Origin of the sequence: Campylobacter jejuni, from assembly GCF_001457695.1 — a bacterium.
Lineage (GTDB): Bacteria > Campylobacterota > Campylobacteria > Campylobacterales > Campylobacteraceae > Campylobacter_D > Campylobacter_D jejuni.
Genome location: NZ_LN831025.1, coordinates 863759 through 921429 on the forward strand (window position 1 = coordinate 863759; position 57671 = coordinate 921429).

The 57671-nt window shown below is 30.1% G+C and carries 50 protein-coding genes, 7 tRNA genes and 8 pseudogenes (2 of these 65 running past the window's edge); 21 read left to right on the forward strand and 44 right to left on the reverse strand.

Going from position 1 to position 57671, the window contains the following annotated elements; genetic code table 11:
• The 3 genes and pseudogenes from AT682_RS04460 to AT682_RS04470 form a co-directional block, all read left to right on the forward strand.
• A pseudogene (locus AT682_RS04460) lies at position 1 on the forward strand (type II toxin-antitoxin system HicA family toxin) (it extends 229 nt beyond the left edge of the window).
• Positions 2-4: 3 nt separating this feature from the next.
• Positions 5-364, forward strand: a complete 360-nt coding sequence (locus tag AT682_RS04465; protein ID WP_002779573.1) for a type II toxin-antitoxin system HicB family antitoxin — start codon at positions 5-7, stop codon at positions 362-364.
• Between the two features lie 145 nt (positions 365-509).
• A complete protein-coding gene (locus AT682_RS04470) occupies positions 510-785 on the forward strand; it encodes a hypothetical protein (protein ID WP_002883305.1) in 276 nt (91 codons plus the stop codon).
• A 29-nt stretch (positions 786-814) separates the two neighbouring features.
• Here the strand turns inward: AT682_RS04470 and AT682_RS04475 are convergent.
• Both AT682_RS04475 and traN read right to left on the reverse strand, forming a co-directional pair.
• Positions 815-3460: pseudogene (locus AT682_RS04475) on the reverse strand (conjugal transfer protein TraG N-terminal domain-containing protein).
• Positions 3461-3693: 233 nt separating this feature from the next.
• Positions 3694-3981 (reverse strand): annotated as a pseudogene (traN, locus tag AT682_RS09200) (conjugal transfer protein TraN); the annotation flags it as partial.
• 513 nt (positions 3982-4494) lie between these two features.
• Here traN and AT682_RS04480 point away from each other — a divergent pair.
• Entirely contained in the window at positions 4495-5406 is a 912-nt protein-coding gene (locus tag AT682_RS04480) for an AEC family transporter (protein ID WP_002883741.1), read from the forward strand.
• A 7-nt stretch (positions 5407-5413) separates the two neighbouring features.
• Here the strand turns inward: AT682_RS04480 and aas are convergent, their stop codons facing one another.
• The 12 genes from aas to secA form a co-directional block, all read right to left on the reverse strand.
• Positions 5414-8926, reverse strand: coding sequence for an acyl-[ACP]--phospholipid O-acyltransferase (gene aas / locus AT682_RS04485; protein ID WP_002883739.1), 3513 nt, complete (start codon positions 8924-8926; stop codon positions 5414-5416).
• A gap of 44 nt (positions 8927-8970) precedes the next feature.
• The gene (locus AT682_RS04490) at positions 8971-9351 is read right to left on the reverse strand and encodes a hypothetical protein (RefSeq protein WP_002853267.1); all 381 of its coding nucleotides are present in this window, start codon (positions 9349-9351) and stop codon (positions 8971-8973) included.
• A gap of 66 nt (positions 9352-9417) precedes the next feature.
• Positions 9418-9494 (reverse strand) — tRNA-Asp (locus tag AT682_RS04495).
• A gap of 51 nt (positions 9495-9545) precedes the next feature.
• A tRNA-Val gene (locus AT682_RS04500) sits at positions 9546-9621 on the reverse strand.
• A gap of 6 nt (positions 9622-9627) precedes the next feature.
• Positions 9628-9703 (reverse strand) — tRNA-Arg (locus AT682_RS04505).
• 19 nt (positions 9704-9722) lie between these two features.
• A tRNA-Lys gene (locus AT682_RS04510) sits at positions 9723-9798 on the reverse strand.
• Positions 9799-9802: 4 nt separating this feature from the next.
• A tRNA-Asp gene (locus AT682_RS04515) sits at positions 9803-9879 on the reverse strand.
• Between the two features lie 51 nt (positions 9880-9930).
• A tRNA-Val gene (locus AT682_RS04520) sits at positions 9931-10006 on the reverse strand.
• Between the two features lie 7 nt (positions 10007-10013).
• A tRNA-Lys gene (locus AT682_RS04525) sits at positions 10014-10089 on the reverse strand.
• A gap of 61 nt (positions 10090-10150) precedes the next feature.
• Entirely contained in the window at positions 10151-10936 is a 786-nt protein-coding gene (gene glnP / locus AT682_RS04530; protein WP_002882803.1) for an amino acid ABC transporter permease, read from the reverse strand.
• A gap of 22 nt (positions 10937-10958) precedes the next feature.
• Positions 10959-12164, reverse strand: a complete 1206-nt coding sequence (locus tag AT682_RS04535; protein WP_002882802.1) for an ABC transporter permease — start codon at positions 12162-12164, stop codon at positions 10959-10961.
• Positions 12161-14749: a preprotein translocase subunit SecA gene (secA, locus tag AT682_RS04540; RefSeq protein WP_002882801.1), complete on the reverse strand. Its 2589-nt coding sequence runs from the start codon at positions 14747-14749 to the stop codon at positions 12161-12163. Before secA ends, AT682_RS04535 begins: the two co-directional genes overlap by 4 nt.
• Before the next feature lie 99 nt (positions 14750-14848).
• Between secA and lolA the strand changes: the two genes are divergently transcribed.
• A complete protein-coding gene (gene lolA, locus AT682_RS04545) occupies positions 14849-15358 on the forward strand; it encodes a LolA-like outer membrane lipoprotein chaperone (RefSeq protein ID WP_002882799.1) in 510 nt (169 codons plus the stop codon).
• On the opposite strand, the gene AT682_RS04550 is transcribed toward lolA, so the two are convergent.
• Both AT682_RS04550 and pif1 read right to left on the reverse strand, forming a co-directional pair.
• Positions 15355-16089: a hypothetical protein gene (locus AT682_RS04550; RefSeq protein ID WP_002882797.1), complete on the reverse strand. Its 735-nt coding sequence runs from the start codon at positions 16087-16089 to the stop codon at positions 15355-15357. The two genes, lolA and AT682_RS04550, sit on opposite strands and share 4 nt — an antisense overlap.
• Before the next feature lie 9 nt (positions 16090-16098).
• On the reverse strand, positions 16099-17442 hold the full coding sequence (gene pif1 / locus AT682_RS04555) for an ATP-dependent DNA helicase Pif1 (protein WP_002882796.1): 1344 nt from the start codon (positions 17440-17442) through the stop codon (positions 16099-16101).
• Between the two features lie 48 nt (positions 17443-17490).
• Here pif1 and AT682_RS04560 point away from each other — a divergent pair, with 48 nt between their 5' ends.
• Complete coding sequence (locus tag AT682_RS04560; protein WP_002882794.1) at positions 17491-18837, forward strand: SH3 domain-containing C40 family peptidase; 1347 nt, start codon at positions 17491-17493, stop codon at positions 18835-18837.
• 11 nt (positions 18838-18848) lie between these two features.
• Here the strand turns inward: AT682_RS04560 and AT682_RS04565 are convergent, their stop codons facing one another.
• The 14 genes and pseudogenes from AT682_RS04565 to rpmH all read right to left on the reverse strand — a co-directional run bounded on the left by AT682_RS04565 (position 18849) and on the right by rpmH (position 32831).
• Positions 18849-19721, reverse strand: coding sequence for an N-carbamoylputrescine amidohydrolase (locus AT682_RS04565; RefSeq protein ID WP_002882793.1), 873 nt, complete (start codon positions 19719-19721; stop codon positions 18849-18851).
• Positions 19718-20605: a cation diffusion facilitator family transporter gene (locus AT682_RS04570; protein WP_002853697.1), complete on the reverse strand. Its 888-nt coding sequence runs from the start codon at positions 20603-20605 to the stop codon at positions 19718-19720. Before AT682_RS04570 ends, AT682_RS04565 begins: the two co-directional genes overlap by 4 nt.
• Positions 20602-21579 (reverse strand): agamatine deiminase, encoded by a 978-nt coding sequence (locus tag AT682_RS04575; RefSeq protein ID WP_002882792.1) that lies wholly within the window; start codon positions 21577-21579, stop codon positions 20602-20604. Before AT682_RS04575 ends, AT682_RS04570 begins: the two co-directional genes overlap by 4 nt.
• Positions 21580-21677: 98 nt before the next feature.
• Entirely contained in the window at positions 21678-22112 is a 435-nt protein-coding gene (locus tag AT682_RS04580; protein ID WP_002882791.1) for an META domain-containing protein, read from the reverse strand.
• Positions 22113-22121: 9 nt separating this feature from the next.
• Positions 22122-23713, reverse strand: a pseudogene (locus tag AT682_RS10055) (methyl-accepting chemotaxis protein).
• Between the two features lie 98 nt (positions 23714-23811).
• Positions 23812-25344: a bifunctional phosphoribosylaminoimidazolecarboxamide formyltransferase/IMP cyclohydrolase gene (gene purH, locus AT682_RS04595; RefSeq protein ID WP_002882789.1), complete on the reverse strand. Its 1533-nt coding sequence runs from the start codon at positions 25342-25344 to the stop codon at positions 23812-23814.
• Between the two features lie 2 nt (positions 25345-25346).
• Positions 25347-26117 (reverse strand): DnaJ domain-containing protein, encoded by a 771-nt coding sequence (locus tag AT682_RS04600; protein WP_002882788.1) that lies wholly within the window; start codon positions 26115-26117, stop codon positions 25347-25349.
• The gene (purL, locus tag AT682_RS04605) at positions 26114-28300 is read right to left on the reverse strand and encodes a phosphoribosylformylglycinamidine synthase subunit PurL (RefSeq protein ID WP_002882787.1); all 2187 of its coding nucleotides are present in this window, start codon (positions 28298-28300) and stop codon (positions 26114-26116) included. Before purL ends, AT682_RS04600 begins: the two co-directional genes overlap by 4 nt.
• A 10-nt stretch (positions 28301-28310) precedes the next feature.
• A complete protein-coding gene (gene mnmE / locus AT682_RS04610) occupies positions 28311-29639 on the reverse strand; it encodes a tRNA uridine-5-carboxymethylaminomethyl(34) synthesis GTPase MnmE (protein WP_002882785.1) in 1329 nt (442 codons plus the stop codon).
• A complete protein-coding gene (locus AT682_RS04615; RefSeq protein WP_002882784.1) occupies positions 29632-30450 on the reverse strand; it encodes a Jag N-terminal domain-containing protein in 819 nt (272 codons plus the stop codon). Before AT682_RS04615 ends, mnmE begins: the two co-directional genes overlap by 8 nt.
• Positions 30447-32039, reverse strand: coding sequence for a membrane protein insertase YidC (gene yidC / locus AT682_RS04620; protein ID WP_002882783.1), 1593 nt, complete (start codon positions 32037-32039; stop codon positions 30447-30449). The genes AT682_RS04615 and yidC overlap by 4 nt, the downstream gene beginning before the upstream one ends.
• A complete protein-coding gene (gene yidD, locus AT682_RS04625; RefSeq protein ID WP_002853937.1) occupies positions 32036-32377 on the reverse strand; it encodes a membrane protein insertion efficiency factor YidD in 342 nt (113 codons plus the stop codon). Before yidD ends, yidC begins: the two co-directional genes overlap by 4 nt.
• Entirely contained in the window at positions 32374-32700 is a 327-nt protein-coding gene (gene rnpA / locus AT682_RS04630) for a ribonuclease P protein component (protein ID WP_002853349.1), read from the reverse strand. Before rnpA ends, yidD begins: the two co-directional genes overlap by 4 nt.
• Complete coding sequence (rpmH, locus tag AT682_RS04635; protein ID WP_002776864.1) at positions 32697-32831, reverse strand: 50S ribosomal protein L34; 135 nt, start codon at positions 32829-32831, stop codon at positions 32697-32699. Before rpmH ends, rnpA begins: the two co-directional genes overlap by 4 nt.
• Positions 32832-32961: 130 nt before the next feature.
• Here rpmH and AT682_RS04640 point away from each other — a divergent pair, with 130 nt between their 5' ends.
• The 3 genes from AT682_RS04640 to AT682_RS04650 are packed head-to-tail and all read left to right on the forward strand — an operon-like array spanning position 32962 to position 35233.
• The gene (locus AT682_RS04640; RefSeq protein ID WP_002853404.1) at positions 32962-33441 is read left to right on the forward strand and encodes a GNAT family N-acetyltransferase; all 480 of its coding nucleotides are present in this window, start codon (positions 32962-32964) and stop codon (positions 33439-33441) included.
• A complete protein-coding gene (locus AT682_RS09530; protein WP_002882782.1) occupies positions 33438-34046 on the forward strand; it encodes a uracil-DNA glycosylase family protein in 609 nt (202 codons plus the stop codon). The genes AT682_RS04640 and AT682_RS09530 overlap by 4 nt, the downstream gene beginning before the upstream one ends.
• Positions 34043-35233, forward strand: a complete 1191-nt coding sequence (locus AT682_RS04650; RefSeq protein WP_002882781.1) for a hypothetical protein — start codon at positions 34043-34045, stop codon at positions 35231-35233. Before AT682_RS09530 ends, AT682_RS04650 begins: the two co-directional genes overlap by 4 nt.
• On the opposite strand, the gene AT682_RS04655 is transcribed toward AT682_RS04650, so the two are convergent.
• Complete coding sequence (locus AT682_RS04655; RefSeq protein ID WP_002853400.1) at positions 35225-35599, reverse strand: YbgC/FadM family acyl-CoA thioesterase; 375 nt, start codon at positions 35597-35599, stop codon at positions 35225-35227. The two genes, AT682_RS04650 and AT682_RS04655, sit on opposite strands and share 9 nt — an antisense overlap.
• A gap of 142 nt (positions 35600-35741) precedes the next feature.
• Between AT682_RS04655 and AT682_RS09535 the strand changes: the two are divergent.
• The 8 genes and pseudogenes from AT682_RS09535 (at position 35742) to AT682_RS04700 (ending at position 43412) form a co-directional block, all read left to right on the forward strand.
• Positions 35742-37904: pseudogene (locus AT682_RS09535) on the forward strand (hypothetical protein).
• 465 nt (positions 37905-38369) lie between these two features.
• Positions 38370-38546: a hemagglutinin gene (locus tag AT682_RS09795; protein ID WP_011049821.1), complete on the forward strand. Its 177-nt coding sequence runs from the start codon at positions 38370-38372 to the stop codon at positions 38544-38546.
• Between the two features lie 45 nt (positions 38547-38591).
• A complete protein-coding gene (locus AT682_RS09210) occupies positions 38592-39254 on the forward strand; it encodes a hypothetical protein (RefSeq protein ID WP_016818173.1) in 663 nt (220 codons plus the stop codon).
• Between the two features lies 1 nt (position 39255).
• Positions 39256-39580: pseudogene (locus AT682_RS04675) on the forward strand (hypothetical protein).
• A 291-nt stretch (positions 39581-39871) separates the two neighbouring features.
• A pseudogene (locus tag AT682_RS04685) lies at positions 39872-40011 on the forward strand (hypothetical protein).
• 57 nt (positions 40012-40068) lie between these two features.
• Positions 40069-41799, forward strand: a pseudogene (locus AT682_RS04690) (ShlB/FhaC/HecB family hemolysin secretion/activation protein).
• 71 nt (positions 41800-41870) lie between these two features.
• Positions 41871-42761, forward strand: a complete 891-nt coding sequence (gene cmoB / locus AT682_RS04695) for a tRNA 5-methoxyuridine(34)/uridine 5-oxyacetic acid(34) synthase CmoB (RefSeq protein ID WP_079263883.1) — start codon at positions 41871-41873, stop codon at positions 42759-42761.
• 72 nt (positions 42762-42833) lie between these two features.
• Positions 42834-43412, forward strand: a complete 579-nt coding sequence (locus AT682_RS04700; protein WP_002883148.1) for a PaaI family thioesterase — start codon at positions 42834-42836, stop codon at positions 43410-43412.
• Here AT682_RS04700 and AT682_RS04705 read toward each other — a convergent pair whose 3' ends face one another.
• Complete coding sequence (locus tag AT682_RS04705) at positions 43413-43586, reverse strand: hypothetical protein (RefSeq protein ID WP_002855981.1); 174 nt, start codon at positions 43584-43586, stop codon at positions 43413-43415.
• Positions 43587-43594: 8 nt separating this feature from the next.
• Entirely contained in the window at positions 43595-44122 is a 528-nt protein-coding gene (locus AT682_RS04710) for a thermonuclease family protein (RefSeq protein ID WP_002883149.1), read from the reverse strand.
• A gap of 67 nt (positions 44123-44189) precedes the next feature.
• On the opposite strand from AT682_RS04710, the gene AT682_RS04715 reads away from it, so the two are divergent.
• Positions 44190-45458: a M20/M25/M40 family metallo-hydrolase gene (locus tag AT682_RS04715; RefSeq protein WP_002883150.1), complete on the forward strand. Its 1269-nt coding sequence runs from the start codon at positions 44190-44192 to the stop codon at positions 45456-45458.
• On the opposite strand, the gene cjaB is transcribed toward AT682_RS04715, so the two are convergent.
• The gene (gene cjaB / locus AT682_RS04720; RefSeq protein WP_002883151.1) at positions 45441-46688 is read right to left on the reverse strand and encodes an MFS transporter; all 1248 of its coding nucleotides are present in this window, start codon (positions 46686-46688) and stop codon (positions 45441-45443) included. The two genes, AT682_RS04715 and cjaB, sit on opposite strands and share 18 nt — an antisense overlap.
• Positions 46689-46728: 40 nt before the next feature.
• Positions 46729-47568 carry a cysteine ABC transporter substrate-binding protein gene (cjaA, locus tag AT682_RS04725; RefSeq protein WP_002883152.1) on the reverse strand — a complete coding sequence of 280 codons (840 nt, stop codon included), beginning with the start codon at positions 47566-47568 and terminating at the stop codon, positions 46729-46731.
• 219 nt (positions 47569-47787) lie between these two features.
• On the opposite strand from cjaA, the gene jlpA reads away from it, so the two are divergent.
• Complete coding sequence (gene jlpA, locus AT682_RS04730; RefSeq protein ID WP_002883153.1) at positions 47788-48906, forward strand: lipoprotein adhesin JlpA; 1119 nt, start codon at positions 47788-47790, stop codon at positions 48904-48906.
• Positions 48907-48938: 32 nt separating this feature from the next.
• Here the strand turns inward: jlpA and AT682_RS04735 are convergent, their stop codons facing one another.
• Positions 48939-50126, reverse strand: coding sequence for a sulfatase-like hydrolase/transferase (locus AT682_RS04735; protein ID WP_002883154.1), 1188 nt, complete (start codon positions 50124-50126; stop codon positions 48939-48941).
• A gap of 97 nt (positions 50127-50223) precedes the next feature.
• Positions 50224-50559 (reverse strand): hypothetical protein, encoded by a 336-nt coding sequence (locus AT682_RS04740; RefSeq protein WP_002883155.1) that lies wholly within the window; start codon positions 50557-50559, stop codon positions 50224-50226.
• A gap of 125 nt (positions 50560-50684) precedes the next feature.
• Between AT682_RS04740 and AT682_RS04745 the strand changes: the two genes are divergently transcribed.
• Positions 50685-51425 (forward strand): YaaA family protein, encoded by a 741-nt coding sequence (locus tag AT682_RS04745; protein ID WP_002883156.1) that lies wholly within the window; start codon positions 50685-50687, stop codon positions 51423-51425.
• Positions 51426-51428: 3 nt separating this feature from the next.
• On the opposite strand, the gene hipO is transcribed toward AT682_RS04745, so the two are convergent.
• From hipO to AT682_RS09220, 3 genes are read right to left on the reverse strand one after another with little or no spacing between them, the layout of a single operon-like run.
• Positions 51429-52580 carry a M20 aminoacylase family protein gene (hipO, locus tag AT682_RS04750; RefSeq protein WP_002883157.1) on the reverse strand — a complete coding sequence of 384 codons (1152 nt, stop codon included), beginning with the start codon at positions 52578-52580 and terminating at the stop codon, positions 51429-51431.
• 1 nt (position 52581) lies between these two features.
• Complete coding sequence (locus AT682_RS09215; RefSeq protein WP_250485442.1) at positions 52582-53367, reverse strand: MFS transporter; 786 nt, start codon at positions 53365-53367, stop codon at positions 52582-52584.
• 23 nt (positions 53368-53390) lie between these two features.
• A complete protein-coding gene (locus tag AT682_RS09220) occupies positions 53391-53696 on the reverse strand; it encodes an MFS transporter (RefSeq protein WP_250485443.1) in 306 nt (101 codons plus the stop codon).
• A 335-nt stretch (positions 53697-54031) separates the two neighbouring features.
• On the opposite strand from AT682_RS09220, the gene AT682_RS04775 reads away from it, so the two are divergent.
• Positions 54032-54238, forward strand: a complete 207-nt coding sequence (locus AT682_RS04775) for a membrane protein (RefSeq protein WP_002853356.1) — start codon at positions 54032-54034, stop codon at positions 54236-54238.
• Between the two features lie 2 nt (positions 54239-54240).
• Here the strand turns inward: AT682_RS04775 and AT682_RS04780 are convergent, their stop codons facing one another.
• The 4 genes in view from AT682_RS04780 to AT682_RS04795 are tightly spaced (at most 1 nt apart) and all read right to left on the reverse strand, a layout consistent with a single transcriptional unit that may run on beyond the window.
• Complete coding sequence (locus AT682_RS04780; protein ID WP_011049828.1) at positions 54241-55002, reverse strand: DUF5416 family protein; 762 nt, start codon at positions 55000-55002, stop codon at positions 54241-54243.
• Complete coding sequence (locus AT682_RS04785; RefSeq protein ID WP_002883676.1) at positions 54999-56264, reverse strand: (Fe-S)-binding protein; 1266 nt, start codon at positions 56262-56264, stop codon at positions 54999-55001. The genes AT682_RS04780 and AT682_RS04785 overlap by 4 nt, the downstream gene beginning before the upstream one ends.
• Position 56265: 1 nt before the next feature.
• Positions 56266-57621 (reverse strand): oxygen-independent coproporphyrinogen III oxidase, encoded by a 1356-nt coding sequence (gene hemN, locus AT682_RS04790; protein WP_002883675.1) that lies wholly within the window; start codon positions 57619-57621, stop codon positions 56266-56268.
• Positions 57608-57671, reverse strand: partial view of a DUF2603 domain-containing protein gene (locus tag AT682_RS04795; RefSeq protein ID WP_002883674.1) — the end only. It continues 428 nt past the right edge of the window; the window shows 64 of its 492 coding nt (coding positions 429-492); the start codon falls outside the window, past its right edge — the gene reads right to left on this strand; it ends in the stop codon at positions 57608-57610. The genes hemN and AT682_RS04795 overlap by 14 nt, the downstream gene beginning before the upstream one ends.

Consider the following 57671-nt stretch of genomic DNA (forward strand, 5'->3'; position numbering starts at 1 on the left):
AATTATGAAAGACTTAGATTACTATCTTAATCTACCTTATGAAATTATTATAAAAAAACTTGATGAAAAAGATGGCGGAGGATATTTTGCAAGATATAAAGATTTCCCTTATATTATGGGAGATGGTGAAAATGAAATAGAAGCCTTAAAAGATCTCAAAGAAGCATTTAAAGGAGCATTAGAAGTTATGCTTGAAAAAGGTGATTATATTAAAGAACCTATTGATAATGAAGCAAAAATTAGAATTAATATTACCTTGCCTAAAAGCTTAGTAGAGGCAATAGATACAATAAGCGATAATAGAAGTAAATTCTTAGCTGATCTTGCAAATAGTGCTATAAAGTCTTATAAAATAAGCACTTAAAAATTGACATAGTTAAATAAAAAAAAGAACCCCATTTGAACCACTAAAAAATAGGCATTTTATAGCAAAAATACTTGCAAAATTTATTAAAATATGGTATAATTTTATTAAAAATATGAATAAGTTATAATTGAAAGGAATAAAGATGGATAAAGCGCACTTAATTATTTATTTAGCAGTACTTGCATCTATTGTTAGTGTTTTAATAACTTGTTGTCTTTTGTATTTAATCAGAGATAGGTTAAGCAAATTGTTTTCTAAAAATACATTATTGAAAATCAAGAAGTTTTTAAAAGAGAATTTTGAAGATACTGATGACTCATTAAGATCACGCTCGTCAATTTTTGAAAGTGATTATATTAATGATCCAAAATATAGCTTTATGATAGGAAATATATACTATACTACTAATCGCCACTAAGCCTAGTTAAAACTAGACTCGGTGCATTATTATTTATAAGCATCATTGATTTTTTCATTTCTTTCTTCTATAGCAGTTCCTGTTTTAAATTCAGCTGCATTTGCTGCTTTTTGAATTCCACCTGCTAATCCTTCTGATTTAACATCATTAGGGGCATTTCTTGTTGCCATAAAGCCTTTTTGTCTTGAATTTAAATCATCTATGGCTTTATTGTGATCAGTCATAACACCTCTTGGATCATGATAATTGTGTTTTGATTGTCCAAACAATCCATTTGAATTGACATTAGAATCTACTCCTGCGTAATGTGATAATCCTTGCATATCCCCTCTTGCAGCCATATTTTCAACAGCATTCACAGCAGAAGCCACATTTTCTTTACTAACTACGCCACCATAATTTTCATTGATATAGCCTTGAACGATAGATGAGCCACCATCATAACCCACTGAATTATTAAGTGTTTTAGCTTCATTATAGCTATCCATAGAACTTTTAATACTAGCAGAATTTGTAACATTTCCTGTTTTAAGAAGATTGTTAAATGAAGCACTTGCATCTCTATTTTTGCCAATTTCATTAGAAAGACTTTCGTTAAAGGTTTTATTAAATGTTTCTTTTTGATCTTTGCTTAGATTTTGATACCAAGCTTCAGATTCTTGAGAATTTGTAGATAGTTCCCCACTAACACCGAAACTAATTCCAACTTTTCCACTTATAATATCATTATAAGCTTGTTTTACATCCACACCTGTTGCTTTAGAATAAGCATTAGCTAAAGCATGTTGCGTTGCATTAGTAATAGCACTTCTATCATTTTCTGATAAGGCTAAGCTATCTCCTTTTCCACTAGCAACTTCTAAAGCTCTTTGAGATAGGTTAGAATTTTGAATCACATCACTTAGAGCGTGTGCTCTTGTTTCTAAATTGCTTGCAGTCATACCCGCATTTAAACCTTTAATAGAAGCATTACCTATAGAACCATTAGCATTGATTACAGCTGAACTTCCTGTCATATTATCTTTAACTAATTCGCCACCATGTTGCATATCTCTTGTTCCCATAAAACTTCTACCGCTAACACCAAACGAAGATTGAAGAGTATTATAACCTGCACCCACAGCCCAAACTTCATCTCCTCTAGGAGCAGCAATGCTAGTTTGTGTAGATAAGGCTTGCTGATTTGCAAAGCTTCCAGCAGCTCTTGAAGCACCTGCTAGAGCTTGAGATAATCCAGAAGCAAAAGTTACAAATCCTTGTTCACTTGCTTTAGCTATAGCATAAGCTAAAACAGGAGTACTCATTACAAGATAATTCATGAAATTTGATCTATTTGCTACTTCTTTAAATATAAGCATATTATCTCCTAAGCTTAAAGCTGCTTTTCCACCTGTTATTACTTGTGCAACATTCATAAGATTAAAATCATTTAGATAATTAATAATACAAAGTATAGGAGTCCAAAGCACTATCCAAATACATAGAGTAAAAAACATCTTAATATGAGCGTAAGAGCCAAATACAATAGAAAGCAAAGCAACAAGCCAAGATAAACCTATAATAATAGCTGTTAAATAAGCTTTAGCTAAAGGCAAATAAGTTTGTGCCATGTGTCCTTGTGCTTGCATACTTGCATAAAATTGCTGATCCGCATAAGCAGTATTTGCAGCCACAGAAGCAGGATTTAATCCTACTGATTTAGCGGTATTAATGATTGCATCTTGAGAAGCAAGCATTATCATGGATTGCTGTAAATAAGATCTAGCACTTACAGCTTGTTCATTATAGATTTGTGCAGCGCCTAAGAACTTTTGCTCATAATTTGCCATATCATCTACCATACCAAGCAAAGCAGCATGAATCTTCATAGCTTCATCTGTATCTTTTTTAATCATTTCAACGATTTGAGGACCTGCATCAGAACAAGGCACAACACTTTGTTCTTCAATATTATTGTTATTTTTAAACAAAGGAGTAAGCTGAGAGCCATTGCCTATGTTTGTGAAAAGATCTTGCATTAAATTATCAGAGTTTTGAAAAAGATTTCTACCTTGTTGATTAAGCAAGATACCTACTGAAACGCAGTTTCTAAAGTAAAAATCAATATTTTTTTGCAAAGTTGCATCAATAGCCGAAAGCTTTACGCTTGGCAAAGTACTCATCACTTAAAGTGAAAAACCTAAACCTGCGTTAGAAAAATTTGTAGATTGTGGAGTTGAAAAATGTTTTTCCATAGCTTCTAGGATAACCTTCTCAAATTGTGTCATTAATGCAAAGCTTTTTCCTATGCCTATAGGAATTTGAGAAATGACATAATCTTTACTAGTGACTTCATCGTAAATCATGAAGCGGTGATTATTGTCATTTGGTGCTTTTAAAAACATGTACCAGACTACAGCAAAAAGTACAAACATTTTTCCAAATTCAAACACAGGGTTTGTTTGTCCATCCATTGCTTTTTTAATACTAAAAAGTAATAATGAAATAGCTAAGGCTGCATTAACGATATAATCTGTTTCAGTGGTTATTCCTTTAACCGCTTGCATGATTTCATTCATCACATCGCCATAACCCCAAGTATAAATTAGATTGCTATTAGCTATGTTTGTAGCACCAAATAAAAATGAAGGTGTAAAAAACAAAGTGCTAAAGAATAAAAAGTAAAATCTTTTCATGGACTGTTTTAAGAAGTTAAAGAGTTTATTTGGTATAATTATAAAAGGGTGCAACGCCAAAGGGCTGCAACCCTTTAGCGTTAATTTACCGCCCAGAAGGGAGGTGAGCTTAATGCTAACAAAAATTATCCTTATAATTATACTCTTAATGCTTTGCTATGTCAAGGCTTATTGAGTATCCCCTGCTTTTGCAGGGTTTAGGATAATCCCTTTGGCTTACACTAAACAAACTTTTAACTAAACCCTATCTTCCTTTCTATTGATTTATTTTCTTTTTTAATTTTTAGGTTTTTTGTTGCATTCTCGATATTGTTTTGAATCTTTTCTTGTATTTTCACAGAATCAGCTTGTATTTTTCCTGTGTCAAAACTTCCTACAATATCAGCAATGAATTCACTTAAATCAATTTCGCTAAAATCTAATTTTTGAAATTCTTCAGGAGTGAAGCCTTTGCATTGCGGACCTTCCGCACTACCCCACCCTTTTCCAAGCTGAGGGCGTCCTTGTTCATTGAATATTTGGCACTTTTATCAATAGATACCGAGCTATTTGAAACCTTATTATTAAAAAATACAAAATCAGTGCAAATGTGAAAAAACCGCTATACAACCTTAAAGAAATTGAAAAAATAATTTCAAATTCAAATGATGCACAGTGAAAATAAGAAAAGCAATAAGATAAACTTTCAAAATAAATCTGTCTTATTGCGTGAATATTAAAAATAAAAAATAACTAAAGTAGATGATCTCTGCCTAAATAAGTTTAAAAATATTCAAAAATTAAAAACAAAAGCTATATTAACTTATTGTTTTTATATCATTCTAAATACAATATATAGTATTTTAATTAAGATTAAACCGCACCATTATTTAAAATTATAATCATTCAGCTTAAAATACTAACTATTCAAAATCAAATTTCAACTTACAATTTCTTAAAGTTACAAAAAATAAAAAAATATTAAGATTTTTTTTAAGTATAAAGAATATAATTCTATCCGTTTTCAAAAAACATCCCTTAAAAAGAATTATTCAATGTTTGTTTTTATACCATTATTTACAATTTTTATTTTACTTGCAGGCGGATATTTTGCCAAAAGAATTGGCGTTTTAAAGCAAAAACAAGCTAGGACTTTTTTAGATTTTGCTATTATTTTTGCTTTACCTTGTTTGATTTTCGATAAAGCATATCATTTAAATTTTAATTTTTCATTGATTATTTTTATTTTTATTGGATTGTTTAGCTGTATATTAGCAGCCTTTTTTGCTATTTTTATTGGAAAAGTTTTTCATTTTTCTAAAGTAACTTTAGTCAGTATGTTTTTGCTTTCTTGTTTTGGAAATACTATATTTGTGGGTATGCCTATTGTTGCTGGTGTATTTAATGACCCACAATTTAGCGCTGAAGTTATATTTTACGATGCTTTAGCTACAACTTTACCTATATCACTTTTTGGACCTTTTATACTTTCTTTGGGAAATGGAGAAAAAGTCAGTTTGCTTACTAATGTTAAAAAAATTCTTAGTTTTCCACCTTTTTTAGCTTTGCTTTTTGGTTTTTTGTGTAAATTGATTACTTTACCTGAATTTATTTTCTCTCCTATTCGTTTATTTGGTGCCTCTGCAACCCCTGTTGCACTTTTTGCTATAGGTTTAGGACTTGGCTTTATGGCGATTAAAACCTCTTACAAACCTACAGTAGTTGTCATCTTTGCTAAAATGATTTTAGCTCCTTTATTTTTTGTATTTTGTTTGAAAATATTTAATTTAGAATTAAAAGATTCTACCATCGTTGCTATTATAGAAAGCGCAGCTCCTACTATGACCTTAGCAGGAGCTATGGTAATGAAAGCTAAACTAGATAGCAATTTAGCCGTAAGTGCTGTAGCCTTTGGAGTTCTTTTTGCTTTTGTTTCTATGCCAATTTTAATTTGGACTTTGCTATAAGCTCAAATTATATGGCTAAATTTTTAGCTAATTCTTTAACTTTTTTAAGATCAACTTTTCCTGAACCTAGGAGGGGAATTTTTTCTATTTGAAAATAATATCTAGGTTTAAAAAGTGTAGGTATATTAGAATTTTTTATAGCCTCACATACTCGTTCAAAAATTTCATTATTACATTCTATGAGTAAAACAATTTGTTCCCCTTTTTTCTCATCTTCTAAAGATGTGGCACAAAATTTAACCACTTCAGTGTCTATAAATTTGGCAATTTCTTCTTCTATTGCACCCAAAGAAATCATCTCTCCGCCAATTTTTGCAAAGCGAGAATAACGATCGACAATATATAAAAAACCATCTTCATCCAAATGTCCCTTATCTCCCGTGTTGTACCATCTTATGCCATCAATTTCTTTAACCACTTCATCGGTTTTTTCTTTGTCATTAAGATAGCCTACCATAACTTGATGACCGCCTATAAGTATGAGTCCATCTTCATTTGTTTTTAAATTTTCATAATTATTTGGATCAACAATACGTACCGCAGTTCCAGGTAGAGGCATTCCTACACTTCCTTCTTTATTGGCACGATGTATAAGCCAATAATCCGCATCAAAACGATTCGGCAAATTTACACTCGCTACAGGTGTGGTTTCCGTAGCCCCATAACCTTCAAAAATGCTTTTTTTAAACTTCATTTCAAAAGCAGTTCTTACTTCATTTTTTAGTTTTTCAGCACCTGATACAACTATTCTTAAGCTTTCAAACATTAAAGCATCAAGCTTTTTATTTCTTGCATAAATTCCTAAAAAGGTTGAAGTTCCACACATAATAGTGACATTATTTTTAGCAACAGCTTTGGCAATCCCTAAAGCATCAGTTGGATCTGCAAAAGTGATACTTTTAATACCTTCAAGCAAAGGCAAAAACGTAGTTACTGTAAGTCCAAAAGCATGAAAAGGTGGCAAAGATGAGAGAATGACATCATTATTTCTTGTGCAAAGCACATCAGAAATTTGTGCTATATTGCTTAAAATATTACGGTTATTTAGCATAACACCTTTTGGAGAACCTTCGCTTCCACTACTAAATAAAATAGCTGCTATGGCAAGATTGTTTTTTGAAGGAGTGAAAATGGTTTTGAGTATAAAACTAGGTATAATACTAACTGCTAGCATCATGCTAAAAATTTTAGTTTTTTGCATTTTAAAATCTTCTACAATATCTTCAAAATAAATTAAATGTATATTTGTATCGAAATTTAGGTTTATACCTTTATTTGATAATTTTTCTAAAAAAGTTTTAGAAGTATAAATTTGTGAAATTTGCGCATTTTTTATAGCTGTTTTTAAAGCTTTTTCTCCAGCAGTGAAATTAAGATTTACTGCAATTTTTTCTGCGATTAAAACAGATAGATTGGTTAAAGAACTTGCAAAAGAAGCAGGTAGTAAAATTCCTATAGCTTCCTCTTTAGGAGCGTAACTTCCACGCTGAAGGTTAATGTTTAATTCTTTGGATTTTCTTTTAATAAAAAAATTAAGAAATAAACTAAGAGTCAACATTTTTCTATAAGAAATATCTCCAGCTAGTGTATCGATAATAGCTATTTGATTTAGATTTTTTTTAGCTGTATCTATCCAAGCTCTTGCTATAGTATGCATAGCTTCGCATTGTGATTTCCAAGCCATAAAAGAAAGTTCAAAAACTTTAGCTTTAACTTCATCTTTTTTAGAATGCAAAGGCATGGCTTTACCAAAAGCTATAGCAATTTTTCTTTTATTTAAAGTGCGGTTTCTTGCTGAAAATTCTTCATCGCTTCTTGAAAAAGCGCTACCCCAAAGCCCTCTTATATAAAAAGGAATAATTTTTCCATCATCTTCACTTAAACATTCACAAGCTAATTCAAATCCTGCTTTAAATTCATTTAATTGTCCATGTCTTGAAAGCGTACCTTCAGGAAATAAGCAAACCAAATTACCTTCTTTAATATGCTTTGCTATCAGTTCTAAACTCGTCTTACTTCCCGTGCTTGATACGGGAATAATGCCAAATTTATCAAGAAAAAATTTAATATACCATTTAGAATAAATACTTCTTTCCATAACAAAATAAATTTTTCTTGGAATTGCCATTTGTACAACAGCCCAATCAATAAAAGAAATATGATTACCCAAAAGCAAAGCTCCACCTTTTTCTGGTATATTTTCAAAACCTTCTACAAGCAAGCGGTATCGTTGCAAAAAAGCTATGCTTAAAAGTATACGCACTAAAGAAAAGGGAAGTTTTAAAAGTATATAAAAACTTCCTATAAAGGTTACTAAAGTAATAAAATAAAACAAATAAACCACATTGATTTCAAATTTTGCAAATAAAGTTGCTAAGAGTAAAAATCCTAACATGGCAATATTTTGAAAAAAATTATTTCCTGCAAGAATTTGTCCCAATTCATTTTCTTTGGCATGAAATTGGATTAAAGTATTTAAAGGAATGATAAAAAGAGCTCCGCAAAATCCAAAAAAGAAAAATAAAAAACTATAACTTAATAAACTTATAAAATAAGGCATTAAAAAAGCCATTAAAAACATACCCAATGCACCAAGTGGAATAAATCCAAGTTCTATATAATTTTTTGAAAATTTACCAGCTACTAAAGAGCCTAAAATCACTCCTATACCAGAAAAAGCGAGTGAAATTTGCACATAAAAAGTATTTTCTATAAAAAGTTCATTTTTAGCAAAGACAGGAAAGCTGACAAGATAAAGTTGAGATATAGCCCAAAAAAATGAAATTCCTATTATGCAAAGCCAAATAGTTTTATTTTTAAAAACAAGCTTAAGATTATTTATTAGAAGTTTTCCACGGATATAATCTTTTTTATTAAAAACTAAATCTTTATTTATTTGTTTGAGCTTAGGTAAACGACACGCAAAAAATACTTCGATACAAGAAAATAAAATTAGCACAATTCCTAAAGGCGCTACTTCTTTTAAAATTTCATCTGTTTGATTATATGCAGAACTATAAAGACTTTCAAAACTTAAAGAAAACAAAGCCATTCCTGCTAAGATTGCCATAATGCTTACTGCATTAATTACACCATTACCCATAGCAAGAAAGTCTTTTCCTACGAGTTCTTTAATAAAACCGTATTTACTTGGTGAATAAAGTGCTGCTTGTGCTCCCATTATAAAAGTAAAAATAAAAGCCATCCAAAAAGCACCGCTATAGTAACAAATGCAAATTATTAAAGTGAGTATAACATTGAAAATTGCTGAAATTTTCATTACAATATTTTTTGGATATTTATCCGCTAAAAAACCCGAAGGAGAAAGCATAAGAATAAAAGGAAGTAAAATCAAAGCATTAACTATAGCATTTAAAAATAACTGCTCACTTCCTTCATAGGCCTTATAAATAGTATTTTGAATAATAATTTTATGTCCCAAATCCACAAAAGCATTGATGAATGCTATAAGTAAAAAAGGAATTAATCCGTAAATTTTCAAAAAAGATTTTTTTTGCATTATTTAAACCTCGTCAATTAGCACTTATTTTACAAAAGAATTTATCAGTTTTTAGGAAAATTATCTATATTATCTTTTAAAATAATTCCATCGATTTTTAATTTATAAAATTTTTTAAAATTCTCTAATTTATCAACAATCATTAAAACCCTACTATCAAAAACATAAAATTCTGCAACCTTGCTAGCAAATTTTGCAAGTTTTTTATCATTACAAAGCAAAAACTTAGCTCCTAAAGCATTGGCTAAAAATATCTCGTCTTTATTTTGAACTAAAATAGCAAATTCAAAATCATTTTGACTTAAATAAGAAATCAATTTTTCATCATAAACAATACAATAAACTTTATTATCTTTAACTTCTTCAACACTTTCAATAAAAGAAAAATCTAAATTTTTTAATAATTTATGTCCAATAATAAGCATTTTTTTCCTTAGCTCTATTTTTTATTATTTTGCAAATTATACTTATAAAATTGTTACCAAGCAAGATGGCGCAGCGGACGGGGCTCGAACCCGCGACCTCCGCCGTGACAGGGCGGCATTCTAACCAGCTGAACTACCGCTGCATCCAAAGTAAAGAAGTAGAGATTATAAAACCTATTTATGATTTTATAAAATGGTGGTCACTATAAGACTCGAACTTATGACATCCACCTTGTAAGGGTGGCGCTCTACCAACTGAGCTAAGCGACCTATGATTGGCGACCCCTAGAGGATTTGAACCTCTGTTTCCACACAGAGAGAGTGTTGTCCTGGGCCACTAGACGAAAGGGTCATAACCCTAACAATAAAAATGGTGTCCCGTGTTGGATTCGAACCAACGGCCCCCTCCTTAAAAGGGAGATGCTCTACCGGCTGAGCTAACGAGACAAGATGGCGCAGCGGACGGGGCTCGAACCCGCGACCTCCGCCGTGACAGGGCGGCATTCTAACCAGCTGAACTACCGCTGCATCCAAAGTAAAGAAGTAGAGATTATAAAACCTATTTATGATTTTATAAAATGGTGGTCACTATAAGACTCGAACTTATGACATCCACCTTGTAAGGGTGGCGCTCTACCAACTGAGCTAAGCGACCTTTATAATGGTGTCCCGTGTTGGATTCGAACCAACGGCCCCCTCCTTAAAAGGGAGATGCTCTACCGGCTGAGCTAACGAGACATTTTCTGAAATAAAAATGTGATTATGCCAAAATTAGCTCTATTTGTCAAGCTTTTTTAAATCATTTTTGGCATTTTCTCTCCAAATAACGAGAAAATATACTTATAGGTAAAGTCAAAACAAGATATGTAATAGCCAAAATTACATAAGCTTCAAGAGTAGCAAAAGTATAAGAATTTATCTCTTGCGCACTTTGGGCTAATTCATTTACAGCAATAACGCTTAATAAGGAACTATCTTTAATTAAATTTGCAAATTGTCCACTCAGCGGTGCTAAAATATTTTTTAAAGCTTGGGGAAAAATCACATACGCAAAAACCTGAATCTCTTTTAACCCTAAAGCCCTAGCGCTCTCAAGCTGAGATATAGAAATACTTAAAATTCCAGCTCTAAATATTTCAGCTAAGTAAGCAGCAGAAAAACATGATAAAATAATAACTCCAGCCACATATCGATTATCAAGTCCTAAATTATTTGCAATGATATAATATATCAATAATACCTGCACTAGTAAAGGGGTTCCTCTGATAAGCTCTATGTAAAATGTAGATAAAAATCTTAAAAAAACAATCGAACTTAAAGAAAAAGCACAAAAAACTCCACCCAAAATTATACTCAACAATAAAGAAAAAAAACTGATTATTAAAGTATTTAAAAAACCTTGAAGAAATTTTTCTTTATAGGTCGCAATTGTGCTAAAATCAAAATGATAAGTACTTATACTAAAACTACAATAACAAAACAATATTAAAAATAAAATCAAAAGAATTAAATTAGTGATTATTTTTGACTTTGATAGAGGTTTTAAAGGTTTAAAATTCTTATTTTTTTGAGCAAACAAAGACAATAAAAATCTCCAAAATTACAATTTATTCATTTCTTAAAGTATCTAAAATATTAATTTGAGTTGCTTTTTTTGCAGGATAAAAAGATGATAAAGCTATGATTATTAAAGCACCCACAATGGTTAAAGAAAAATCCATTAAAGACAAATCAAGTGGTAATTTACTGGTTCCATAAACATCAGCAGGTAAAGTTACAATATCAAAATTTCCCAAAAGCCATAAAGCAAAAAATGCAAGTACCATACCCACTATCATACCGCCACCACCAATAAGCATACCTAAGGCAAAAAAACTCTTTTTTACCTCATTTTTGCTTGCACCTAGAGCAAGTAAAAGTGCTATTTCACTGCGACGATTCATTACTATCATCAATAAAGAACTTACTATATTTAAACTTGCAACCAAAATAATAAGCATCAACACTATAAAAAGCGCTCTTTTTTCAAGTTCTAAGGCTGAAAAGAAATTTTTATTTTGTTCCCACCAACCTACTACAGCATAATCATCTTTTAAATAAGATTTAATTTTTTCAACATCCTCAAAAGCATTATCGCTATATACATGAATTCCATCATAATTTGGATTTTTAGGCATTCCAAGTACTTTCTTCAATGCATCAACATCTGTGTACATATAAGCTTTATCATAAAATGCAAGCCCTGAAGTAAAACGCGCTTTAACATCAAAACGTTTAGTTTGCGGTACTAAAGAAAATCCACTAGGATTAAGATTTGAAAAAATAAGTGAAAGTTTGTCATTTTTATGCAAACCAAATTCATCGGTAAGCGCTGATCCTACAAGTATATCAAAACCACTTAAATTCTCATCCTTTAAAGCTTTAGCAACCACTTCGTTTATTTTTTTTTCATCATTAAAATTAACGCCAAAAAGCACACCACCTTCAAAACGATTATCTCCCTTTACAACAACTTGAGTGCTTATATAAGGGCTAAATAACAAATTTGGAAATGTTTTTCTTAACTCATCTATAAATTCATCATTTACAGGAACGTAGAATTTAGGCAAAATAGTAATAGGATAATTCATCACAAAAAAGCGTTTTTCAAATTCTTTATCAAAACCATTCATAATTGCCATAGCTACAAGCAAAACGCAAAGTCCTACACAAACTCCTAAAAAGGCCAAAAGCATAGAAAGATTGATAAAGGGTTGCTCTTTATCAAATCTTAAATATTTAAAAAGTAAATATTTTAAAACGCTTTTATTCAAGCTAAAATTCCTTGCTTAGGACCACTTTTTCCATGGCATTCTTTAAATTTTTTTCCACTTCCGCAAGGACAAGGAGCATTGCGTGGAACTTTTTTAAACTCAGCTTCGCCAAGATTATCTTCGCTTGCACCCATTTCTACTGAGCTTTGAAGCAGCTTTTCATTTTCTTCATTGGCTTTATTTTCTAAATTTTGTACCTCTTCTTGATTAAATTGCACGCTAAAAAGTAGTTTAATGCTATCAAATTTAATACGATTAACCAACTCCAAGAAAAGATTATAACTTTCTTTTTTATATTCCACAAGAGGATCTTTTTGATTGTATCCACGAAGCCCTATTCCTGTTTTTAAAATATCCATTTGATACAAATGCTCTCTCCAAGCATTATCCAAAACTTGCAAATATAAAATACGCTCTATATTACGCAATTCTTTAATCTCAAGTCTTGACATCTTTTCGTTATAAGAATTTTCAAGAATTTGACTTAGCTTATCTTGCATTTCAATGACGCTTAAATTCTCAAAATCTTTTTCACTAATCTGAGTTGAACATTCATATAAAATTTTTGCTTTCAAATTTTCAAAATTTACATTAGAACCGCTTTCATCAAGTATATAATCATTCATTACATTTGCACTATATTCAGCGATATTTTGCGAAATTTTAGCTCTAACATCATAATTTTCATCTAAAAGCTCATTGCGATAACGATAAATAGTTTTTCTTTGTTCATTTGCTACATCATCATATTCTAACAAATGCTTTCTGCTTTCAAAATGTAAGCTTTCTACTTTTTTCTGTGCATTTTCAACCGCTCTTGTAACGATTCTTGACTCTATGCTTTCGCCCTCTTCTATGCCTAGACGATCCATAATGCTTTTGATACGATCCCCGCCAAAAATTCTTAAAAGATTATCTTCTAAACTTAGATAAAAACGACTTATTCCAGGATCGCCCTGCCTTCCTGCACGACCACGAAGTTGATTATCAATACGGCGGCTTTCATGTCTTTCTGTACCGATGATATAAAGCCCACCCAAAGCCCTAATCTCATCATCGATTTTTATATCCACACCACGACCTGCCATATTTGTAGCGATAGTTACAGCACCTTTTTTACCTGCACCTTGGATAATCAAAGCTTCTTGCTCGTGGTTTTTAGCATTTAAAACATGATGAGGGATTTTTTCTTTTACAAGCATATTGTGAAAAACTTCACTGCGTTCTATACTTGCAGTTCCCACAAGAACAGGCTGACCTTTGGCGTTGGCTTTTTTGATCTCTTCAATTACAGCTTTAAATTTTTCATTTTGAGTTTTATAGATAAGATCATCTTTATCTTGTCTTTTAATAGGAATATTTGTCGGTATAGAAATAACATCTAAACTATAAATTTGAGAAAATTCAGTCGCTTCTGTTTGCGCAGTTCCTGTCATACCTGCAAGTTTATTGTACATTCTAAAATAATTTTGAAAAGTAATATCTGCTAGAGTTTGGCTTTCTTCTTGAATTTTTACATTTTCTTTGGCTTCTAAAGCTTGATGCAATCCTTCGCTAAAACGACGTCCTTCACTTAAACGCCCTGTAAATTCATCAACGATGATAACTTCATTATTTCTTAAAACATAATGCACATCTTTTTCAAAAAGATTATGCGCCTTTAAAGCTTGATCAAGCTGATGTGCTAAGATAGCATTATCAAGACTGTATAAATTTTCTACACCAAAAAGTTTTTCAGCCTTAGCAATACCTGCTTCCGTGATTAAAATATTACGATTTTTCTCATCTACTACAAAATCACCCTCAGGTTTTGCAGGGGGTAAAACTGCTTCGCCTTTTTGCATTTGCTTAGCTACTTCATTGGCTTTAATATAACCATCTAAAGTGCGATTTGTAGGACCGCTGATGATAAGCGGAGTTCTTGCCTCATCAATTAAAATACTATCTACCTCGTCTACAATAACAAAATTATGCTCTCTTTGAACTTTTTCAACTTTTGAAAATTTCATATTATCACGCAAATAATCAAAACCAAACTCATTATTGGTTCCATAAGTAATATCGCAATCATAAGCTTGCTTGTGCTCTATGTCACTGTTTTGAGAAGAAAGAATCACGCCTACACTAAAACCTAAAAAGTTATAAATCGCACTCATTTGCTCAGCGTCTCTTTTAGCTAAATAATCATTTACCGTAACAACATGTACGCCTTTTCCGCTCATAGCATTTAAAACTACAGGCAAAGTCGCTACAAGAGTTTTACCCTCCCCTGTTTTCATTTCTGCGATTTTTCCGTCGTGCAAAACCATACCACCGATTAACTGTACATCAAAATGACGCATATTTAAAGTTCTCTTACCTGTCTCTCTAACTATAGCAAAAACATCATTTAAGATATCATTTTCATTTTTTTCTCCGCTTAAAATTTGCTCTTTAAATTTTGCAAATTCGGCTTTTAATTCATCATCGCTTAAATTTTGATATTTGCCTTCTAAAGCATTGATTTGTGCTACACGCTTGAAGTATTTTTTAACTTCACGATCATTTTTTGTTCCAAAAACGGCTTTTAAGGTATTTAAAAACATTTTTAAACCTTTATAAATTTTTCAAACTATCATTATAACGATTATTTAATTAAAATTAGCTAGAATGATATAAAAAATATAATTTTTTAAGGAAAATAAATGAAAAAAACATTCTTGATATTTTTTATTTTTATAGGACAACTTTTTGCCCTTGATCTTAATTTTAATACCTTTTCAAGCAATTTTACCCAAATAGTGAAATCCAAAAACTCTACACTTTCTTATTCTGGGCATTTTATACTGAGTAAAGATCAAGCATATTGGAGTTATGATACTCCTAGTAAAAAAGAGATTTATATCAACAAAAATCAAGTAACCATAGTAGAGCACGATCTAGAACAAGTCATTTTCTCTCATCTTGATAACATTCCAAATCTTAATGAAATTTTCAAAAAAGCAAGTCTTATAAACAAAGATAAACTTGTAGCAAAATATGATAATATAAATTATACAATTAAACTCAATCAAGAGCAAATTCAAAGCATATCCTATAAAGATGAATTTGAAAATGATGTTATAATCAATCTAAACAATCAAATTAAAAATCCAAAAATCAACTCCGATATTTTCAAGGTAAAAATTCCGCAAAATTATGATATAGTTCGCTAATTTTGCGTTGAATTTTCATCAAGCTTTATATCATAGCCTGTTTGTGGCAAATGATAAGGCTTGTTTGCATTATTTTCTTTGAATATTTGTGGAGGATTGGCGATTAAATCTCTTTTAATTTTTTCTTCTATATCTGGAGTCATTTTAGGTGTATTTAAATTATCTATATTGATTTCTCCATTGTCATTTTTATTTTCTTCATCTAAATCTTTGAAAAGCTGTTCAACTTGTTTGGCTTCTAAATTTGGAACACTAGGGGTTGGGATCTTTTCAACACTAGGAACTTGAGTTTTAAGAACTTCTAAGTTTTCAAGTACTTTTTTTACCTCGCTACCCATACCTTTCTCTTTAGCCTCAGTGCTTTCTAAAAAGCGTTTAAACTCCTCTAAATCAAATTTTTCCACTCCATTTAAAGATATGATATATATATCATCTAGTTTAATCTTATATTTCTTATCTAAAAATTTTTCTAAAGTTTTTTTAAAATTATTTTTTCCAATTTCTGTAAAAATATCTTCATAAAAAAACCCTGAAATTACTGTATTTACAGCATCAATTAACTTATTTTCATTTTCTTTTAAATTATTCCCATCAAATTCCAAAGAAATTTCAACTTTTTTAAGAACATTTGCCCCACTTTTAGAATACAAATCTGTTCTTATTTTATCTATTTCAAGATTTTGAGCATTTAAACTCAAAACCAAAAAAACACTTAAAAATATTTTTTTCATTTAATGCCTTTAAATGATTTGTTCTTGTATTTCAAGATCTAAAAAATTATGTTTTTTATAAAATTCGATCACATTAGAATCTATTTTTAAAATATTAGCAAAATAAAATCCAAAATTTATCTTTTTTGTAGAATAAATTTTTAAAGTATTTGGATTTGTAGCACGAGAAAGAGCGACATAAAGCTGTCCATTTTCAAAAATATGATCAATATCACACACTAATTTTTCAATACTCATACCTTGTGATTTGTGTATAGTAATAGCATAAGCTAATTTAATAGGAAACTGTGTAACACTTGCAAGAATATTAACAACAAAATCTTTACCTGATTGCTCAAGTTCTTCCATGAAAAAAGTATAAGGTTCAAGTAAAATTTTCATCCCATTATTTTTAATAATACTAATATAAATTTTCTCCTCTTCATAAAGAATATCTTCTATAATGCCTTGCTCTCCATTATAATAATTCTTATCCCAATTATTTACACAAAAAATAATACGAGCACCTATTTTAATATTTAATTCTTCCAATATATTTAAGCTTCCAACCCAAGAATCAAGTTCTTCATCTTTTATTCTCTTATCTTCTTTTTTAACCTGAGCCTTAAAGCATACAAGTGGGGTCTCAAGCTTGCTTAATTTTTCTTGATTGATATTGTTTACTTTTTTATTGATACCACAAAGTAAAGTATAATCATCTTCTAAATTTTCTAATTCTTTATAATCAATTCGCAAAGATTCAAAAAAGCTTAAAATTTTTTCATCTAAAAAACCTTGTCTAATCAAAGATAAATGGTTATAAAATTCCATATTTTGCGTTCTTTTAGGTTGAGAAAGTTTAATATTCTTAAAATTTAAATCTTGCCAAAAAAATGAAGAAAAAGCATAATAAGAATGGTTAAATAAAGTTTCTTTTTTTTCTTTAATTACTGGAGGCAGTTGAAAAAAATCTCCAACAACTAAAATTTTTCCATTAAATTGAGAATTTTTAAGTCTAAAGCCTATCATTTCAAAAACATTTGCACTAACCATGGAAATTTCATCGATAACAATAAGCTCAATCGTTTTTAAAAGCTCTTTAAGTTTTGTTAATTTTTCTTTTTGTTTTTGATTGCGATCCAATGCACTTAATTTCATCATATCATCACAATACCCTAAACAAAAAAAGCTGTGTAAAGTAACACCGCCTATATTAAACGCCGATAGAGCACTAGAACCAAGAGCTATGGCTAATTTTTTTTGTTTTCTATAAGATTTGATAAGCTCATTTGTCAAAAAGCTTTTACCAACTCCAGCACCACCACTTAAAAAAACATTATCATAAGCTAAAATTTTTTCTAGTTTATCAAGCATTATATTTCCTTGGCTTTAATTATAACTATTTTTTCTAAAAGGTTGATTATGAAATCTTGTTTATATTTTACTTTTATAGTGCTATTTTTAACAGCTTGTTCAACAAAAAATTTAACTTCACTTCATCATGAAAATTTAGAACAAAAAAATGAAAATAAACATTATGCAAAACTTGAATACGAACAAAATGTAAGCATTTTGCCACAATTTACTTACGATATTAATTTTGATGTAAAACGATATAAAAAATATTTCTTTAATCCTTGGCATGATTCATTTAAAAATTACAAAGGACAAAATATTTTTTGGTCCTTTCCTTTATATTTAAATTCAAAAAATACTTATTATTTTTTCAATAAACAAATTATTCCACTTTCATGGTTTAAAAACGTTATAAATAACGCAAATATCCAAGAATTCGGTAAACTTAATCAAAAAGCTTTGATTATCCAAAATACAATCATTAAAAATCTTCCAACCCAAAGAGCTATCTTAAAAAATCCTTTTTTTGAAAATGAAGGAATTCCTTTTGACTATGCAAGCGATGGCATTTTAAATGCTGGAACCCCTGTCTTAATTTCACATTTTAGTAAAGATAAGCGTTATGCTTTTGTTTTAGGTGAAGCTGGGTTTGGATTTGTTGAAAGTAAAAATTTGGAATTTTTCTCAAACGATAGAGCGAAAATCTATGAAAATCTCAACTTTATCACACCGCTAAAAGAAAAAATTCCTATCTATAGCGAGGATGGTAAATTTTTCTTTGAAAGTAGAATTGGCGCTATTTATCCTTACTACAAAGAAGATAAAAACTATTTTTATGGAAAAATAGGTTCTAAAAAATATAAAATTTCTAAAAAAGATGTATCTAAATTTCCTTTACAATTCAATGATAAAAATTTAAAAAATCAACTTTCACAAGTTTTAAATTTGCCTTATGGCTGGGGCGGTTATAATTTTGAAAGAGATTGTTCTTTACTAACTCGTGATATCTTTTCAGCTTTTGGACTTTATCTACCAAGAAATTCAGCTGCACAAAAAAATTCTTTTAATCATTTTGATATAAGCACTCTTAGTAATTCTCAAAAAAAAGATTTTTTAAACCGCTTTGGGAAAGCTTATCTTAGTTTACTTTATTTACCTGGACATATTATGCTTTATGCAGGACAAATTACAGATAATAATATTGCCATACATAATATATGGGGCTTAAGAAAAGATGCAACCCAAAGACTTCTCATAAGTTCTAGCGTCATCACTTCTTTAGAAATAGGAAAAAATGAAATTTTAGAAGATAATTTGCTTTTATCAAGACTTAAAGAAATAAGTTTTATAAATTTAAACGAACAAGAAAAAGAGCAAATAAAAAGCTATCTTGAAAATATACAAAACAAATAAGATTATTGATTTTAATCAATAAATCTTTTAGTTAAATCCGCAAAATATTCTATGCGTCTATCTCGCAAAAAAGGCCACCAACGACGCACATTTTCACTTCTTTTTTTATCTATTTCTATGATTTTTACACATTCGTTTTGAGAATCTAAAAGACAAAGTTCTTCACCTTGAGGGTCAAAAACAAAAGAATTTCCCCAAAATCTAATGCCCTCTTCTACCCCGCTTACATCTTTTTCAAAACCTACTCTATTGATAGCTACTACATATAAACCATTAGCTATAGCATGTCCTTTTTGAACACCAAGCCAAGCATTGAGCTGTCTTTGTTTTTCTTCATCTTTATCCTTATCAAACCAACCAATTGCCGTGGGATAAATAAGAATCTCAGCTCCTTTTAAAGCCATAATTCTTGCTGCTTCAGGATACCACTGATCCCAACAAATAAGCACTCCAAGCTTGCCTAAACTTGTATTTATAGGTTCAAAACCCAAATCTCCAGGAGTAAAATAAAATTTTTCATAAAAACAAGGATCATCAGGTATGTGCATTTTGCGATATTTGCCTGCTATAGAACCATCTTTTTCAAAAACCACTGCAGTATTATGATAAAGTCCAGCACTTCGTTTTTCAAATAGCGAAGTAATAAGCACTATTTGATTTTTTCTAGCTATATTTGCCCAAAATTTCACATCTTTTTCATAATCATTAGCATAGTCAAAAAAATCCACATTTTCACTTTGACAAAAATACTCACTTTGATGAAGTTCTCCCAAACAAATAAGCTCAGCTCCTTGTTTAGAGGCTTCTTCTATAAATTCGCAAGTTTTTTTTATAGTTTGTTCTTTGTTTGAGTGAAATTTTTGTTGTATTAAAGCGATTTTCATTGTCTTTGCCTTTCTTGTTCTGCATCATCATAAGGATCTAAATGAATTTGTATATCCCATTTTTCATTTTCAAACATCTTACGCACACCTTCTTCTATTTCATCTGAAATTTTATGCGCATTTAAAAGCGAAATTATAGGGCAAAAAACCAAATGCACGCTTAAATAATTACAACTTGGAGTTTTACGCGTCTTTAATTCATGATAGGAAATTATTTCAGGATTATTAGAAATCAAAGTACAAATTTTATCTACTTGTTCCTTAGGTAAAGCCTCATCCATTAAAAAAGCCAAAGCTTTTTTAATGATTTTAAAAGCAGAAAACGCCGTATAAAGACTGATCACTATCCCAAAAATAGCATCAATAATATGTAAATTTGTAAAATAAATCAAAACCAAAGCCCCTAAAGTACAAGCATTGGTTAAGCAATCTGTTTTGTAATGCAAAGCATCACTTTCTATAATCAAACTTTTGGTTTTTTTAGCTACATAATTTAAAAAAAGTACAAGAAAAAAAGTCATAATTAAAGCAAAAATCATCACATAGATGCTTGAATTTAAATCTTTAATTTCTTCTTTATAATAAATCTTTAAAATACTCTCATAAAAAATAAAAATCCCCACGCCAACTATAAAAACACCTTCTAACAAACCCATTAAAGCTTCAATTTTAGAAAAACCAAAATTATAATTTTCATTCGCCTTTTGTGAACTTTTTTTAAGAGCTAAAAAATTAAAAGCAGAAATAGCAAAATCCATTAAAGAATCAATCGCACTTGAAAGTACTGCAACAGAACCACTTGTTAAGCCTACTATAAATTTAACCAAGGCTAAAACAATAGCACATAAACTTGCCACAAGAGTTGCTTTTTTTTGCAAACTCATCTTAAACCTTTGAAACGATTTTGACAAGAACAATGCAAAGAACCGTTTTGTCGCAAAAACACTCTTGCATCTACTCCTATAATTTTATGATTAGGTAAAGCTTTAGAAAGTCTTTTAGCTATGATTTCATCATTTTTATCCTTGTAAAAAGGCACAATTAAAGCATTATTTATAAAAACAAAATTCGCATAAGTCGCCCCCAATCTTCTTTCTTCATAGTATAAAGGCTTAGGTATAGGAAGTTCTATTAAATCAAAACCTGTTTTTTTAAGCTCTTCTTTCATTTTTTGTAAAGGCAAATAATGCTCATCCTCTTCATCTTCACAAATGCAATGTGCTATGGTATTTTTATCTATAAATCTTGCTAAGGTATCGATATGATGATCTGTATCATCACCTTTTATGAAACCATTTTCTAGCCAAATAATTTGTTTTAAGCCAAAAATTTCTTTTAATTTTATATCAATTTGAGTTTTGTTTAGATGAGAATTTCTATTTTCATTTAAAAGACAATGAGAGCTTGTAAGCATCACACCCTCTCCATTAAAGTCAATGCTTCCTCCTTCTAAAATAAAATCCACCTTTTTAAGCCCCTCTTTAAATTTTTCTTTAAAAAGTTTAGAATTTACAGCATTATCAAGCTCACTTTGAAATTTATTTCCCCAAGCGTTAAAAGTAAAATCAAGAGCTTTTAAACGATCATTTTCTACTATATCTATAGCTCCAAAATCGCGTATCCAAGTATCATTGGTATCACATTTAAAAAACTCTACATTTTTTATATCTTTAAAATTTTCAAAATCACTCTGTTTAGGAGCTATAAGTAAAACTTTTTGAAATTCACTCACTACTTTTACAAATTCTTTATAACTTTGTAAAATTTCCTCTAAGTAGGGATTCCAATCGCTTTTTTCATGGGGTAAAGAAAGCATGAGGTATTCTTGCTCACTCCATTCAGGAATTGATTTTATCATTTAACTACCTTTTTTGATAATAAAATTATAATTGTATCATTTTTTAGACTTTTGTCAAATTTAAGAAGATTGCCTCGATATTTCGAGGCTTTAGAGTATTATTTAAAAAAGACTTTCATTTCATCATTACTTAAAACAAGTTTTCCATTTTCATTTGAAATTTTAAAAGTTCCTTTGAAATTTGAAAGGAAAGAATTTTCAAAATCCATTACATCCATTGGGTGACAAAGCATTTGAGTTGAAGCTACGCGATCACCTTCGATTTGCAAAGTATCCGCCTTAGTTTGGTAAGAACCAAAAAAACGATTACATCCTGAATAACCATAAAATTTATTATTTTCAAAACTGATATTTGGACTTTCCTCTGCGTTTTTTGGATCAAAAGTTTTGCCATTTACTATAATTTTTTCTATTTTGAAAAGCTGATTTTGTACAAGTTCATTATTACCTTTAGAAGTAGATGAAGTAACAGAAGTACTAGCACAACCTGCAAAAAAAGCTGCAGCTAATGCAATTTGAAGCGTTTTTTTCATTTTATTCCTTTAAATTTGAAATTGGTTAAGTTCGCTTTCGAGATTATGACACACTATTTTTAACTCATCTGCAACTTGAAGCAGAATTTTAGAAATTTCTTCATTCTTTTCACTTACTTCAACATTTTCTTGCATACGAGAAAGTAAATTTTGTATATTCTCTTGGGAAATTTTTATTTTTTCAGTACATTGAGTTACCAAAGCCCTAGCATCTTCGTTACATAATTTAACCTCATTAGCATCATCAACCAATAAAGCGGTGTCATCATTTAAAGCTTGTACACTTTGAGCATTTTTCTTTAATTCTGCACTAACCTCATTAATACTTTGCAAAAGCTCTTTTGTAATTTGAGCTACATTTCCCAAAAATTCTTCACTGTTCTGAGCCAACTGCCTAACATCCTCAGCAATTACAGAAAAACCTCGTCCAAATGCACCAGCCCTAGCTGCTTCTATACCAGCATTTAGGGATAGTAAATTGGTTTTATCTGCGATCTCATCCATCATTTGAGTTGCTTTTTGTATATTACCTGCTTGATTGACCATGTTTTCAACTTTTTTGGCCAATTCATTTTCATTTTGGGATACTGTTGATACTTTATTAGCAACATTAAACAAAGATTTAAGCATTTGCTCTAATAATAAAAAGGATTTTTCATTGGCACTATTTGCCTTATTTGACAAACTAGCAAGTTCTCCAAGTTCATTGCCAACATTTGCACCAAGTTTAAAACTTTGATCTATTTGCTTATGACTTTGTGAACTGATATCACTTAAAGAAATAGCATTTGAATTTAAAAGATTGCTTTGTTTTCTACATTTTTTGAATTATGGCTTGCACCGCTAACTGCCTTGTGAGTTTTTTCAATAAATTGATTGATATATCCACAAGCTAAAGCAATTTCATCTTGACCTTTAACTGAAATACGAGCTTTTAAATTGCCACTTCCTTGAGCTAATTCTTTAGCATGATTTAAAAGCTCTAAAACGGGCTTTCCAACAACAACTTTAAGCATTAAAAGAACCACACAAAGGGTAAAAATCAAAGCAATAGTAAATATTATAATATAAGATTGACTGGTTTTGCTTATATCTTTTTGAACACCTTCTAAAGAATGCGATATATCCATAACCCCTATCACACTCCCTACATTAGCATTTGCATGACAAGCAACACAACTTTCATCTGCAATCAAAGGGCGTATCAATCTTAAATGCACAACACCATTTATATTTTCTTCTAAAGCTTGAATTTTAGGATTTGAAAATTGTTCTATAATACGCTTATCATTTGAAATTTGAGGGGCTTTCATCTCAAAAAGATCTATAGTATCTTTTGAAGGATAAATTTTAATATCACTAATACCCTCTATACTTTTTGCATCTTCAATGGCTTCTTTAATTTTTTCAGGATCTCCTAAATTCATAGCCATTCTCATTGTTTGAAAAACAGAAGTACTTACGGTATCTAAATTTGCCCTGCTCATTTTATTGGCAGTATTTTTAAAGTCCAAATTTAAAATCACTTGCATTACAATAAAACTTATAAGCAACACCACAAAAATTGCAGCAGAAACCTTAAATCCTATAGTTTTAAACATCATAGTTTCCTAAAAATAAAATTTTTCGGAAATATTTTACACATAATTTATTTAATTTTTATTGAATTATGTGTAAAAAACATAACATTCCATTAAACTTAATGTAAAAAATGTCTTACTCCTGTAAAATAAAGCGCCATACCATACTCATCGGCTGCTTTTACCACTTCATCATCTCTTATGCTTCCGCCTGGTTCTACTATAGCTTTAACCCCTACTTTACTTGCTTCATCTATGCTATCTCTAAAAGGGAAAAAGGCTTCACTTGCTAAAACACAACCTTGCAAATCAAGCCCCATTTCTTTAGCTTTAACGATCGCTGCCTTTGCTGCATCGATTCTACTTGTCATACCCATACCTATAGCCACCATAGCACCATTTTTTACATAAACAACATTGTTTGATTTGGTAAATGCTGCTATTTTCATAGCGATTTCAAGATCTTTTAATTCTTCCTTACTTGCCTCTCTTTGACTCATAAGCTTTGCATTTTTAAGCTCATCTTCGCCCACTTCATCGCTGTTTTGATATACAAAACCCCCATCAATATGTTTAAAATCATATTTATCAAAACTGCGGATTAAAAACGGACTTTCTTGAGTGAAAATTTTAATGCGTTTTTTACCTTCAAACACAGCTAAAGCTTTTTCATCTACATTGGCTGCGATGATGACTTCTACATAAATTTCATTGATTTTATTTGCTAAAGCCTCATCAAGAGTTCCATTGATTGCAACCACTCCTCCATAAGCACTGACGCTATCGCATTTTAAAGCATGTATATAGCTTTGTACTAAATTTTCTTTTATAGCAAAACCGCAAGGATTTCCATGTTTTACTATAGCAATAGCTGGAGCTTTATCGAAACTACTAGCTAAGTTTAAAGCTGCGTTAATATCGGTTAGATTATTAAAACTTGCTTCGCCTTTAAGGGATTTGAAATTTGCACTAAAAAAGGCATCAAACTCGTATAAAGCCCCTTTTTGATGTGGATTTTCTCCATATTTTGTATCAAATACTTTTTGTCCTACTATAAATTTACTCGCTCCAAAACCTCCGTTAAAGCGTTCATTCATATAATTTGCAATATAAGCATCATAATTTGCCGTATGCTCATAAGCTTTTATCATCAAATTTAAACGAAAATTCTCATCATTTTGACCTTTTTTTAAAGTCTCAATCACTTTTTCATAATCAAGCGGATCGCAAAGTACCATCACATCTTTATAGTTCTTTGCTGCACTTCTTATCATCGCAGGCCCACCTATGTCGATATTTTCTATAATTTCATCAAAATCATCGCTCATGATGGTGGTTTTTTTAAAAGGATATAAATTCACACAAACTAGATCAATGCCTAAAATTTCATTTTCTTTTGCTTGTTTGATATGATTTTCATCGCTTCTTTTATGCAAAATCCCACCGTGAATCTTAGGGTGCAAAGTCTTCACACGCCCTTCAAAAAGCTCAGGACTCTTTGTAAAATCACTCACTTCTATAACTTTTATTCCATTTTCTTTTAAAAGCTTAAAAGTCCCGCCTGTTGAAAGAATCTCAAAGCCTAAATTTTCAAGCTCTTTGCCAAATTCTACTATGCCTTCTTTATCACTCACACTAAGTAATGCTCTCATTTTTACCTTTCTAAATGTTTTTTAACTTTTTCGTAAGCTTCGTTGATTTTTTGAAATTTCTCTATACCGATTTTAAGCTCTTCTTCACTAACATTGTTTGCATTTAAAATATCAGGATGATATTTTTTTGCTAAATTGCGGTATTGTTTTTTTACCGCATTTAAATCCGCATTATTTGAAAGTTCTAAAATAGCAAAAGCTTCATCAAGGCTTAATTCTTTTTTAGTACTTTTTAAATTTGAAAGACTTGCTACAAAAGCGTCTAATTCGCTTTTTGCTATATCAAAGGCTTTAGCGATTTGCTCTAAAATTTCACGCTTTTTAGCATTAAAATCTGCATCGATTAAAGCCATAAAAACAAGCACACGCAAGACATTAAAACGCTCATTTTTAGGTAAAGGCACTTCTTTTAAAAAATCTTTTGCCACATAAAAAGCATCGCTTAAATTTTCTTTATGTTCATTAAAACTTGCTTTTAAAAAAGCTCTTTCTTTTTCATCTTTGGCATTTGCATCTAAAAGATCTTTGATCATTTCAGCTTCATTTTCACTTACCCTACCATCACTTTTTGCAATTTTTGCCAAAAGTGCAATAACATAGTAATTCATACGCCTTTTAAACTCATCCATTCTTTCTTCCATAACCCCACGAGCAAAACCCTTAGCAAAGCCTTTGGCTCCTCTTGTAGCTGAGTTTAAAAAATCCTGTTTTCCCCAAGTTTTATAATACCAGTAAAACACCAAAACAACGAGTATAATTAAAACTAAAGTCATTGGATTTGCTCTTTAAAACTTTCAAAATAAAGCTTGTCAAGTTCAGCCTTGCTTAACTCAATGCTATCAAGTTTAAAATGTCTTTGGCTAGTACTCACACCTAATTTATAAGCTTTTACTCCAAATTCTTTGGCTAAATTTAAAAAAGCTTCTTCATTTTCTTTGCTAAGCCCTACTATAGCACGACTTGCACTCTCATCAAAAATCATTTTTTCATCATCAAAACCACTTGTTAAATTTGCACCCACACTAGAAATAGCAAACATTTTTGCCAAAGTCATAGCAATACCCCCTATTCCTACGCTATTGGCACACTCAAGTAAAGAATTTTGATTGGCTTTATAAAGCAAATCCCAAAGTGCAAGTTCAGCTTTATAATCAAGCTCTTTAAGACTTCCTGATACTTTTTTATCTTGGATTTTCATTACCATAGATCCGCCAAATTCTCCTAAACTTTCGCCCAAAAGATAAACGCTTAAATTTTCTTTTTCAAAACTAGCTTTTAAGGTTTGATTTGCATCTTCTAAAACCCCTACGCTTACTATAGTAGGACTTGGATAAATACTTACGCCTTCGGTTTCATTATAAAGTGAAACATTGCCACTGACTACTGGGGTATTTAACTCTTTACAAGCTTCTTTAATACCCTCACAACCTTGTGCGAATTGCCACATCACTTCAGGATTTTGCGGATTTCCATAATTTAAACAATCACTTATTGCCAAAGGCTTAGCTCCTGTGCAAGCAACCTTTCTTCCTGCAGAAGCTACTGCTAAAGCTGCTCCTATTTTAGGATTTACATAATTTAAGCGTGAATTACATTCTATAGCCATAGCCACACTTGCACCATTTTCTTTGATGCGAATAACACTAGCACCTAATCTTCCATCAGCTTTTATGGTATTGGTTTGCACACTTGAATCAAATTGATCATAAATAAAAGCTTTATTATTTATATTTTCATTTTGAAGCATTTGTATAAAAAGCTCTTGAATGCTTGATTTTAACTCAAATTTATAGTCTTTAATTTCACTTAAATATTTTGGCTCGCTTGTAGGGCGACTTAAAATCGGCGCTTTCTCACTTAAAGGCTCGATAGGAATAAGCCCTACAAGCTCATCATGCCAAAAAAGCTCCATTTTTCCTGTATTGGTAACTTCACCCATAACCACAGCATCTAAATCCCATTTTTTGAAAATTTCTATAACCTTATCTTCATAGCCTTTTTTCGCACAAATAAGCATTCTTTCTTGAGATTCGCTAAGCATTAACTCATAAGGAGTCATACCGCTTTCACGCATAGGAGTTTTATCTAAGTAAAGTTTCATGCCACTGCCACTTCTTCCTGCCATTTCAAAAGAACTTGAAGTAAGCCCTGCAGCACCCATATCTTGAATACCCACAATATAATCGGTTTTAAAAAGCTCTAAACAAGCCTCCATAAGAAGTTTTTCACTGAAAGGATCGCCAATTTGCACTGTAGGACGCAAAGATTTGCTTTCTTCGTTAAAGCTATCACTTGCCATAACCGCTCCACCAAGTCCATCACGCCCTGTTTTTGAACCTACATAAATCACAGGATTTCCTACACCTTCAGCCTTAGCATAAAAGATATCTTCACTTTTACAAATCCCTAAAGCAAAGGCATTAACTAAGATATTTCCATTAAAACACTCATCAAAAGCACATTCTCCACCTATAGTTGGCACACCCATGCAATTTCCATAATGAGAAATTCCATTTACCACGCCTTTAACAAGGTATTTTTGATGTTTGCCGCATTTTTCATCATGAATATCGCCAAATTTTAAAGAATTTAGCCCCGCAACCACTCTTGCACCCATAGTAAAAACATCACGTAAAATTCCCCCTACTCCCGTAGCCGCACCTGCAAAAGGCTCGATAAAGCTAGGGTGATTGTGACTTTCTACCTTAAAAACCGCTGCCATACCTTGCCCGATATCAATAACCCCTGCGTTTTCTCCTGGGCCTTGAATCACCCAAGGTGCTTTAGTTGGAAAACCATTAAGATATTTTTTACTAGATTTATAAGAGCAATGCTCACTCCACATCGCAGAAATAACCCCAAGTTCTAGCAGATTTGGCTCGCGTCCTAAAATTTCTAAAATTTGTGCATATTCTTCATCGCTGATTTTATGTGCTTTTATGGTTTCTTTATCCATTTTTATCCTTTCATTTTCCTAAACAAAAATTACCAAACATTTCGTCTAAAATTTCATCTCTTTGAAAATCTTTGGTAAATCTTGCAAGTTCATTAATCGCTAAATTAAGTTCAAAAGCAAAAAGCTCTAAAGAACTTTCCTCTAAAAGCCCCTTAGCTCTAAAAATAGCTTCACTTGAAATTTTACAAGCATTAATAAGATCTAAAGAACTTACCATAATACCTTCACTATCAAAAGAATTAAGATAATTTTGCAATTCTTCTTTTAACAAAGTGATGTCTTTTTGAGCACTAAGCTTGATAAAATTTTTATTTTGAGTATTTTTGAAAACATTTTCTAAATCACTTTTATTTAAAATCCAAAAGATTTTTTTATCAGTATTTGCTAATAAGTCAAAAATTTTCCCATCTTCTTTATCTCGCACTCTTGAAGCATCAAAGACTGCCAAAATAATATCTGCATCTTCTAAACTTTTTTTACTTAAAGCTACGCCGATTTGTTCTATAGCATCTTTACTTTCCCTAATACCCGCTGTATCTATAATGCGTAATAAATGCGTTCCTAATTTAAAGCTCTCTTCTATAGTATCACGAGTGGTGCCTGCTATATCTGAAACAATAGCTCTTTCATAAGAAAGCAAGGCATTTAAAAGCGAAGATTTGCCTACATTTGGCTTACCTACAATAGCGATTTTAAAACCTTCTATGAGTCCTTTTTTGCTTTGAGAAAGTGTATAAATTTCTTTTAAAATTTTAGAATTTTCTTCACACATAGTAGAAATTTGTTCTAATAAATCAGAAGGTAAATCATCATCAGCATAATCAATACTAGTTTCTACAAAAGCCAAGGTTTTAACCAAATCTGTGCGAATTTTTTCTAAAAGTTCTCCTAAGTTTCCTTGCATGTTGCGTGCTATAATTTTAGCTGCAAGTGCAGATTTTGAAAGTATGAGATCTTGTATATTTAAAGCTTTTAAAGGAGTCATTTTGCCATTTAAACACGCTCTTTTGCTAAATTCCCCTGCTAAAGCAAGTCTTGCTCCTAAACTCACAAGTTCTTCGAGTAAAACTTCACTCACACTAAATCCCCCATGAGTTTGAAACTCTATTATATCTTCACCCGTAAAACTATAAGGGGCTTTAAAATATATCATTATAGCTTCATCGATGATTTCATTATTTTGATTAAAAAGTTTTGTAAAGGTAGCATGGCGGGGGGTAAGTTTGGTTTTGTGGCTAAGCTTTAAGGCAAATTCTAAAGCCCTTTCACCGCTTAATCTTACAATAGAAATCGAACCCACACCATGAGCTGTGGCAATAGCCGCTATAGTATCACTCATCTTTTTTGAAAAAGTCGTTTATTACAACAAATCTTTGATCATTATTTTGCTTAATTCCTACATACTTATCTGGAAATTCAGCTCTTAACTGCTCTAAAGCGATTTTTATCAAAACCCCATCTAAAGGTTTGGTTTGTCCGCGTCCATGAATTTTAATTTTTTCAATCACGCTTTGTAAATAAAGCTGCATACCTTGAATTTGATTTTCTAAAAATTGAGCAATCTCAAGGCGCACTAAAAGATTATATTTTAAATTGATCCAATTATGCAAAAGATAAGAAATAGCCTTGTAACGATGTGCTTCTTTACCTATCATCAAAGCAGCATCTTCCCCATCCAATCGAATCAAAACACAATCTTCATCATACATTCTAAGTTCACTAAGCTCTATTTTAAACTGGGAGCTTTCTAAAAGTTTTACAAGCTGAATACAAATCTCATCTAAAATATCCTGAGTATTACGCACTCCTTTGCTTTCTCGATGAAAACTATCAAAAATTTCATCACTTTTTACTGTGTATTTTTCTTTTTGACTTTTATTTTTTTCATTTTTTATTTCAATCTTGTTTTCTTGTTTTGGCTCATGTGTTTCTGGTTTGTGATTTTTTGAACTTGTAAATTCTTTTTTAGGATTTTTTTTCAAAATCCTTTTTTTTACTTTAGCCTCTATAATTGCCTTTTTTCTTCCAAATCCAAAAAAACCTTTTCTTGGATGCTGAATAATCTCATATTCTAAGTCCATAACAGAACATTCTAAACTTCTTGAAGCTTCTGTTAAGGCACTTTGAAGATCAATGGCTTCGATTTTCATTTTTCATGCTCCGCTTGTTTTTTGTGATGTTCTTTAGCAAATATTTTATTGATAACCCATTGTTGAACCAAAGAACAAAGGTTATTTACAAACCAATAAAGCGTAAGTCCTGCTGGGAAAGTGATAAAGAAAAAAGTAAAAATCACTGGTAAAAATTTCATAATCTTAGCTTGCATAGGATCTTGTATAGTCATAGGTGTAATAAGCTGTTGTAAAAACATCGTTGCACCCATTAAAATAGGCAAAATAAAATAAGGATCCATTACCGATAAATCATGTATCCAAAACGCCCAAGGAGCTGCTTTTAGCTCAATAGCATTAAGCAAAACGCGATAAATAGCAAAGAAAATAGGAATTTGTAAAAGTATAGGCAAACAACCACTCATAGGATTTGCACCATGTTTTTTATAAAGCTCCATCATGTGCATATTCATTTTTTGTGGATCGCCTTTATAACGCTCTCTAATATCTTTCATTTTAGGAGCAAGATCTTTAAGCTTATTCATAGAAATCATAGACTTATAAGTTAGTGGGAATAAAATAATACGCACAATTAAAGTCATCACAACGATAGCCCAACCCCAATTTCCTATATACTGATGCAAGAAATTCAAAAACTCAAACATAGGCTTAGCAATAAAAGTAAACCAACCATATTCAACAACTGCTTCAAGGCGTGGGTCTATACTTCTTAAAATCACATGTTCTTTAGAGCCTATATAGCCCCCTGCTTTAAATTCATTATCACTATAAGCAAAAACTATAGGGTTTTGATTAGCATCCTTGCTGATTGCCACATTTAAAGGTTTATCAAAATTATAAAAGAAAGTTGCATAGTATCTATCAAAAGCCGAAGTCATTACGACATTATTAGCACTTTCATCCTTTTCTACATCTCCATCTTTATAAGTTTCAATGGTTTCTTTATTATCCATTACCAAAGCACCATGAACTGTATAACTATCTACGGCAATATTTGGACGATATCCTGGACTTATAAAATAATTTGCATTCTTGCTGAGTTTAATTTCTATCTCATAATTTCCTTTTGGACAAAAAGTAATATCTTTTTCGATTTTCAATCCAGAAAGATTTTGAGTGAGTTTTAAAACTTGACTTCCATTTTCATCAACAAAAAGATTGCTAGCGTTAGCAACATAAGGAATTTTAAAAGCCTCTGAGTTAATACTTGGATCACTAAAACGCATTTCTAAAGGATAAGGACTATTTTCCTTGCTAACAAGATTTATAAATTCCCCTTTCTCATTTTGGTATTTTTTATCTTTCAAATAAAAAGCAGAAATTCTACCAAAAGAGTCAATTTGTGCTTCAAAATGCTTGCTTTGAACCTTAGATATCACACTATCTTGCGAAACTAAAGCTGCACTTGGAGTATTTGTGGTGGTATTTTGTATATTAGGAGTGTTATTTATGCTTGTGTTTTGTTGATTTTGTTGTGTAATGTTTTGTTCTATTTTTAAAGGTTGTTTTGGAATGAAAAAATAATCATAAACAACAAAAAATAAAAAAGAAATCACAACAGCTAAAAGTATACGCTTTTGCTGAAAAATATTATTTGAATTATTCACTGATTTGTCCTTTTAAAGATGATTTTTATAAGATAGAAACTTTTATTTTTATAAGGTATATATAAAAAACAAAGTTGTTTTTTTGCTAAAAATATAGGCTTAAAACATAAATTTATAGGATAAAAATTTTTAGAAACTCTAGGATAATCAAAACCCCCTTTAAAAAAAGGGTTGCATCTTAAAATTCTAAAAAAAGTAGAAAAAAAAGCTAGAAAAAAATTCTTTTTTTGAAACTGCCAAAGAGCATACTCAGAACAACTAGGATAATACCTACAAGCAGCGGGTTTTAAAGGGCTTAAGAATTTCTGATAAAAACGGAGTATTTTTAGGCATATCATTTGAAACATTCTAGTTTTTTCAATCCCCATTTTAGATTTTTTTCTAACCTAGAAAAAGAAAGTTCAGTGATTTCATTTTTAGCTACAAAAATATATTTGCCATCTTGAAGATATCTTTCAAATTTAGCAAACAAAGCCCTTAAAATTCGTTTTGAACGATTTCTAACCACTGCTTTTCCAACTTTTTTACTAGCAACAACTGCTATTTTTTTTTCATAACTATTCAGATAAAAAATAATCACACCTTCGCAATGCCATTTTTTACCTACTTTATATACAGATGAAAATTCCTCGTTTGTGCTAAATTTATCAAAATTTTTCACACAGCAAGTCTTTTTCTACCTTTAGCGCGTCTTGCATTGATCACCTTGCGACCATTTTTAGTTTTCATACGAACACGAAAACCATGAGTACGTTTTCTTGGAGTGCCATGTGGCTGATAAGTTCTTTTCATTTGATTTTTCCTTAAAAAATTATAAAATAAACTTGTATTTTATCTTAATCTTACTTATAAATTGCTTTTGATTAAGAGTAATTTTTAAATTCTTTTGATAAATTTTGAAATTATTTTTAAAAGGTTAAAAATGTCAGAATTTAAAATTATTGATTTAAGACAAGAAGATTTAGATATTTTACAAGAAATGATCATAGAATTTGCAAAATACGAAGATATGTTAGATTTTCTTCAATGCACGAAAGAAAAACTGGAACATTCTTTACTAAAAAATAAATTTGCTCGTGCTTTTTTGTTAAAAGAAAATGAAAAAACTATAGGCTATATGATTTATTTTTATACTTTTTCGTCTTTTTGGGGCAGCGGTGGAATTTACCTTGAAGATATTTATATACGAGAAGATTTTCGTAAAAAAGGTTATGGAAAAGCTGTTTTTAAATTTTTAGGAGAAATTTGCAAAAAAGAAAATTTAAAAAGACTCGACTGGGTTTGCTTAAATGATAATATTTTAGGTATTAATTTTTATGAAAGTTTAAACGCTAAACATCTTAAACAATGGAGAAATTATCGTCTAAGTGGAGAAAATTTAGAAAAATTGTGTGATTTATGATAAGAAGTCTTTATTATTTAAAAGCTATGGGATTTAACTTTGTTGATACACATACAAACCACTTTGAACAAGTACAAAATTTTCAAGAATTAAAACAACTTGTTTCATCTTGCACCTTATGCCAATTTTCCAAAACAAGAAAATTTAGTCTTATGGAGCCTAAGATAAAAAATGCCAAATTGCTAATTCTTGATGTTTTTGGGCAAAAGAGTGAAAATGAAAGCAGAATTTTGCTTAATTCAAAAAAAGGTGAAAAATTAAAACACTATATTTATCAAATTTTAGGGCTTTGCGATGAAGATTTTTATTTTTCTTATCTATTTAAATGTTTTTGTAATGGAAAATTTGATGATTTTTCGCTACAATCTTGCTTACCATTTTTCTGGAACGAACTAAAACTGATTCAACCTGCTTTTTTACTTTGTCTAGGAGAATACACATTTAAAAGCTTGGGATTTAAAGATTATCACATTTTAAAAGGTGAAGTTTTTGCTTATAAAAATTTTTTCATAATGCCAAGTTATGATTTAGATTTTATAGAAAAAAATCCAAGTTATGAAAAAAATTTCATACAAGATTTAAAAAAAATTAAAGGATTTTTATGAAAAAAATATTTTTAATATTTTTCTTATCTTGCTTTTTGCTTAATGCAAAAGAGCAAAAATTAGTCGATGTAAAACCTGTTGAAAATTTTTATCCTAAATTAAGCGTTCAAGAATGCAACACAAATTGTCTTTTTGATCTTTTAGAATCAAGATTGTATCTCAGTTTTTTAAGTGAATTTGCAGACCAAAACGATCAATTTTTATCTAATGTTTATGCAAAATTATTAAATTCCATTACTGATTTTGAAAAAAATGTTCAAAAAATTACTTCTGTTAAACTTGCGATAATTATCCCAGAAAAAACCATAAAAAGCTACTCAAATACTATAATAAATTCAAGCATAGCCTATCTTTTAAGACAAAGAGCCGAAATCAAAGTAAAAGTTTTTTTAACCGGCACAGAAGATAGTGATAAAATTCGAGCCGAGCTTGATGCAGTACAAGCTCAAGGATATCAGTATGCCATAGCTGGATTTACTCTAAAAGGTGCTAATGAGTTGAAAAATTACTCAGGAAATATGAAAATTTTCATACCGACTATCCATAAAAACAACATACAAATTTCAAATCAAAATATTATTTTTGGAAGTATTGACTATGATACTCAAATTGCCACACTTTTAAGCAAATCAAATGCTAATATCGCAATATTTAGCGATGGCTCTGCCTTATCAAGCAATCTAAATTCAAGAATTCTTGCTCAAAATAATAATGCTAGAATATATACTATAGAAGGAGAGAAGCTTGATTTTAGCAGACTTTTAAGATCACAAGGCGGAGTTAATAATGCCTCAATATTTTTTAACACTCCATTGATCAAAACAGCTCTAGCAAGTTCTCAACTAAGAATTTATAACATTCATCCTTATGTGCTTTTATCCACTCAAATCAACTATAATCCAACATTTTTAAGTTTAACACAACAAGGAGATAGAGAAAATTTCATCATTGCTAATTCCATCAATAACCACGATGATAACTTAGTCTATCTTAATGAAATTTTTAATCAAAGTATAGATTATAACTGGATTGCTTATGCTACTAGTATAGGAGTTGATTACTTTTATACTGAATTCTTAAATAAAAAAAGCGAAAGTTTATTTGATGAGAAAATCAAAAATTCTCAAGTTGATTACAAAGTGCGTCTTATGCAAGGCAAACAAGCAAGCTTTGAAGAATTAAAATAATTCTTCAAAGAGCTTTTTTAACTGCATATCCATTCTAGCTGGTTTTTCGTTTTTAATAAAAGCTAAAGTTAATTCCATTTTAAAAAGCAAAATTTCATCTTTATAAATTTCTTGTAAAATTTCCACAGAAGCATTTTTGACTTCTAAAATTTTTGTTTTAATCTCTATCATATCTCCAAGTTTTGCAGGTTTTAAGAAATTGCAATTTGCTTTTGCAAGCAAAAAATGTCCCTTAGACGCATCAAAAATATCTACTTTTTTATTGAAAAAAATTTCACTTCTTGCTCTCTCGCAAAATTTTAAATAATTACTATGATACACCACTCCACCCGCATCAGTATCTTCATAATACACACGCATTTTCATCGCTTTACCTTAAAAAATATTTTACATTTAAAAAACATTAGATTATACAACGGAAATTCTTTGATATCGCTTTTTAGTTTATATTAAAAAATTCCGTCCAATCTTAATTTAATAAAGCTTTTTAACTTCACGGGGAGGGGGTATAGAGAAATTTTGTTTTAAACTTTCTATTGTTACCTTCTTAAGCATCAACGCTTTTGCAGCCACTCAAGCAAATACTACAGACAATCGAAATTTCAATATTCCAGAGCATTATTTTAATGATAACGAACTTTATGATAAAACCAATTCTACTTATAAAAAACTCCAAGGTATAAATTATTATGCTAAGAGTTCTAAACAAGATATTAACAATATTACTTTAATATATAACAATCCTAAACCAAATATTACAAATATAAACGATTTAAATTTTAAACATTATTTACTTACTCCTGATATGAGAGAAGATGAAGTTCTTTCTTTTAAAGCAAGGCATGGTGTTAATACAGCCGATCATAGTATAAAAACAGTTAGAGTGCTTCCTTTTTTAATCACAGCAAAAACCGATCATGCTGATGCAAGTTATAATAAACTTATATTAGAACAAGGAGAACTTAGTTCAGTTTTTTATCTTAAACCTAAAGATACTCATATAAAAAACCCTAGTAATTCTAAAAGCAATCAACGCATGAATTTCTTAATGAGTTCTACCTTTACTCATTATGGTAATGCAAGCTATAACCAAACCATACTTCAAAAAGATGCCCATATTAGTATGGGAGTTGAGAACACTTATGATTTAGCCTTAAATGGTGCTCCTTATTTAATCGGAGCTATAGCCACTTATGGAGATTCTACAAATAATAGTTTAAATATAGAAGCAGGTAGTAGTGTGGAGTTTTTTACTTCCTTGCCTAAAAAAGATAAAAATGGTAATAATACCTTTGATGAAAGAATCACTCACCTTGTAGGTGGTTTAGCTTATCAGGGCAATGTAAAAAACAATAAAATCTTTATCAAAGATGCTAATATGATTATCCATGGTCCAAGCAAAGCTTATGCTAGTTTAGCTGCTGCTCATATTAGCGCAGGTTATATAGATAGTGGAACAGATAAAAACTTTCAAGCCAGTAAAAACCTTTTAGACATAGATGGTTTTAATCTTGATATGTATATGAACCATGATAAACAACCCCTAGCTTATAATTCTGTTTTATTTGCTGATTTTTGGGGTGGAAAAACCGAACAAAGACAAGCCTTAGATAATACTATCAATTTAAAAGATATTAAAAACCTAAAAAAAGATAAAAACAATGAGAACATTTTTGCTCAAGCTTTGTTTAACTTCTATGCAGGAGCTTCTAATAATGGAGAAGCAAATTATAATACCTTAAACATAGAATTAAAACATCCTTTAGAAATCGCTAATAACTTCTTAGGTTATAACCAACATTCTTTTTATGGTGGCTTTGCAACTAAAGGAGCTAATCATAATACCATTAACATTAAAAACGATCTTACCACAACCGATCTTTCTCAAAGCATAAAGATGCTTTAAATATTATAGCTGCTAGAACCTTAGAAGGCAGTGCGGATTATAATAAAGTTTATATTAATAATTCTATGTCAACCTTACCTGTATATATTTATACAGCTAAGAAAAACCTTCTTAATAATCAAGACTTTTATCCTAGTAGTGCTAATAACAATGAAGTATCGATTAAAGACTTTGCTTCTTTTAGAAATCTAACTGTATTAACAGAAGCCAAAGAAGCTTCTTATAATACTATAAATTACAACAATGTTCAAAGCATTACTGATGCAAGTAATATAGATAAAGGTTCTAAAATCATCATAAGAGCTTTGGATAAAGCCAATCATAATACCATAGATATAAAAAATATTCTTCTAATGCAGCTGATAATGCTTATTTGATTATGGCTTATAATGAAGCTGCTTATAATAAAATCATTATCAATGATACTTTATTGGGTGTAGCTTCAGATAAAAGAGAAGGGATTTTAAGTATTATAGCTGGACTTTCAAACAATGGCTATGATAATACCTTAATCATAAACAATCTTAATCTTGATGAGTATAAAAATAACAATTCTGTTTTTATAGCTCCTTCAGATATCAGTTTAAGTAAAAACAATAGACTGATTTAAATACTAAAGTTGAAGCTAGAATTATTAATAACTTTGAGCATTATTATCTTATTGTATCCAATAAAATCAACACAACTCCCCTTTTGAAGTCATACGATGCTCCTATTAATATTTCTAGCGAGGGAGTATTGGCTCTTTATACCCTCAAAGAGTAATACCCTACCTTAAAAATAAAGAAATCTTAATCTTACAAAGTGAGCAAGGTTTTATAGATGAAAACTCTAATACTTTAAATCAAGAAGAACTTCAAAGCTTTATTGAAAAAATGCAAAAAACAAAGAAGATTTTAAACTAAGTTCTATAGATAGATTAAAAAAGATGAATTTACAAAAGTTTTCTTATGAAGCAAGAATATCTCAAGATGGCAAAAGCATTTACGCAAGGATAAAATAAATCATTCCTATCTTTAAGATAGGAATGATTTATTTGTATTTTTATAAATATAAACAAAAGATTCTTAAATCTTAATCTTACAAAAAGGAGCAAGTCATGAAAAAGTTAAATAAACTTTCTTTGTCTTTAGTTATAGGTTCTTTCTTTTTACACAAAGCTATGCTTTACCAAGTGGGGGTAAGTTCACTTATGGAACAAGTGGAAGTATAAGTGTTAGTGGTGGCACTATGAATATCTCAGGAAGTAAAACAAACTCTGTTATCCAATGGGGTGGTGGTTTTAATATAGCAAGTGGTGAAACTGTAAATTTTGGACAAGGAAAAACTAACCAAAATTATTTAAATATTGCCTATGGTTCTAAAAGCTCTCATTATAGATGGAACACTCAATGGTGGAAGTATTAATGCAAAAAAATTGTTCTGTCTGCTTCATCAATATAGGATAAGGGGATGAAGGAGTTTGCAAAAGATGGAAAACTTTCAGCATTTGAAGGAGATCCTAAAACAATATCACCTGTAATTAAATCCAATGCAGGAAATGTTATAAATTTAGAAACTATGACAGTACGAGAAGGGATTGCTATGGTGGGAAAATATGTGACGGAATATGATTCTAATAATAATCATGGTAGATATTTTTTTACAAGCACAATAGAAAAACCGGCTTATTTGTATGTTTACAGCCCTAATGATTTTTTTACATCTTTAGCAGCAAATGGACCATCTATGACAGGTGCTACAAAATCTTTAGTTGGAACAGGAGCGATAAAAAATCGTGAAAACTATAAAGAAACTAGCGATCTTATTGCTAAAGATAACATCTCAAATGAAGTTTTAAATTCTATATTTAATGACTTGAAATTTAATTCTAGTGTTGATATTAGCGACTTAAGTAAATTTTATAAAGATGGAAAAATATTAACAGCTGATGAATTAACAAGCATTAATCAAAGTATGGATTTTATTACTGCTTTATATGGACAAACTCAAGATAGCAATAATGCAACATTTGCAAACGCTTTAAAGGAAGTATTGGGAAATTCTTATGGTGATCTAGGAAAAGCTAATCAAGTCATTATTAAAACAAAGGAAATTCTTTCTCAAAATTCCTAAAATGACCGAAGGGCAAGAAAACGCTCAAAAAACTTACGATACTGCTGTAAATGCTTATAATGAAGCAGTTAAAGCTTACAATACAGCTCTAAGTGGTATAACAGGTAATAATGGCGATAAAGTTATTGCAGGTTTAAAACAAGCTGTAGATAAAGTTTCTAGTGATTTACAACAAGCTACAATAGCTCTTCAAATCGCTACAGCGAGTACTAATTCTAGTTTAGAAAATTCTAATAAAACTTTAGCAAGTGCGAGCATAAATGGAACTAGTCATCTTACAGTCAATGGAAAATATAGTGCAAACTATAAGCCAGTATCCATTATAAATTCAGGATCCAACAACTCCAACAACTCCAACAACTCCAACAACTCCAACAACGGAAACGATGGAACCGATTCAGGTGATATTAACAATGGTAACAACAACGGTTCTAATAATAACCCAAATGATACCATAGGACAACAAGAACCTGACATTACTACAGCTTTGCTTATGCAAACTACAGATGAAAATCCAAATATCAATGAAGATGATAAACAAGCAAGTATAGATGAAGCCAGCACTCAAGAAAGTGGTAATGTTGTATAGTATCGGATAATTTTAAAGCAGGAAACCCTTGCTCAAGATGATTAAAATCCAAAAGGTTAAAAGCCTTTTGGATCTTGTTAAAATTAATAAAACAAACAAAGTTTAAAGATTAAAAATCAAACAAACACTAAGGAAAATTTAAATGAAACGCATTATCTTACTATCTAGTTTAGCTATCTTAAGCCTTTATGCTAGTGATACTAAAGATAATAAAAAACCATACAAATGTTAGAACAATCTCCTTATAAAGAAGATGCTAACCTAAAAACTACAATAACACTTTAAAAGTAAAAGATGGAGTGATTATCATAGATCATTCTAATACTAGTGATAATAATAATTCAAAAACCATCAACACAAAGAAAAACACTCAAAAAGATAATAACAACACTCAAAAAAATCAACCTAATTTGTCTAATGATAATACTTTAAAAACTAAAACCCCAAATTCAAATACTCCTTCTTTAAAAAATACTTCTAAAGAAGAATCAATTCATAAAGTTAGCTTTAGCTTTCATATTACCAATAAAAACATAAACTTTAAAGATCTAGGTTTAGATGAGCAAGTTTTATAAGAAGCCTTAAACGATTACAAAAAAGAAAGTATTTCAGTTCAAGACTTACAAGATATAGCCAATATTATTTCTTATTATGTTTAAGTTAATGGTTATCCTGCTGCTACAGCTTATATCCCACAACAAGAACTAAAAGATCAAATTCAAATCAATATCACCTTAGGTATTTTAGGTAAATATGTGGTTCAAAACAATTCTAGTGTAAGAGATTATGCTATAGAAAGTAAATTATCTAATCATAAAGGTGAAATCATCACTACTAAATTAGTAGAAGATGCAGTTTATAAAGTCAATGAAATGTATGGCATACAAACCCTTGCTTCTTTAAAAGCAGGAGATAATCCAGGTGAAACAGATGTAGTGATAGAAACTACCCCTAGTGATAGCTTTGTGTTTCTGTATTGTTTTATGGGGATAATTACGGTATAAAAGAATCAGGCAGATAATAGGGGTGGTGCTAGTATGAGTTTTAATAACATAGCTCATCAAGGAGATAGTCTTAATGCTTATTTGCAAAGAAGCGATGAAGCACAAACTAACTATGGTATAAGCTATACTACTTTCTTGGGGAATTTAAAAATCACTCGAAGCTATTCTAAAGGAAACTATACTTTAGGGGAATTTGGAGAGAATTTGACTTTATAGGAACTTCTGAAAATCTAGGTATAGATTTAAAATATCCTTTTATGGATTACGACTTATAATTCTTTTTATTTAACTTCAAGTTATTATCATAAAAAGCTTAGTGATTCAAGATTAAATATCATGACTATAGATAAAAGCTTTGATACAATAAGCTTTGGTATAGAAGGAGTTTATAATGGTATTAGTAATGATAGTTTTTCTTATAGTGCTAATAAGCTATGGTAATGTTAAAAATGAAGGTATGACTATAGTAGGTATAGGAACAAGCAAAGTAGGTGGAGTAGAATTTGGAAAATTTGCTAAACTTAATGTCAATCTTAACAATGCTTATTTCTTTAATGATACTTTTACTCATCTTTTTAGTTTAAATTATCAACAAGTTATCAATGGAGCTACATTAGATAGTAGTGAAACTATATCTTTAGGAGGTCCTTATGGAGTAAGGGCTTATAATAATGGAGATGGAGAAGGAGATAATGCTGTAGTGGCTAGCTTTGGACTTAAAATGGCTACTCCTTTAAAAGATTTTTATATCACTCCTTTTTATGATATAGGTTATTCTTGGTATGAGAATGATTCTTATACAAACTATATGGATGCTTATGGTTTATAACTGCTTTATAATAAAACAGGGAATTTTTATGTTAAGCTTGATTTAGCTAGAGCTTTAAAGAAGTATAAACTAGATGATGATTATAGTTCTAAAGCTTATGTAAGCTTTGGGAAGTATTTTTGAGTTATTTTTGATCAAATATTTAATGCATATAATTTATAGCTTTTAATGTTATAATTTAGCATTAAAAGCAAATGTCAAGGATAAAAATGCAAGAAAATTTACTCGAAAAACAATTTCTAAATCACCCTTTATACGCTAAAATTCAAGAACTTAAAGCTCTTAATCTTGCTTGTAATTTTTCTTTAGATGATAGCGTGAATTTATCTACAAATTCTCAAGCCAAAGATGAAATCTTAGCTATAACAAAAGAACTCAAGCCATGGAGAAAAGGTCCTTTTAAAATAGACGATCTTTTCATCGATACAGAATGGCAAAGTTTTATTAAATTCAACATTCTAAAGCCTTTCATGAACGAAATTTCTCAAAAATGCGTTGCTGATATAGGCTGTAATAATGGTTATTATATGTTTAAAATGCTTGAATTTAATCCTGCAAAACTCATAGGTTTTGATCCTTCTATCAAATACCGTTTGCAATTTGAACTCATTAACGCTCTAGCTAAAACTCCTATAAAATACGAACTTTTAGGCGTAGAAGATCTTCCAAGCTATAGCTTGAAATTTGATGTGATTTTCTGTCTTGGGGTGATTTATCATAGAAGTGATCCTATAAAAATGTTAAAAGATTTAAAAGCAGGACTTAATAAAAATGGAATTGTTTTTTTAGATACCATGTATATAGAAGATGAGAGAGAAATCGCTCTTGTGCCTAATAAAACTTATTCTAAAATTCCAAATATTTATTTTATACCAAGCATTAGTGCATTAAAAAACTGGTGTGAAAGAGCAGGATTTAAAGAATTTGAAGTTTTGGCTACAAAAAAAACCGATGAAAACGAACAAAGAAAAACAGAATGGATAGACTCTTTTTCGCTGGAAAATTTCTTAGATCCAAAGGATAAAAATCTTACCATTGAAGGCTATGAAGCACCCAAAAGAGTTTATATACGCATTAAAATATAAATTCTTTTTATTTTTTGCCGATATTGAAATTTAGATATTTTGAAGTAGATAAGTAGAATTTAAAGGTTAGATATGGCAAAAAAAGATAATTTTGAAGAATATGCACAACTTGAAGAATACGCATCTGCAGAAGATATATCTCGCGTTAGAGCAGAATTACTCACTTGTCCTGAATTAAACACCTCGCTTGCTGGAACCATTATAGAAATTGATAAAAACTATGCCAAATCAATTTTAATAACCACAAGCGAAATGGTAGCAGATGATCAAGGATTGATTTTTGATGCCTTTATTTTCACTGCGGCAAACTATGTAGCACAAGCCTCTATCAATAAAGAATTTTCAGTGATTATTGGATCAAAATGTTTTTTTTATGCTCCGCTTAAATTAGGCGATGTTTTAGAACTTGAAGCTCATGCACTTTTTGACGAAACCTCCAAAAAAAGAGATGTAAAAGTGGTTGGGCATGTTAAAGAAATTAAAATGTTTGAAGGAACGATACAAGTTGTTAGCACCGATGAGCATATATTTAAACTCAAGCGTCCGCCACTTAATACTGTTAAACCTACAGAAAATCAAGAACAAGGTACCAAAATCAACAATCCAGAAGCCGTAGCAGCTGCATTAATGGCCTCTGTGGGTGGAAAATAATCAAGGAGTCATTTTAATATCCACCCAATTTTTTGGGCAATCCTTATGATAAGTTCCACTTCCATCATAATACTCTTTACAATCATCATAAAAACGATTTGAAATCCCTCTTTCATTTACAAAACATCCAGAAATTCCTAAAGCTAATAGTATCATTAAAGTATATTTTTTCATGTTTTTCCTTAGAATTTATTGTGTTTTCTCCATTTATAAGGCTCTATAGGATTACCCTCTTTCCAAAGACCTAAATGATTTTTCTTAGCATTTTCTTGTTCTTTGATATAAGCGTTACTATAGTAAGTATCAGCCCAAGCATAGCCTTTGCTTACTAAAAATCGATTAATATCAACGTCATTAAGCTTTACAATAGCAACAATTCTACCATAAGTATCTTTATTTTTATAAATAATTTCAACTTGTTTGCCGCTTAAAATTCTACTTAAAGCTTCTTTTGATTGCTTTCCAAAACTTTGTTTAAGTTCTGGTGCATCTATACCAAAAAATCTTATTCTAGCGAGTTTGTTTTCATGATTAACTTCTATAGTATCTCCATCAATAATTCTAACTACTTTTCCTTCAAAACTAGAATTTTGGGCAATATAGTTCTGGATAAAAACAACTACAAGAGTGAAGATTAATACAGAAAAAAGTTTTTTTGGATCACTTAGTAATTTTCTCAGATTAAATATTTTTTTATAATTTATTCTCATTTTTTAATCATTTTGCCTTTAAATTTTAAAAAATATGCCATAATTTTATCAAAACAAAGGAGATAAAATGCAAAATGTTATAGAAAATTTTAAACAATTATGCAAAATTCCTCATTGTAGTTATGAAACAGAACAAATGAAAGAATTTTTAAGCTCTTATGTTAAAGATAAAGGCTTTAAAGTGAGTGTAGATAAAGCAGGAAATATTCATGCCATAAAAGGCAAACCAAAAATTTGCCTACAAAGCCATTATGATATGGTCTGTATGGGCGATGCACCAAACTTAGAAGTTTATGAAGAAAATGGCTTTTTAAGAGCCAAAAATTCAAGTCTTGGCGCAGATAATGGTATAGGTATAGCCATCATGATGAGTGCTATGGCTGAATTTGAAAATTTAGAGTGTCTTTTTACAAACGATGAAGAAGTAGGACTCATGGGAGTAAATTCACTCGAGCACACTTTAGAATCTAAAATGCTTTTAAATTTAGATCATGAAAGCGATGATGAGATCATGATAGGCTGTGCAGGTGGAGTAGATATAGAAGCTAGCTTGCCTTTTAATACCCTTAGAAAAAAGGGTAAAATTTATGAGCTTTGCGCACAAAATTTTAAAGGTGGACACTCAGGCATAAATATCATACGCAATGAAAAAAGTTCCATCAAAGAAATGGCTAAATTCATACAAGAAAATGAAGGAGAAATCATTTCTTTTGAAGGCGGAGAAAGAATCAATTCTATACCTAAACACGCCAAAGCTTTAGTGTATTTTAAAAATGAAGCAAAGAGCAACGACTGGATAAAATGCGAATTTAAAGAAGAAGGCGAATTTGAAATTTGCGATCAAAGTAAAAAACTTTTAAGCCTTATAAATTCTTTCACTCATGGAGTTAGAGCTTATGATGAAAATCTAGATATAGTTCAAACAAGCATTAACCTAGCTACTTTAAGAATGCAAGATAACCAAATCAAATTCGCACTTTTTGCAAGATCTAATATACTTGATGGACTTAAGCAAGTAGAATTTGAAACTTTAGAATTTTTCAAGGCTTTTGATTTTAAAGTAAGAAGTTTTAATTTCTATCCACCTTGGGAAGGTAAACCAAACGCACTTAGCGACATGGTTTTTAAAGCACTTAAAAAAGTATCGCCTAATGCCAAAGTTTCAGCTATCCACGCAGGGCTTGAGTGTGGCATTATAGAGAAAAAACAAGAGCTTTTATGCGCTTCTATAGGCCCAAATATCCATAATCCTCATTCAACTGATGAGCATTGTGAAATCGCTTCAGTTGAAAAAATATCTAAGGTTGTTTTTGAAGTTTTAAAAGACAATGCTTAATTCTTTAATCTTGCTTCTTGCAAAAACGCGTTTTAACAAAAACACGCAAAGCAAGGAGCAAGATCCCACTATAGCAAGATAAATACCTAAATACTCTTTATAAAAAGCATTAACTATAAAAGGGGTTAAAAAACCTAAAATCGCATAAGAAATATTATAAGCAAAACTAAGCCCGCTAAATTTAAGTTCGCTTTTAAAAATTTGCGTCATAAAAACAGGCGCGAAAGTAATAATACCTTGTGCAAAACAAGCCAGTAAAAAATAAAATAAAAAATTCTCATCATAAAAACTAAAAAGCATACCAAAGATAATAAAAGCTATACTAAAAATAGAGCAAATTTTATAGCTTCCCCATTTGCTTGCTAAAAAACCTTGAAATAAGGCTCCAAAAATCACCGCTAAAATAGCAAAATTTTGCACCCATAAAGCAGAAGTTTTACTCATAGCTAAAAGACTTTCAAAATACTTAGGCAAAATCATCAAAGTTGCCACACCGCTTGTTAAAACCATGGTCATTAAAAAACAAACAAGCATACTCATTTTATGAGTTTTTAAAGCTTCAAACAATGGAAAACTTAAAATTTTCTTTTCATTTTGAACTTTTATAAATTCTGGAGTTTCGCTGAGTTTATTTCTTAAAAACAAAGCTAAAATTCCAAAAAATCCTCCTATGATAAAAGGAATTCTCCAAGCATAGCTTTGAACTTCTTCTGAGGTAAAATAAGATCTTATACCTAAAGTGGCAATATTTCCTAGCAATAAACCTATGGTTAAAGTCGCTGAAATAAAACCAAGAGCTAAAGGAATTTGACGCCCTTTGACAAATTCACTCACATAAATCCAAGCTCCGCTCACCTCAGTTCCAACGGCTAAACCTTGCAAAATACGAATAGTAAATAAAATCAAAATAGCAAATATACCTATACTTTCATAACTTGGTAAAAAAGCTAAAGCAAAACTAGGCAAAACCATCAAAAGCATAGAAATATAAAAAATATTCTTTCTTCCATATCTATCAGCAAAATGTGCCATCACAATAGAACCAAAAGGACGCGCTAAATAAGCAGCACCAAAGGCTATATAAGCATTTATCTGCATCCAAAAAGTATCATTTTGCGGAAAGAATACCTTAGCAAAAATATCCAAAAAAAAGGCAAAAAGCACAAAATCATAAAATTCTAAAATTCCACCCAAAGAAGCATAAATAATATTTTTATATTTTTTTTGCATATTTTATCCTAAATCAATATAAAGGGCAAAAAGCCCTTTGTTAAATTTTTCCACCTTCAATCACTACATCATCAGCCTTAACCTCATCTCCAAAATGAGCTTTTAAAGTTTCATCATAAGCCTTGTGAAAAAACTGCTCTTGGCCTAGTTTGATAATCAAATTATCAATAAATTCTTTAAGTTCTTTATCGCCTTTTTTAACTGCTGGTGCGATAACATCTTTATTGCCTAACTCTTTAATACCCATTTTAAAATCAGGATGATCTTTCACCCAAGCAAAAAGTAAGGTATTATCATGACTTAAAGCATCGCCTCTTTTATCCATCAAAGCGGCAAAGGTTTCGGTATTTTGATCGTATTTTAAAGTTTTAATATCAGGATAATTTTGTGTAAAATAAGCATCTGCTGTTGTGCCTTTGTTTAAAAGCAAGGTTTTATCTTTTAAATCTTCTACGCTAGTTATATTACTATCCTTTGGTACAGCTACGCCTAAAGCTACCTTCATATAAGGCAAGCAAAAATCAACCTGCTCGGATCTTTGCGGAGTTTGAGTAAAATTAGCCAAAATAATATCTACTTTATTTGATTTTAAAAACTCAACCCTATTTGCCGCTTCAACAAGAACAAATTGCACCTTATTTTCATCGCCAAAAAGTTCTTTTGCTATGCGTTTAGCTAAAGCTATATCATAGCCTTGATTGTTTCCTTTTTCATCCACATAACCAAAAGGTGGTTTATCGCCAAATACCCCAATCCTAACAACTCCATTTTGCTTGATCTCATCAAGAGAATTTAAAGTTTCAGAGTCAGAATTTCCTCCACAAGCAGCCAATACTACTGCAACAAAGGCCGTTAAAACACTTAGAAGTATTTTTTTCATACATTTCCTTTCTTTAAAAATAAGCTTTAAGCTATTGCAAAAATATATAATAATTGCAAAGTTAATTATACTTAAAATTATAAATAATGCATTTGAAACAAACTAAAAAGATTTTCCTATGTGTAAAAATGTAATTAATCTCACACTCTCTTTTAGTATTGTTTAAATTTTAAGTAAAAAAAGATATAATCTTTTTTTTAAATTTTTAAGGAGAAAACTATGAAAAAAGGTATTTTTCTCTCTATTGGAATAGCTGTTTTGTTTTCAGCTTGCGGAAATTCCATAGATGAAAAAACAGTTAAAAAATATGAAAATCAACTAAATCAAACAGTTAAACAAGAAATTGCAAACCTTTCTCAGGATTCTGGAATAAAGATTGAATTTTCTGATTTTAAATGCAATGCAGATGGTGATTTTATAGCGTGTTTAAGTCCAAATTTCAAAACTCTTGCAAAAGATAATAACGATGAGTATCAAGAACTATTTCAAGCAAAAAATATCGAAATTCGCTCAAATGAAATTTACAAAGGCGAAGCAAATACATCAATTAGCATTAAAGAATATTACAACGATCTTTTTAAAAACCAAAAAAGCATACAATCAAATTTGGTTTTTGAAGATTTTAAACTTGGAGAAAAAGTTGTTAGCGACATCAATGCAAGCTTATTTCAACAAGATCCAAAAATCAGCTCTTTTATCAATAAATTAAGCTCGGATTCTTATACTTTATCATTTGATAACTCCATAAACAAACAAGAAAACAATTATCTAGATAATCTTGATATAAAATTTTATAACGCAAAATTAAATTTCAATACAAATCTAAATATAAATCTAAAAGAAGATTTGCTTAATTACCTTGATTCTAAGGGTATAAAATTTAACACTCAAACTTTAGCTATGGATGAACAAGCTATCAATGAACTTCTTAATATAGCAAACTACGAACAAGCTTCAGATTTTAGCAATACAATCCAAAAATACATCATCTTAAATAATTTTAAAATTGATTCAACTCTTAAAACCGAAGGCGTATTTAGTAGCTATATAGCAACTGCTAAGGAAAATTTACAAACCTTAAAAGCTCAAAGTCAAAATGAAGAACAAGCATTAATCTTTGATAAAGCTTTAGCTATTTTAAACAATATCACTCAAAATGATGATTATAAACTCAATCTTGATTTAAAATTTAAAAACATCCCTGTTAGTGACTATAGCACACAGGGAATCGACAGCATAGAAAAACTAAGCATCAACAATCAAGACGCCACAGAAGTGTTAAAAATTATACTTCCATTTATCATGTTTTCTATGTTAATGGGCGGAGCGTCGTTTTAATCTTTAAGAGGAAATATTCCTCTTAAAGCCAATTATTCTTTATCAAAATATTCAAATTTTGCCTTATCTCCATCTCTTAAAACTTTAATATAACCAGCATTTCCAGAAATATCGACACCATTAATGTAAAACACATTAGGCTCTTCTAAAGAATTATGAATATCATACCCCATTTCCTTGGCTAATAATTTAGCAAGCTCATAATGAGTTGGCAATTTACTTTGTTTTAGATAAGTTATAAAATCATCATTTTTAACATTAAAAGTGGTAGCAAAAATAGGAATATTAGCCACATTTGCACTTAAAAAAGAATGTCCATATTCAGCATGTCCATCTCTTCCTAATTCTCCCATAGCTTCTGCGTGATCAGGTATAAAAATTACATAGGTTGGAATGCCACTTTTTTGACTTAATTTTTTAAAAACTTCAAATACACTAGAAATAAAATAATCGTTAAAAATCATAGCATTATCATAAGTATTTTCACGAGTCATTGGTTTAAAAACATCTGCTTTTTGATACGCTCTATAGCCTCTTTGATAAGGAGAGTGTGCATTTCTTTGATGCAGTATAACAAAATTTTTCCCATGTAAAAACTTATCTTGATTTTCTTTTAATTTTTCTAAAACCAACAAATCACCCAACTGTTTGTGTTCAAAATAATAATTTTCTCTTGTAAAAAATTCATCTAAATTTTCAGAACTTATATCGCTAAGTTCACTAATGGTTTGTGCACTATAATAAAAAGTTTTAAATCCTGCTTTCTTGGCTAAATATACAAGATGCGTTTTCTCATTTAAAATATGCTTAATATTGTCTGGTTTATAAGCAATATTTAATAAGCTTGGTGCAGCCACACGAGTCAAAACAGCACTTGAAATTGCTCTTTTTGCTACAAAATTTTTATCATTTTTTGCCCATTCACTAAGCAAAGGATTTGTATTTCTTTCATAGCCTAAAAGTCCTATGCGATTTGCATTAGTGCTTTCACCTAAAATTAAAATAACATTACGATCTGCTATATTTTTATAATCATAAGTATATTCAGGATAATCTGGTATAGGCGCTTGAGGCATGCGTAAATATAAGAAAAAATAACCGCTAAAAGTTCTTAAAGTGTTATATAAAGAAATACTATCATTTTTAGGAGAAAAATTAACAAGCCTATCGGTTTTATAAACTGCCTTATAAGGTAAGATGCTTAAAGCAAAAATCGCCAAAACTGTGGCAATAAAATTAGTTTTTCTTGAAATTTTAAAATAAAAAATACTTAAAATAACATAAGTAAGAACTATTATAACTATATGAATTAAGCCTTTAAATAATACCCCCCCCCACTAAAGCCGTTTTAGCCACTTCTCCAAATTCAATAAACATTAAATGCAAAGAAAAAATATTTAAGGGTTTGTTAAAATAATATAAATGCGAAAATTGGATACACTCCATCAGGGCAAAAAGTCCAAATACACAAACTATAAAAATCCTAGGACGCACCAAAGGAAAAATTAAAGCTGCCGCACCTAAAGCTAAAACACTATTCAACTCAAAACGAAATATATAGTCATTATAGAGCGAAAATAAAAATCCAGGTAAAATAAAAGCTATGAAAGTTATAGCTGCTAAAAAAAGATAATTTCTAAAAAAGATTTTCATAATATTCCTTTTATTAAAAAGTTCAAAAATTTAGATTATAACTAAATAATAATAAATTTTAATTAAGCCAAAATTTACAAGCTTTTAGCTACCTTTATTAAAAAATAAATGTTTAAGGAAAAATCTTGAAAATACTTTTCTCCCCTAGCGAAAGCAAAAATGAAAATTGCGTAAAAAATCCTATCAATGAAAACTCATTTATATTTAAAGAATTATTTCCTTATAGAATGGAAGCTTTAAAGCATTATGAAGAATTTATCAAAAACGCAAGTTTACAAAATTTACAAGAACTTTTTGGCATTAAAAATGAAAATGAAATTGATAAATTTAAACACGACTTAAAACAAGCTCCCACTCAAGAAGCTATATTGCTTTATACTGGGGTAAGTTATGAATATCTTAATTTTAAAATCCTAGATAAAAAAAGTCAAGCTTATATTTTAGAAAATACTCTTATATTTTCTAATCTTTTTGGCGTTGTAAGAGCTAATGATACCCTACCCTTTTATAAATTCAAGCAAGGGGCTAAAATAGGAAATTTTGCCATAGAGAAATTTTATAAAGAACATTTTAGTAAAGCCTTAGATGAATACTTAAAAAATGAGGAAATACTTGACCTTAGAGCAGGATTTTATGATAAATTCTATACCCCAAAAAAGAAATTTTATACCTATAAATTTGTAAAAAATGGTAAAGTCATCAGTCATTTTGCTAAAGCTTATAGGGGAATTTTACTCTCCATAAGTGCAAAAAACCAAGTAAAAAACAATAAAGAGCTTTTAGCAAACCTTCCTTCAAACCTAAAACTCAAAGAAATTCAAATCAAAGGTTTAAGGGAAGAAATTGTGCTTGAAATTCTAGATTAGTTTTTATTTTAAGTATTTTAAAGCTAGCTTCGCATAATAACTTGCAGCCCTAGCTAAAAGTTTATCATTAAAAACATAACTAGAATTATGTAAATAAATGTCGTTTTCATTTTCTAAAAAAGCATAGGCACATTTTTTCATTTCGCAAAAAAATCCAAAATCCTCACTTGCCATTAAAGGACGATGATTAAATTCACAATTTTTTTCGCCAAATAATTCTTTTGCAACCTCACTAGCAAAATCCACAGCTTCATCGTTATTCATAGTCACTGGTGCAACAACATTTTTATTGATTTTAATCCCTATATCATTAGCCTGTGCAATACCTTTACAAATTTTATAAATTTTTTCTTCAGTTAGCTTTCTAGTTTCATTATCTAATGCTCTAACACTCATTTTAATCGTTGCAATATCTGGAATGATATTAAAAGCATGTCCTGCATTAAAAGCTCCTATGCTTACAACTGCTGAATTTTGGGGATCAACATTGCGAGATACTATGCTTTGTAAAGCCATAACAAGCAAAGAAGCAGCATAAATAGGATCTTTTGCTTTTTCTGGAGCACTTCCATGACCACCTCTTCCAATAACTTCAATGCTATAACTATCCGAAGAAGCCATCATCGCACCTTTTTTAAGATAAAATTTCTTATCGCTACCAAAAGGCATATTGTGCCATCCAAAAACATAATCACTATTAAATTTTTCAAACAATCCATCTTCTATCATTGCTTTAGCACCACCCAAACCCTCTTCAGCAGGTTGAAAATAAAGATTTAAAGTGCCATTAAAATTCTGACTTGCTAAATACTTTGCAGCAAGCAATAAAGAAGTAGTATGTCCATCATGACCGCAAGCATGCATTACATTTTCTTTTTTGCTTTTATAAGGCAAATTTGTGTATTCTTGTAAAGGCAAAGCATCCATATCTGCACGAAGTCCTATTTTTTTATCGCTATTTCCCTTTTTTAAAACCCCTACAACGCCTGTTTTTCCTATTTCTTCATAAACCTCATAACCAAATTCTTTTAATTTTTGCACCACTAATTTTGCAGTACATAATTCATCAAAACCAAGCTCAGGATTTTCATGAATTTGATGACGAATTTTTTCAAATTCGCCTTGTAAGTCTAGTATTTCTGGAATTAAATTCATTCTATTTTTCTCCTTGTATAAAATTTTCTCTTCTAGGTAAAACAAATTGTGCTAAGATCGCTGAAATAAAAATCAAAGCAAAAATATAAACAAAACCCAAAGTAAAACTATGGGTTTTATCAACACTCCAAGATACTATCCATAGGTTAAATGATAGTATAACAAATGTAATACTCCAAAAAGCACTCATAATATAAGCAGTTTGATTTGGGTTGGAATTTTTTAATTCTGAAGGTAGATTACAGAAAAATGGAAACCACATAGAATAAAAAATGCCTGATAACACAGCAAAAATCTGTATCAATACTAAATTTTGTAAAAACAACATACAAAATCCGCATATAAAAATACACGCTCCTCCAGACAATAGCATTATTTTAAAAGAAATATTTTTTCTTTTAAAAAATAATCCAAGATAAGGACCAAAAATAATAGCAAAATTAGCCAAGGCTGGAATTTCTTTTTTAGCAAAATCAGCTAATTCTTTACTAAAACCTGCATATTGTGCATAAAAAGTTGGTAAAAAAGTAAAAAGAGAATTTAAAAATAAAATAGGTCCTATGTAAAAAATAATCATACCCCAAGTAACACGAGATTTTAGAGCATAAATAAGATCTTTTGCATTATTCTTTTTTTCTTCTTTTTTATTCTCATCTTTATCTACAAAAAGCCACAAAATCAATAAAATCAAATTAATCCAAGCATAAAATGATAAAGAATCTCTCCAATTTCCAAAATAATTTGAGATGCTTTCAGCTAAAACAAGTCCTAGGGTAATGCCTACCAAATTTGAAGTTATATTAAAACTAATTACAAAATGTAAAGCTTTTTTTCAAACCATTGTTGTGCAATAGGCACTAAGCAAACTAAAGCACAAGCTGAACCAAGCCCTGTTAAAAATCTTATAATCAAAATACCGCTATAACTATCTACAAAACTTAAAAAGATACCCGAACTCATTAAAATACAGCCTAAAAAATATCCCTTTTTTAATCCGAATTTATAAACCAAAAAAGCAATAAATGAAGCACCAAAAATTTTCGCAACTACTATCATGCTAGTGATTAAAGTAGCTTGCTGAGTATTTAAGGCAAGATCATTTGAAATCAAAGGCATTAAGACCCTGTCGCTGCCCAAGAGATACTAAAAACAGCATAAACACTAAAAATTATAAATTCAACTCCAATGCGTCTAAAATGAAATAAAAGTGATTTTTCCATATTAAAATCCTTTTTAGATATTTATTAAAATATAACATAAAAAAATAAGATATTTATTATCTTTAATTATTTTTTTAATTTAATTATTTTTTATATATTTTTTTGTTACTTTTTGAAAATTTATATATAAGTTTAAAGATAAAAAAACTAAAATACAAAATAAAAACCCGTAAAAGTTTTTTGAAGTATTTAAATGATATATTTCAAAATCTAGTTTTAAAAAGGAAAAATATGGAATTTTTAGCATTTATTTTTTTGATTATTATATTTTTATTTGTAGTCTTTATCATCGTTACTCGCTATGAAAAAAAGATAAAATTACTCAACCAAAACATACAAAATATGAAAGAAGATATAGCCGATCTTAAAGAAACAACTCAAAAAAATCGCTCTTTAATTGAAAAAAATCGCTCTAATATAGAAAATATAATAAAATAAAACTAAGAAAGATTTGCGATAAGCTTATAGTGTTTTTTCTGATTTATCATTAAAGTAAAAATTTTTTCACTTGAATTTTCGCTTTTATTTTTATAAATCATACTTTTTAAAAACGGAAAAAGCATCGTACTAGAAGTTTTACCTTGTAAAATAATATGCATAGAACCTTTTAAAATTCCATACTTATAGCTCATACCGCTTGGAAATATATCAAGATTAAAGCTTAAACTATCTTCATTACTATCATAATTTAAAATTTCAATTTTAACAAAGCTAATTTCTTGATCTTCTTGAGATAAATTTTTAAAAATTTCAAGTTTTTCATGTTTTTTGATAGTAACAACTTCTTGCTTACTTTCTTTAAAATCAGAAAGAAAATTTTCATTTTTAAAAATTCTTGAAAAAAATTTTAAATTTTTAAATTGCATACTTGTTTGTTTTGTGTTTTCATGTATTATTTTTTCGGATTTTAAGATGTTGTGTTCTATATCATCTTCTTGGTTTTGATTATCTTTGTTTGATTTCATGTCAAAATCTTCAACGATAATCATATCTTCACTATCACAAATATTAAAATGTTTTACAATTTCTTCAAAAGTAAAACTGTCATCACTAAATTCCAAAAGATCTACATTTGAAGTGATAAAATCAACACCATCTCGTTCTTCAATCTTATCTTTAATCACAAAAGCATCAACACAAAAGCACGATCTTTGAATTTCATATTCAGAACTTTTGCCTTTAAATACTATCTTCATCATCACAAAGCTTTTGCTATAAGTTCTAAAGGACTAGCAAAAACAACCTTGCTTGAATTTTGTTCTAATGCATTTGAAATTTGCATTCTGCAAGCTGAACACTCGGCACTTACCACACTAGCCTTACTTTCATCGATCATTTGTGCTTTTTTAAGCCCTACACTTAAGGCTCTATCATAATAATCCGTTTGCATACTCACCCCGCCAAAACCGCAACAAGTATTAGAATTACTCATTTCTACAAAATGATAATTTGTTTTTAAAAGTTCTCTTGGCTCTTTAAAAACCCCTTGCATTTTTCTTGCATGGCAAGGATCGTGATAAGTAATGCTATAATTAAATTTATTTTTTGTTTTTAAAATTTCTTCCAAAGAAGTAAATTTATAAAAATACTCGCTAGCCATATATATCTTAGATGACACACATTTTGCGCGTTTTGCCCAGTCTAAATCATTTTGCATTATAAAAAAATGTTCATAATCTATCTTTAACATAGCCGAACAAGTGGCCTCAGGAACTATAATAGCATCTAATTTTTCTAATTTTTTTTCAAAATACTCAATATTTTTTTTAGCCAAAACTTCAACACTTTTAAAATCACCCGTAAAAAATTGCGGTGCTCCACAACACACTTGTTCTTTCATCAAATCCACATTGATTTTTAATTCCTTAGTGATTTTAAGCACCGCATTAGCCGTATCTATGTAAAAATAATTCGCCAAACAACCTACAAAAAAACCTATTGTTTTTTCTCCATCATTATTGATAAATTTTGGATTAGAATTTAAGAAGCTTTTTTTATTAAAACTTGTAAGTAATCTTCCCTTTTTAACAAAAGGCATGGAAAATCTTGCCTTCATACCTGTATTTTCATTCTCATTTTGAATTTTAAACGCACAACTTTGAAACACATAGCCAAGCTTAGCTACCAAATCTAAAATTTTGCGTCTTCTTAAAAAGAAAAAAATAAGTTTTTTATACCAAGCTATACCAAATTTTTTAGCTATATCATAACGAACTTCTTCTATGGCATTATCTACTCTTAATTTATTTGGACATACTTCAACACAATTGGTGCATAAAAAACAAGATTCAAAAACTTTCTTAGCTTCTTTATTAAGTTCTAGACTTCCTTCTTTATAAGCAGCTAAAAGATCTAAAAATCCTCTTGGACTAGTAATTTCATCGCGATTTTCTTCATGTATAGTACAAACAGGTATACATTTGCCACATTTAACACAAGCATCACTTATTTGACTAAATTTCATCTTACACCGTTTTTGAGAATACTTTTTTATCTTCACTAATGTTTTTCATATAAGCATCAAAACACATGGCAATATTTCTTATAAGCAAAACGCCTGTTTCATTGACTTTGATAAAATTTTCATCAAAATTAATAAAATCTTTGTATTCTTCTAAAGCTTTTAAATCCTCTTTAAAATACTCCTGAAAATCAATGCAAAATTCTTTTTCTATTGACTTGATATCAAGCTTAAAATTTGCCATTAACTCCATAATCACTGCTTTTCTAAGCTCATCATCATCGCTTAAAGCTACACCTCTTTCAAAAGGCAAAACTCCTCTATCTAATGCAGCTTCATAACTTGACATATTTTTAAAATTTTGCGCATAATGTCTTTGTCCTTCGCCTATACTTGTAAGTCCAACACCGACTAAATCAGCACCGCCTTTGGTGGTATAACCTTGGAAATTTCTATGTAAAGTTCCATTTTCTAAAGCTTTAAAAAGCTCATCATCTTCTTTTGCAAAATGATCCATTCCTATCATTTTATAGCCATTTTTGCTTAAAAATTTCTCACAAAATTCTAAAATTTCAAGCTTCACATCAGGACTTGGCAAGGTATTTTCATCAAATTTTCTCATATTTTTCTTAAGCCAAGGCACATGAGCGTAATTAAAAATCGCCAAACGATCAGGGTTTAAAAGCATAACTTTTTCTAAAGTTTGTGTAAAGCTTTGTAATTTTTGATAAGGCAAACCATAAATTAAATCCATATTTACAGACTTTATGCCTTTATTTCTTACAAGATTTAAAGCATTTTGTGTTAATTCAAAAGGCTGGATGCGATGAATTTCTTTTTGAACTTTTTCATCAAAATCCTGCACTCCAAAGCTGATACGATTAAAGCCATTTTGCGTTAAAACTGTGGCTTGTTCCTCATTTAAAAAACGCGGATCGATCTCACAGCTAATCTCTGCATCTTTAGAAAAATTTCCAAAAACAGATCTGATTTTTAAAATCAAATTTTGAAGTTGTTTAGCACTAAAAAAAGTTGGAGTTCCGCCCCCAAAGTGCATTTGCACCACTTCTCTTTTAGTATCTAAAATAGTACTTAAAATATCAAGCTCTTTAAAGATATAAGTTAAATACCTTTCTTTACTCTCTTCTTTTGCAGTATAGATGACATTACAACCACAAAAATAACAGGCACTCCTACAAAATGGTAAATGAAAATAAAGCGATAAAGATCTATCTTGCTTTTTTAAAATTTCTATATATTCTTCGTATTTGAAATTTGTATTAAACTCTACTGCTGTAGGATAAGAAGTGTAGCGTGGTCCTGCTTTAGAGTATTTTACAAAAGCTTTATAATCTCTCATTTTGGTTTACCCTTTCTATCATCGCTTGCATATCTACAAACAAATTTGGA

What these genes read in the sequence shown, in the direction of transcription:
- AT682_RS04465 (WP_002779573.1), top strand. Translation starts at nt 5, where the DNA reads ATGAAAGACTTAGATTACTATCTTAATCTACCTTATGAAATTATTATA.
- AT682_RS04470 (WP_002883305.1), top strand. Translation starts at nt 510, where the DNA reads ATGGATAAAGCGCACTTAATTATTTATTTAGCAGTACTTGCATCTATT.
- AT682_RS04480 (WP_002883741.1), top strand. Translation starts at nt 4,495, where the DNA reads ATGTTTGTTTTTATACCATTATTTACAATTTTTATTTTACTTGCAGGC.
- aas (WP_002883739.1), bottom strand. Translation starts at nt 8,926, where the DNA reads ATGCAAAAAAAATCTTTTTTGAAAATTTACGGATTAATTCCTTTTTTA.
- AT682_RS04490 (WP_002853267.1), bottom strand. Translation starts at nt 9,351, where the DNA reads ATGCTTATTATTGGACATAAATTATTAAAAAATTTAGATTTTTCTTTT.
- secA (WP_002882801.1), bottom strand. Translation starts at nt 14,749, where the DNA reads ATGTTTTTAAATACCTTAAAAGCCGTTTTTGGAACAAAAAATGATCGT.
- lolA (WP_002882799.1), top strand. Translation starts at nt 14,849, where the DNA reads ATGAAAAAAACATTCTTGATATTTTTTATTTTTATAGGACAACTTTTT.
- AT682_RS04550 (WP_002882797.1), bottom strand. Translation starts at nt 16,089, where the DNA reads ATGAAAAAAATATTTTTAAGTGTTTTTTTGGTTTTGAGTTTAAATGCT.
- pif1 (WP_002882796.1), bottom strand. Translation starts at nt 17,442, where the DNA reads ATGCTTGATAAACTAGAAAAAATTTTAGCTTATGATAATGTTTTTTTA.
- AT682_RS04560 (WP_002882794.1), top strand. Translation starts at nt 17,491, where the DNA reads ATGAAATCTTGTTTATATTTTACTTTTATAGTGCTATTTTTAACAGCT.
- AT682_RS04565 (WP_002882793.1), bottom strand. Translation starts at nt 19,721, where the DNA reads ATGAAAATCGCTTTAATACAACAAAAATTTCACTCAAACAAAGAACAA.
- AT682_RS04570 (WP_002853697.1), bottom strand. Translation starts at nt 20,605, where the DNA reads ATGAGTTTGCAAAAAAAAGCAACTCTTGTGGCAAGTTTATGTGCTATT.
- AT682_RS04575 (WP_002882792.1), bottom strand. Translation starts at nt 21,579, where the DNA reads ATGATAAAATCAATTCCTGAATGGAGTGAGCAAGAATACCTCATGCTT.
- AT682_RS04580 (WP_002882791.1), bottom strand. Translation starts at nt 22,112, where the DNA reads ATGAAAAAAACGCTTCAAATTGCATTAGCTGCAGCTTTTTTTGCAGGT.
- purH (WP_002882789.1), bottom strand. Translation starts at nt 25,344, where the DNA reads ATGAGAGCATTACTTAGTGTGAGTGATAAAGAAGGCATAGTAGAATTT.
- AT682_RS04600 (WP_002882788.1), bottom strand. Translation starts at nt 26,117, where the DNA reads ATGACTTTAGTTTTAATTATACTCGTTGTTTTGGTGTTTTACTGGTAT.
- purL (WP_002882787.1), bottom strand. Translation starts at nt 28,300, where the DNA reads ATGGATAAAGAAACCATAAAAGCACATAAAATCAGCGATGAAGAATAT.
- mnmE (WP_002882785.1), bottom strand. Translation starts at nt 29,639, where the DNA reads ATGAGTGATACTATAGCGGCTATTGCCACAGCTCATGGTGTGGGTTCG.
- AT682_RS04615 (WP_002882784.1), bottom strand. Translation starts at nt 30,450, where the DNA reads ATGAAAATCGAAGCCATTGATCTTCAAAGTGCCTTAACAGAAGCTTCA.
- yidD (WP_002853937.1), bottom strand. Translation starts at nt 32,377, where the DNA reads ATGATATGCCTAAAAATACTCCGTTTTTATCAGAAATTCTTAAGCCCT.
- rpmH (WP_002776864.1), bottom strand. Translation starts at nt 32,831, where the DNA reads ATGAAAAGAACTTATCAGCCACATGGCACTCCAAGAAAACGTACTCAT.
- AT682_RS04640 (WP_002853404.1), top strand. Translation starts at nt 32,962, where the DNA reads ATGTCAGAATTTAAAATTATTGATTTAAGACAAGAAGATTTAGATATT.
- AT682_RS09530 (WP_002882782.1), top strand. Translation starts at nt 33,438, where the DNA reads ATGATAAGAAGTCTTTATTATTTAAAAGCTATGGGATTTAACTTTGTT.
- AT682_RS04650 (WP_002882781.1), top strand. Translation starts at nt 34,043, where the DNA reads ATGAAAAAAATATTTTTAATATTTTTCTTATCTTGCTTTTTGCTTAAT.
- AT682_RS04655 (WP_002853400.1), bottom strand. Translation starts at nt 35,599, where the DNA reads ATGAAAATGCGTGTGTATTATGAAGATACTGATGCGGGTGGAGTGGTG.
- AT682_RS09795 (WP_011049821.1), top strand. Translation starts at nt 38,370, where the DNA reads ATGAATATCTCAGGAAGTAAAACAAACTCTGTTATCCAATGGGGTGGT.
- AT682_RS09210 (WP_016818173.1), top strand. Translation starts at nt 38,592, where the DNA reads ATGAAGGAGTTTGCAAAAGATGGAAAACTTTCAGCATTTGAAGGAGAT.
- cmoB (WP_079263883.1), top strand. Translation starts at nt 41,871, where the DNA reads ATGTCAAGGATAAAAATGCAAGAAAATTTACTCGAAAAACAATTTCTA.
- AT682_RS04700 (WP_002883148.1), top strand. Translation starts at nt 42,834, where the DNA reads ATGGCAAAAAAAGATAATTTTGAAGAATATGCACAACTTGAAGAATAC.
- AT682_RS04705 (WP_002855981.1), bottom strand. Translation starts at nt 43,586, where the DNA reads ATGAAAAAATATACTTTAATGATACTATTAGCTTTAGGAATTTCTGGA.
- AT682_RS04710 (WP_002883149.1), bottom strand. Translation starts at nt 44,122, where the DNA reads ATGAGAATAAATTATAAAAAAATATTTAATCTGAGAAAATTACTAAGT.
- AT682_RS04715 (WP_002883150.1), top strand. Translation starts at nt 44,190, where the DNA reads ATGCAAAATGTTATAGAAAATTTTAAACAATTATGCAAAATTCCTCAT.
- cjaB (WP_002883151.1), bottom strand. Translation starts at nt 46,688, where the DNA reads ATGCAAAAAAAATATAAAAATATTATTTATGCTTCTTTGGGTGGAATT.
- cjaA (WP_002883152.1), bottom strand. Translation starts at nt 47,568, where the DNA reads ATGAAAAAAATACTTCTAAGTGTTTTAACGGCCTTTGTTGCAGTAGTA.
- jlpA (WP_002883153.1), top strand. Translation starts at nt 47,788, where the DNA reads ATGAAAAAAGGTATTTTTCTCTCTATTGGAATAGCTGTTTTGTTTTCA.
- AT682_RS04740 (WP_002883155.1), bottom strand. Translation starts at nt 50,559, where the DNA reads ATGAAAATCTTTTTTAGAAATTATCTTTTTTTAGCAGCTATAACTTTC.
- hipO (WP_002883157.1), bottom strand. Translation starts at nt 52,580, where the DNA reads ATGAATTTAATTCCAGAAATACTAGACTTACAAGGCGAATTTGAAAAA.
- AT682_RS09220 (WP_250485443.1), bottom strand. Translation starts at nt 53,696, where the DNA reads ATGCCTTTGATTTCAAATGATCTTGCCTTAAATACTCAGCAAGCTACT.
- AT682_RS04775 (WP_002853356.1), top strand. Translation starts at nt 54,032, where the DNA reads ATGGAATTTTTAGCATTTATTTTTTTGATTATTATATTTTTATTTGTA.
- AT682_RS04785 (WP_002883676.1), bottom strand. Translation starts at nt 56,264, where the DNA reads ATGAAATTTAGTCAAATAAGTGATGCTTGTGTTAAATGTGGCAAATGT.
- hemN (WP_002883675.1), bottom strand. Translation starts at nt 57,621, where the DNA reads ATGAGAGATTATAAAGCTTTTGTAAAATACTCTAAAGCAGGACCACGC.